Source organism: Lactiplantibacillus sp. YT640, from assembly GCF_049745435.1.
Classification (GTDB): Bacteria; Bacillota; Bacilli; order Lactobacillales; family Lactobacillaceae; genus Lactiplantibacillus; species Lactiplantibacillus plantarum.
On record NZ_JBMNVY010000014.1, the window covers coordinates 1 to 57,671 of the forward strand.

The window sequence follows — 57,671 nt, forward strand, 5'->3', positions numbered from 1 at the left end:
AGAAATTCTAAAGCGACAAATCGTCCGGTAGGACGGAATTTGGTCGGCAATTAACCACCCAGCTGGCTTGTTTTCACGGGCAAACTGTTCAATTTTACGACTGCTGAAAATGCCATAGCTGTACGCTAAAAGGACCAGTTTTAACATGGTACCGAGGTTATATTCCCGCGGACGGCCAAACTGGTAATCATATTTTAGTTTTAAACTCTCAACAAGCTGGTTGATGTAACGAGCAGAATGATGCTCTTCTGGTTGGTAATCCAAGGCAATACTCAAAGTGGTTTGATTCATGTTATAATAATCTTGCATATTAGGAATGTCCTTTCGAGGATAATTTCATAGAGTATCGGGTGCGACCGATGCTCTTTTTTTATTTTCTATTATATCAAAANATTCATGTTATAATAATCTTGCATATTAGGAATGTCCTTTCGAGGATAATTTCGTAGAGTATCGGGTGCGACCGATGCTCTTTTTTTATTTTCTATTATATCAAAAACAGGTCTGGAAAAATCTTCGGATTTTTCCAGACCTGTTTTGTTTCTAGAGACTTATGTCACAGCCTCTCAAACTATTTTCCAAGGGTTGCCATAATCGGAGAGAAGTTGCCACGACTTGCTGCTACCTTTTCAATTATCGTTGTAGCTGGTAAATATTTGCGCAAAGTTCGTCCACAAGTACCGAACCCCACCATAAATTTATCACTGATAAAAACAACTCGTTGATATGATCGTTGAAGTTGCTTCAAAAAAGTAACTACCGGGCGAGGTAAATCTGCATACCAGATTGGCGATACTAAAATTAACATACTGGTATCCATTTTAAGTTCAAGCGGCCTAATTGGAACCTCAACATGCCGAAACCGTTCACGCTTTGCCTGCGTAGTTAAAGCAGCATAACTAGTCGGATAGGCGTTAACTGGTACGATTGGTGTTGCAGTGATTGTATAATAAGCAGCAATTTTTTTAGCTAAGCGTTCATTATTACCACTATTTGAAAAATAAACGACCTGCGCGTTCACTTTGATCACCTCACTGTATTACGACTTACCAAGCGACTTTCCCAGATTCACTAATCAGTAGACCAGAAGGACCATCTGCAGGTAAAGTTGCCAGTTTAATCACAATTTTTGCGCCTTCCGCGACACTACGTGGGGCATTAAATCCGTTTAAGTCCGTGGCAGTCCACCCAGGATCAGCCACGTTTACCTTAATATCAGTATCGGCTAATTCGCGAGCAAACATCACCGTCAACGCATTGACGCCGTTCTTAGATGCAGCGTAAGCCGGGTTAATTGGTGCACCTTCAATAGGATGACTTTGCCATTCTAAGGAACCAACCGAAGAGGAGAGGCTGACAATTCGACCAGCATCAGACTTCCTGATCAATGGCAGCATAATTTGAGTAACTACGAAACTCCCAAAAAAGTTGGTATCAAATGTTTTACGCAGAACCTCTTCACTCACGGTACTTGGTAGTACGTCGTCCGCCATGGCAATGCCAGCATTGTTAATTAATACATCCAATTTATGGTACATCTTATTAATTTGACCAGCTGCGTTTTGAATCGTATAGCGCTGAGTAACATCGATTTGAAGGGTATCAGCAGTAATATCCATTGCTTTTAGTTTATCCACTGCGTTTTGTCCACGCTCTAAGTTGCGACTACCGATTAACACCGTGTAGCCCTGGGCACCTAATTCTTTGGCAGTTTCAAATCCAATTCCACGGTCGGCGCCCGTAATCAAAGCGACTTTTCCATTTGATTCAGTCAATATCAACCAATCCTTTCTTCGTCATTTGAGTTGGTTACTTTTTATTAAAGGTTTTCTTTAAAGAAGGCCGCAGCCTTTGCAACTGCTTGGTCAACGTATTCTGGTTTGTCATACAAATCAACGTGAGTGGCACCTTCAATGGTAAATAGTTCCTTATTCTTTGAAGCCGCTTTTTTAAGTAAGTCTTCAGAGAAACGTAATGTGTCGGCATTAGTACCAGCGATCATCAAAATCGGTTGCGTCAAATAACGATCAGCAAATAGGAAGGTTGAGAAATCCGTCATTTTGTCAATTGACATCATTGATACTTGGTTAGTTGAACGTGGGTGTTGACCACGGGCCGTCCGGTAATATTCGTGAGCCTCTTCCAAAGTATTAGGCATACCCTCAGTGACTTCTTCTGGAACAAAGGTGCCATAAATTGGGTCAGCGCCATTAGCTTCACGAGTCCGTTGGTTTGAAGCCTCTTCTAGTAGTGCCAATTGTGCATCAACGGGACTTTTACCATCAAATCCGTCACGAATCCATGATGCTGGATCACTCATACTTGCAACGGCAACGGCCTTAATGCGACGATCCGTCATGGCTGTGTGCATCGAATAACCGGCACCAGCGCATACGCCAAACTGACCAATCCGCTCATTATCAACGTAAGGCAAGGTTGTTAAATAATCGATAGCGCACTTAATATCTTCTACACGTTCATAAGGTGCTTCTAATTGACGAGGATTGCCGCCACTTTCACCTTGATGTGAAGTATCAAAGGCTAAGGCAATAAAGCCGTACTTAGCTAATCTTGAACCGTAGTTAGTTGCAATTTGTTCCTTCACAGCTCCAGCTGGCGATGCAACTGGGAAGGCGGCATATTGTTTAGTTTCATCAAAGTCATCTGGGAAGAATAAGATACCAGCCATATCGTGTTCGTTATTCTGAAAAGTCACTTTCTTTTGCATCATAATATCTCCAGTCATTTTTAGTAGTATGCGAATAAAAGATTGTGAAATTTAGCTCTATAATAAACGAATAGCCGTTCACTATAGGAGCGAAATGAAAGTGCTATTTTTTAATAGCACTCCAGGCTAACCTAATCAAGGCTTCAATTCTTTCCTCGGTAAAACTTGATTCTCCTCTAAAATAACGCTTGGCTAATTCGGTAATTGGCGGCTCAATATAGGCAAATAATATATCATTGTCCACATCTTTAAATGTTCCCTCCTGTCGGCCGCTTTTAACTATTTGATACATGGGCGTAAAGTAGTTGCTTGCTTCCTGATCATCAAATTCACTCATATAAGGTGAATTCGTAAATTGCTGCAAGAAGAGAAAAGCATCTTTATTATTCACAATATAATCAATATAGTTACGAATAACCTTGGCAAGACCAGTTTTTGCATCACTATCTGTCGTGTCAGAAAACATTTGGGTACTCATTTTCTGTTTAGTATCCAAGTATAACTTCTTCAGCATATCATCTTTATTCTCAAAATAGATATAAATTGTTGAAGCTGAAACACCAGCATGCTTAGCAATTTTTGACATTGAGGTTGATGAAAAGCCGTCTCTATTTAAAAGCAGAATTGTTGCTTGATAAATCGCTTCTTTTTTGTTGTTATCTTTGTATCGCATGTCTTTTATAATAAACGTCTATTCGTTTATAGTCAAGCCTAAAGTTTAAAAACTTTATATCATTTCTGATTGCAATTGCAAATCATGCATCTAGAGAGTAGCTCAAAAGATTTAGATATAAACTTCTACAACTTTCTAGAAAATCATTTTACAATATGTCAATGCAAACTTAATACTCACGTACTTCAACAATACCATGGGGCTCTTTTCAGACCACATTTAACTCAGGTTGAATGCCAGTATTCGTTAACAAATGATTGCAAGTTTCAAATTAGACTCAAACCCCAAAAAGTCCACCAGCACGTACCGTGACCACGAACAGTTGCCTTTTTAATGTCATTTTATGAGTGGCTCTGCGTTTCAGTCGGGACCAACTTCGTAAATTCATGTAGAAAATCTGCCGTCTTCTTACCCGGGAACTTGGTGCTTAATAGACCATACGGTACTGTTACGGACGTTTTCAGCGGTACTGTAACTAAATTCGGATGAATTCTTTTCCACGGCGTAAGCGAAATCATTGCGATATTCTCCTCAACGGTCTCATTAAACGTATTGATGTCATAACGCCCGCTAGTATCAATTGGCTGAATACTAGGTTCTGCCGCCAACATTTCACTCCGAACCAGATCATTTTTCTCACTAATTCCCGTTGACACCATCAGAACTTTACGATGCGCAAGGTCACTGTACATGATTTCATCCAACTGGGCTAATGGATTATCACTACGGACAGCAATTCCAAAGTGATACGCTCCCAACTGTATCGCACTAAAGGACTGCTTCAAAGTTGTGCTATCGAACGTCCCAACGATTAAATCACTACTCCGACCAAGCATCGCATACTCACGATTTCTCGAATTCAAGTCTTCCTGCAATTGAACTAATCTAATCTGAAATTTAGGCATCTTTGGTGCCAGTTCTTTCCATAATGACATGAAGGCATCAGCAGGATGTAGTAAGGAAGTTCCCAACAAAATCAGTTGCTTATCGTCTGAACGGACCCGTCGCGTCTCTTCAATGGCCGTGTTTAGTAAATCGAGCAACTGTTGCACATACGGTTGGAACTTCTTACCCTGTGGTGTGAGTTGGACCCCGGTCGCAGTTCGGACGAATAGTTTTAGGTTAAGCTCCGCTTCCAGCCGGTTGATCTGTTTCATCACCGCAGTACCCGATATAAAACTCTGTTCCCCCGCCTTCGTAAAACTACCATACTCACTAACTCGTAAAAACGTCTGTAATTGATTAAAATCCACAACGGTCACCTCCTAGCCTTCTAGTATAAACTAAAAGTTAATACTAAGCTAACTAACGGATTCTTCTCAGGAGGCACGTTGCTGGCTATACTAGTCATTGTAGTTGAGGCACAGCACATCAGAAACGAGATGATTAATTGAACAAAAAGTTTATGCAAACTATTTTTCAAATTATTGTTACCGTCGCTGCACTTGTCGTCATCGTCTATGCAGTTCAGCAACACTCACCAACCACCGACAAGTCTAACCAAGCCACCAAGCAACAGACAAGTGTTACCCATTCGGACAACTCGCATCTGACCGAAGCGGATGTCGTTGGTGTTTGGATCAATCACCACAACAAAGATATTCACCAACAAATCACTTTCACTGCGGATCACAAGTGGAAGGAGAACCAACATCACGTCACTAATATTTATTCCGGTACTTGGAAAATTATTGGGCACAATCAAATTTCACTATCACCCTATGGTGAAAAAATCCAGCTTTCCGGTCATGATTTTTCCACAATGGACGTCTTAAATTACCATCACATTTTAAATAAACAAAAAAATTAATCAGGAGGAAACAAATATGTCAGTAAAAAACAAAGTTATCGTTATTACAGGAGCCTCATCGGGTATTGGCGAAGCAAGTGCCAAATTGTTAGCCAGCCATGGTGCCAAAGTTGTTTTAGGTGCACGGCGTGAACAACGCCTACAGAAATTAGCCAATAAAATCCAGCAACAAGGTGGGCAAGCCACTTACCGCGTAACGGACGTGACTAAGCCTGAAGACTTAACAGCGTTAGTTGCTTTAGCAAAGCGAGAATTTGGCGGTATTGATGTCATTTTCAATAATGCCGGTATCATGCCGACTTCACCAATCAGTGCACTAAAAACTGATGAATGGAATGCCATGATCGATGTGAACTTAAAAGGTGTTTTGAACGGTGTCGCCGCAGTAATGCCTGATTTCACCAATCAAAAGTATGGTCAAATCATTACGACATCTTCAGTAGCTGGGCTTAAGAGTTTCGCTGGTTCCGGCATCTATGGTGCAACTAAATTTGCAGTACGCAATTTAATGGAAGTAATCCGCATGGAAAGTGCTCAAGAACACACCAATATTCGGACCACCAGCCTCTATCCGGCAGCTATCAACACTGAATTATTGCACACCATTACCGATACCAATGCTAAGCAAGGTATGAATAAATTATATGCATCCGTCGGTATCACCCCAGATGCAGTGGCCCGTGTCGTTGACTTCGCAGTTGCACAACCAGATGACGTCAACGTCAATGAATTTACCATTTACCCGACAAAGCAAGGCTAATCGATGACGACAATCCACGATCAATATTAGAAAGCAGCGATTCATGAATGGAACGGTCTATCAATAAAGCGACGATTTATCACAGTCTAGTTTTAAGCCTAATAATCATTCAGTTACTAAGCTTAATTGTCCCCGTCAACTTGACGCTATTAAATGCCGTGCTTGCAATCGGGGTCTCAATTCTCGGAATTCAAAGCTTAAGCCGCTCTTTTCAAGTCGCGACATTGATCTTTTTCATTGCTGGGTTGGGACTGCTAAGTACTACGGGTTTATCAATCAACGGTCTAGCCATGGCAATCACTTCAATGGTCGATATCGTGGTGTTACTAGTTGTTATGCAACTTTTCTTAATCCCTGTCACCATTGGCAACTACCAAGCTACTGTCGAAGCATTCATGCAAAAGCACATTCGTGGCCCCAAACAAACCTTCACCTTTGTCATGATTGTCACGCACCTACTATCAAGTATTCTCTCCATGGGGACCGTTGCCATTGTCCTATCAATTCTAGGCGACAGTATCAAGCGCCAAGTCAAAGACGCCACCCGTTTTTCGGCAACAGCCGTAACCCGTGGATTTACGCTCGGCACATTATGGGCACCTGGAGCAGCAACAATCTTTCTAATCAGTACCGTTACTAAAGTCGGGTGGACCCAATTATTCATACCATGCCTGATTTTAGGCCTGTTAGGATTATTGCTAGCGTATTTGATGGAATATAACCAACCGTATATGCGGATTCAGCCCGTGACAACCAATACTAAGCAGCAGACTCGTTTTACCGAACACGCATCACTTGTCAGTTTAGTGGCGGCCGTTATTGCCCTACTAATACTCAGCTTTGTTTTAATGGAAAGCAAAGTCGTAAGTTCAATGAACGCTGTTACACTTTCCGGTTTACTAATTGTCCTGATTTGGGTCACGGCATTAGGGCTCAAGCCGACTACGGGCCAAACAGCCTTCAAATTTGCACTAAAAAAAGCTAGCCTTGATTATTGGCAACACGGAATTGCAAGCGGTGCAGCGCTTGCGCCGTTCTTTGTTGGAATCGGTACGTTCACGTACGGTTTTCAACATTCCACTATCAGTAGCGAACTAACCCACGCGTTAGCACCAAGCTTTGCTCACCTTGGCTGGTTATTGATCGTTTTAATTCCCATTATTGTCGTATTGGTTTCCCTAATTGGCATTCACCCACTAGCATCAGTAGCACTAATTGGCAAGATTATTATGACCATGCACATTGCCCTTTCACCACTATTAATCGCATTGAGTCTGAATATCGGAAGCGTCGTTGCATACATGTTATCACCGTTTGCAGGTATCGTCATGATTGTCGCGACCCTGTTACATGTCAGCTCAGCAACTGTCTCGGTACGTTGGAATTGGCAATTTTGCCTCATCTTCCTCGTACTTAGTTTGGGCGTAGCAACTTTATTAAGTCTTATTTTTTAAAAGAGAGGTTCTTACAATGAAAAAAGTTATTTTATTAGGTGCTACCAGTAACATTTCAAAATATTTAATTCCACGCCTACTTGCAAAAAACGATGTTGAACTCACACTATTTGCTCGTCAAGCTACTCGACGGCTTCATCAGTACGCCGCCCAATCGCAGGTTACCCTCACGAACGGCAATTGGAATAATTCCGCTGATCTTACGGCGGCAATCGCGGGTCAAGATATCGTTTACTTGGCAACGGGGCATTTCACCACCGCCAATCAAAATGTTGTCGATGCGATGAAGCAAAATGGTGTCGAGCGCCTAATTGTCGCAGGTGGTTTAGGCATTTACGATGAAGTCGCTGGTAAATTTGGTATTTGGAATGCCCAAATGATGGGTGATTATACTGAAATCAAGCGAGCTGCTGCCGTGATTGATAATAGTGGACTGAACTATACATTTTTAAGAATGGCCTGGCTATATAATAATGACCAGCATACGGACTACAAGGTCATTCCTCAGGGGATGCCATTCAAAGATACGCAGGTGACACGCCAAGCCGTTGCTGACCTGATTACTGAAATTATTCACAATCCCCAATTATATCAGCGAAGTAGCATTGGCGTCGCTGAACCCAATACTGCTTGGAACAAACCTGGTTTTTACTAGGAGGTCGGTTTAATGCAAATTAAAGTTGATTTAGACGATGGCTTTTTACCACTAATCTATACCAGTAACGCGAACGTCAAACACTCAGGCCAACCGATTCTATCGTTTCCAATTGAAATCAAATCAATTCCTGCAATAACGACTGCGTTTGCTATTTCGCTCATTGATTACGACGCCGTCCCACGAACGGGTTTTCCGTTCATTCACTGGCTCGCGACCAATATTCCTGTCATGGCAGAAATCCCAGCCGATTTCAGTCGTAATTTTGAGGGCCCCCAAGGTCAAAACTCATGGATGTCACGCTTTTATCAGTTAAACGATTCGTATTTCGCCGATCACTATGCCGGACCGAATCCACCTGATCAGCCTCATCGATATACACTATCCGTATTTGCACTCAAGCACAACTTGCCGTTGAATAACCGCTTCTATTACAACGACTTCCGTGAACAACTAGTGGGAAACGTACTAACAAAAGCCGAGCTTCAAATTTTAGCCCACAATTAATTTTAAATGAAAGGTGTTTTTAACAATGAACAATAATGAAAATAGCGTCCAACACGGCATTTTTGCAATGGGAGATTTAAACGTTGCTTTTCAACAATACTTTACCGGTAAAAGTTACCACAACGCTCTAGTGAAAGACGAGCAAGTCAACGTAACTGTCAGCAACGTCAGCTTTGAACCCGGAGCCCGTAACAACTGGCATATCCATCACAATGGCTATCAAATCTTATTAGTCACTGGTGGCGAAGGCTGGTACCAAGAAGCCGGGCAACCGGCACAGCGATTACATCCTGGTGATGTGGTGATCACCCATGACGGTATCAAACACTGGCACGGTGCTACTAAAGATAGTTGGTTCAGTCACATTGCCATCACTGCAGGCACACCAGAATGGCTATCACCCGTTAGTAATGACGAATATAACGCATTGGCTTAGGAGGTACTAGATAATGAAGAAAATGAAGATAACAGCCAACGACCGCCACTTCACAGCAAATTTGGAAGAAAATGCCACCACCGCAGCGTTACTTTCACAACTACCACTAACACTGCCGATGCTCAACCTTTATAACCGTGAATTGACGTATCGTTTTCAGCAGGCACTCCCTGCTAACGAGGCACACACTACTGGCTATGCAGTTGGTGATATCGCCTACTGGACACCGCGACACAGCTTAGTGATTTTTTATGAGCAAACTGGCGAAGTGATTAGTAACCTTCAAAAAATTGGTCACATTAATGCTGGCGATTTGAAACAATTCCGTTCATCAAGAAATATTAAAATGCAGTTTGAAGAAGATTAATTAAGGAGAGAAAGTCATGTTCAATTTTACAGATAAAGTCGTTATTGTTACAGGTGCACGCACGGGAATCGGCCTGAGTGCTGCCACTCTATTCGCCAAAGCAGGTGCTCACGTCATTTTAGCTGGCCATCATGAACCTAAAGACGAAGCCCAACAGCTAGTCGATCATGGCTACTCAGCCGTTTCATTCAAGTGTAACGTCGCTGATCCCAAAGACGTCGCCGGAATGGTGAAATTCGCAGTTGCTCAGTTTGGGCACCTCGACTATGCTTATAACGATGCTGGGATTCAAAGTCCAGTCACCGATACCGCCGATCTATCGGTTGAAGAATATGATCATGTCATGGATACTAACTTAAAAGGCATGTTTCTCAGTATGAAGTACGAATTACGACAGATGCGTGCTCAGGGAACACCAGCCGCAATCGTAAACTGTTCTTCAATGGGTGGTCTCGTTGGTATTGCTGATCGAACTGCCTACCACGCTTCAAAGCACGGCGTCTTAGGCCTGACAAAGAGTAGCGCCTTAGAATACGCTGACCGGAATGTTCGGATCAACGCCGTGTGTCCAGGAATCATTGATACACCAATGGTTGCCCGAATGGATGATACTGAACGACAGGAGATGGACGACCTAGTCCGCGAAATTCCCATGGGGCGTTTAGCTAAACCAGAAGAAGTCGCTCAAGTCGTGCTCTTTCTTTGCAGTGATGCTGCCAGTTACATGGTTGGTCAAGCCGTCGCTGTTGACGGTGGTTACACTATTCACTAATACGAGGAGGATCAGAATGACCAAGGTTTTAATTTTAGGGGCTAACGGTCGAATTGCGCGGATTGTGGAACAACGACTCTTAGCCGAAACTGACGTCCAGTTGACACTAGTCTTAAGAAATGCAGGGCGCCTACTAGTCACTTCACCAGAACGAGAAACGGTTATTCAAGGTGATGTCAGTGATTCACAGCTACTAGACACTGTTATGCCTAATCAGGATATCGTCTATGCAAATCTAGCCGGGAATATGGCATTATTGGCACAGACCATTATCACGTCAATGAATCGCAATCATGTGCCCCATCTTATTTGGGTCACAGGATCCGGACTCTACCACGAAACCCCTAATCCATTTGGCGCTTGGGTCGAACAGGTAGTCGGTCACGCTGCTAAAAACGATACGCGACATGCGGCCAGAATAATTGAATCATCGGATATTCCTGCTACAATTATTCGTGCGGCCTATATGACCGACGATACCAAAATTGACTATGAACTGACTTACAAAGGTGAACGCTTCAAAGGAACCATGATTTCACGCGCTAGTATTGCTGATTTAATCATGAAGATTATTGCTGAGCCAACAGCATACGAAAATACCAGCCTTGGTATTTCTCAACCGGGCACTGATAACATGTTGCCACAAGTCAAATTGATGGCTCAGCATCGCTAAATGTGAACATTTAAAAGTAATCAATTACACCTAACCCGCTTCAACAATCATCCATAATTAATAAAACTGGCTGCTAGACACTTTAAACCGTGTCTAGCAGCCAGTTTTATCTGATTCAATTATTATTAATATACTCAGCCACCGTTTCAAAACAACGTGGCACTTATTGCCCTGCCGTACTTTCCTGCTCCAACTTAATCGTCAACAATTCCGGGTCTTCATTGACTAACGCTTGTAGACGTGAAAATAGCATCAGCAACCAGCCAAACGAAATCGCAAAGGCTTGAATCTCAAATGCCGTCAGCGATGGATACCCAAACCAGCGAAAACCAAAGTTGAGTAGTAATAGCACCACGCCAACGCCGTATGAGAGCCACAGAAAATCTTTCGTCACGGCTGGTAATAGCCACCGCACCCCCACAATCAACAAGACTAACAACGTGACCAAGCCACCAGCAACTAAGTCATGTAACCAGTGAAACGTCAGGTTGTTAGGAAATAGCCCGACCGCCCCGAAATCGACAGCGGTCAACGTCAACAATATCCGCAAGGTTGACGTTCGCCAAGTACGCGGATAAATTCGACTAAGTGAAACAAATAGATAGTCAATCAGAACGACCATCAATAACGCCGAAAAAATCAGTGTCAAGTTGAATTGCCAGGCATTTTCAGCGGCATGCGTCCCTAAAAAGCTTAAATTATGCTGCCACCATCGCCGTTGACCATTGGCGGCCATTGAGATAACACAGCCACTGACAATCACCACCGTTAAAATCGTTGATAACGACCGCGCATTTATCGTCAACGCAGCGCTAATCATGAACGCATCCGCAAAATACGTAAACAAGACCAGTAGCAACATAGATGTAAAGCGATCGAAGATGACATCTGGAAATAATAATTCTAATACCCAGAAAGCCCCGACCAGCGCAAAGGCTAAGATCATAATAAACGCAATCGTAATAACTGGAAAGTTCCGCCAATAAATATGGCGCGAAAATCGATTTTCTGGATCATTACGCGTTTTTAAGAAAAAGCCGACAAATAGCACTGCGCCGGTAACCACACCGGCCACAATCGTCAAACTCCCGATTGATTGCGCACCTGTCAGTGGAACTGGTCGCACTTTTTGAAACCACCAGTACCCGTAACTGGCTAACCCCGATAGGATTGCAACCAACAGCGGCCAGATTATCAAGTATTGCTGCCACTGTGGTTGACGTGGCTTAATCTTCTCTAAGACTAGTGCGTCATTGCGCACCTTTAACTGTAACTGATCATCGCGATCAATCCCGGCTCGTTTTAATGCTGAGACTGGGATTGAAACCCGCACTTGTTGCTCTTGCCCTGCCATGTCCGACTCCTTATACTTTCATTACTCAAAGACCATCTGATTACGATACAGTTCCGCATAGAAGCCGTTTGCCGCTAATAAATCATGGTGGTTCCCCTGTTCAATAATTTGACCATCCTTCAATACAACGATTTTATCGGCATTCAGGATTGTTTTCAAGCGGTGAGCAATGACAAAGCTGGTTCGCCCTTGGATGACGTTGTCCATTGCGGCTTGAATATTGGCTTCCGTCACCGTATCAACGTTCGAAGTCGCTTCATCCAAAATCAGCAACTTGGGATTTGTTAAAATCGTCCGGGCAATTGACATCAACTGCTTTTGACCGGCAGAAAAAATACTCTGTTCGTCGGAAACGCGCGTCTGATAGCCATCTGGCAGGCTCATCACAAAGTCATGAATATTAGCCTGCTTCGCCGCATCGATGACCCGATCCATACTAGCCGTTGGGTCCCCGTAACGAATATTATCCGCAATCGTGCCCGTAAACAACTGGGGTTCCTGTAAGACAATCCCGACATTTTGCCGTAGCACCTGGAGATCAAAGTCTTGAATATTCACCCCATCAAACGTAATCGCACCACTATCAACATCATAGAAGCGATTCAACAAATTCATGACCGTCGTTTTCCCCGAACCAGTTGGGCCAACGAGTGCCACCATCTCACCGCGGTGCACATGGATCGACACGCCATGCAAGATTTCTTTACCTGGTAAGTAACTAAAGCGCACATTATCAATCAGTAATTCATCATGAATCCCGTCGAGCGCTTGACCGTTAGCGGGGCTCACTTCATCCGGTTGATTACGGACTTCATCGACCCGCCGTGCACCAGTAATCGCTAACTGAATCATACTATATAAACTAGTCAATGACATAATTGGCTGGTAGTACTGTTGGGCGTAGTTAACGAACACCACGACCAGCGCCAAAGCTGCTCCAGTCGACATACTCCCATTCAGCGCTAACCATGAGCCAAAGAAGATGACAATTGCCGTGTTAAGCAGTGACATCCCTTGCATCAGTGGATTCAAAATACCTGACCAGATTTGACCCGTCAACGCTGACTGGCGAACCTTACCATTATACTGATGAAAGCCTTTCAAGGAGTCCTGCTGTAAGCCGTTGGTAATCAAGACTTTTTGACCGGTAATTTGTTCATTGATATAACCATTCAGTTGACCGATATCATCCTGTTGTTGGTTCACCGCGACGCCAGCCTTGTGCATGACAAACGCCGCGATAATTAATGCAACCGGCGTAGAAGCCATCGTCACCCACGCCATCGTAGTGTTTTGATTAAACATCACAATTAGCAGGCCAACAAACTGAGCCACGGCTAATAAAATTTTCTAGCAAGGCTTGATTCATGGCATTAAAAATATTATCTAGGTCAGAGGTGAACCGAGCCAGAATATCCCCGTCACTATGCGTATCAAAGTATTGAACCTTCATCCGTTGCATCTTCCGAAATAGGCCTACCCGCATTGTCCCGGTCGAAAAGGCCGTCACGCGTGCTAAGATCAAGCTCGCAATAAAAATCGTGCTAGCATCACCGACATACAACAAGACGTAGATGATCAGGGTCCGGTTGAACGGTTGCAAGCTTGCTTGTGCCCGAGTCGCTTGATTCGTCCACTGCTGCAAGTACTGCGTCAGCTCCTCCACGGCTCGTCCCAGATAAGTCGGTGCGACCACAATGCACCAAGTCGAAAGGGCAATCAGAATCACACTTAGTAAGAAGCCTAACCAGTAGCGTTTTAAATAGTGCCAGTAATATTTACCAGCATTGCGTAAATCACTCATGTAAGCCCTCCTCCCGTGCTTTTTGCGTTTGGTAAATAGCGCGATAAATCGCACTATCTTGAAGCAATTCGTGGTGAGTCCCCTGGCCCGAAATGCGACCATTATCTAACACTAAGATTTGATCCGCACGAATAATTGAAGCAATTTTTTCGGCAATGACCACGGTCGTCGTTGACTTCAACTCGCGATCCAAAGCTTCTTGAACAAGTTTTTCTGAACGCGCATCGAGTGCCGAAGTCGCATCATCTAAAATCAAGATTTCTGGATTGGCAATTACGCCACGCGTAATCGCTAGTCGCTGCTTCTGACCACCCGAAAAGTTCTGTGACCGTTCTTCCACGGGGGCATCGTACGTCTGTGGCAACCGTTCAATGAATTCCGCAGACTGCGCAATATTAGCCGCCCATTGCATGTGACTAGGCTGGGCGTCCGGCTTAACTTGCCGTAAGTTACCCGCAATCGTGCCAGAAAATAACGTGGACCGTTGTAAGACATAGGCCACCGTGGATCGAAGGGCTTTTTCTGGTAAGGCCCGCACATCAATTCCACCGATGGAGACCGTCCCACTATCCGGATCATACAAGCGCGCAATCAGCTGGGCCAACGTCGTCTTACCAGATCCAGTGGCCCCAACGATTCCCAGCATGGACCCTGCTTTTACCGTAAAGGTCACATCTTTTAGCGTTGGCTGCGCATCTCCCGGATAAGTGAAGGTTACGTGGTCAAAGTGAATATCACCAGCTACGGGCGCCGCGTCGCCATCAACGTAGGTCATACTTGGTTCGGTAGTCATCACTTCGCCGATTCGACCAAGTGAGATGACGGCCCGCGACGCAAAAGTCATGAGAAATCCCCCGTTGATCACGGCAAATAAAATCTGCATTAAATAAGAAATAAAACTCGTAATAGCTGCTAAATAGGCCGGGTGCGTCGTAATCGTTTGACCGACCAAGTAAACGGCAACCCCGACCGCCACGTTGGCCGTCAAAAAGAACGCTGGCATTAGAATAGCGAACCAGTACCCAATTTTAGCGGTCACAGCGGTTAATTCATCGGATGTGGCCGAAAACTTTTTGATCTCGTTTGGTTCTTGAACAAACGATTTAACAACCCGAATCCCCATTAAGTTTTCGCGGGCAACCGTATTGACGTTTTCAATATCTTGTTGCGTTTGTGCAAAGTATTTAGTCATTCGCCGCACCGCAATCAGTGCGACCCCTAAGATTACCGCCATCATGACAACAATGACCCACCACTGCTCAGGCATCGTCATCACAGCGAGAATCAGTGCCCCGATGAATAGTAATGGAATCCGGGTAATCTGCTGAAAGCCAGCCATCACAATCTGTTGGACTTGATTAATATCGTTCGTCATTCGTACCACTAAGTTGGACGGTGAAAATTTTTCCACGTCAGCGTAGGCTAATGACTGGACCTTAGCGTATAGGTCAGCTCGCAAGTCGGTCGCCACACCAAGGGCCACCCGGGCTGCGTATATCGTATTCACGATCCCACCAATGATTCCCAGTACGGCCAAACCAAGCAACATCAGCCCTTCACGGAATACCGTAGCCTGATCATTCTTGATAATGGCTTCCATAATGACTTGCAATAATCGCGGTTGCCATAACGTCGCAAACACTAAGACGATGACCGACAGCATCGCAATCCAGACGTCTAGTCGATACCGCTTAAAATATGGCATCAAAATCTTCATCAATCGTTCCTCCTCATAATTGTGGTCTCCTGTTTAGGGTACCTGAAATTAACAGTCAGGACAATCAATATATCATATCTTTTGCAAAATCAGATTACGATGATAATAATTCAGTATATGTGCGAGAAATAATGAATACGATGTTCGGTTATATCCCACCTAATAACGTCATTCAGTTATCGCAGACTTTATAATAAGAATTAATATTAAATAAGGGGTCCCAACTTCTAGTAATAATCAATGTTCCTAATACACCTCACGCCCCATAATTTATTGATCTAACTCATTGCGTGATTGCCACTAATCTTCTTATTTGATGATACACTAACGATAGCACCTGACTAACAATCAGAAAGGAAGATTCTAATGACCCTTCAAGCACAACTCATGCAACAACTCACGGCGGCGGAGCCGGAAATGATCAAGATTCGTCGCCACTTACACGCCCACCCCGAGATTTCATTTCATGAAGAACAAACCGCAGCCTACATCAAAGCGTTCTATCGTGAACTGGGCGTCTCAACCACCGCTTATGGTGATGGGTACGGCTTCGTCGTCGACATCGATAGCGGTCACCCTGGACCTCAGTTAGCATTACGCGCTGATTTTGACGCCCTCGCGATTCAAGAAGACAACCACTTATCATTTAAATCGCAAAACGCCAATGTCATGCACGCCTGTGGCCACGATGGTCATACTGCTTATCTCATGGTACTGGCGAAGACCTTACTCGGGCTGAAAAATCAGCTACGTGGTCGCGTCCGCATTATCCACCAACCCGCTGAAGAAGTGTCACCGGGTGGTGCTAAGGGTATGTTGGCTGCTGGCGTCCTAGACGGCATCGATAACGTCATTGGGCTGCATGTGATGAGTACCATGCCGACGGGCTCGATTGCCTATCACTTAAATGCGACGCAGACCGGGCGGGCTAATTTTACGATCACCTTCACGGGTAAAGGTGGGCACGCCTCGATGCCCCACCTCTCAAACGATGCAATCGTTGCTGGAAGTTACTTTGTAACCGCCTTACAAACCGTTATTTCCCGCTGGATTGACCCATTTGATACCGGCAGTGTCACCATCGGCTCATTCGACGGCGTCGGTTCCTTCAATGCGATCAAAGCGCAAGTCACCCTCAAGGGCGATGTACGGATTATGGACGAAACCACGCGCCAGACAATCCGTGACCAGATTATTAAAATTGCGAACGGTGTCGGGGCGACTTTCGGTGTCCAAGCTGCGCTTGATTACGATGATAATTATCCGGTACTCATGAATGATGCAACCCTGACACAGCGCGTCATCACCAGTATTCAAGCTGCTCAGATTCCAGAAATTACTAAAATATTCGACTGCGGCCCCCAAGACCCCTCGGAGGACTTCGCCTATTTTGCACAAGCCAAACCCAGCACCTTTATCTATGCCGGCTGTCAACCAGCTCCGGGTGAGTCCCACCCGCACCACAGCCCTGATTTTATGATGAATGAAGACTGTTTACTAATTGCAGCCAAAGCGGTGGGAACGGCAGCGCTGGATTACTTAATGAACGCCTCATCAGATCATTAAACACACTAAAGTGGCTACCTTGAATGTATCCATCCAAGGTAGCCACTTATGATTTATTCAAGCCAATCAGGAATTAACTTGCAGTGAACACCTAATTAATCACGCCGCCACCAGTCACGCCATAAATTTGCGCGGTCACATAGCTCGCGTCGTTAGAAGCTAAAAAGACGTACACTGGTGCCAGTTCTGCGGGTTGTCCCGCTCGTTTGAGCAAGGTGTCTTGGCCAAATTTCGGTAGCGCCTCGATTGGCTGGCCTTGATCTAGTTGTAAGGGCGTCCAGATTGGCCCGGGAGCAACGCCATTGACCCGAATCCCCTTTTCGGCCGCTTCGGCTGCTAAATTAATCGTAAAGTTCTTGATGGCCGCCTTAGTCGCAGCATAATCTAATAGATGACCACTCGGCGCATAGGCTTGAATCGAAGTCGTGGTGACGATGCTACCGCCAGCGGGCATCTTTGGCAAGGCCGCCTGAGCCAACGCAAACATCGCGACGATATTCACTTCGAAGGTCGCACGCACCTGTTCGATCGGCAGCTTAGCCAGTGAAGGTTGTGAAATCTGTTGCCCCGCATTTAGGACAAGGGTGTCGATACCACCAAATTCAGCGATTGTCCGGTCCACGAGGTCGGTCACAACGTCAACATCCTTGAAATCACAAGGTAATAATAACGCTTGACGGCCCGCAGCGCGCACTAGTTCGGCAACCGCCTCAGCATCCGGCTCCTCTCCCGGCAAGTACTGAATCGCAACATCAGCACCTTCCCGCGCAAAAGCAATCGCGGTAGCCCGGCCAATTCCCGAATCACCACCCGTGATCAAAACGCGTCGATTCAACAACTTATCATGTCCTTGGTAACTCTTCTCACCACAATCAGGTTCAGGACGCATCTTAGCTTGTAGTGCGGGCGTCTCCTGATCCTGCTTATCAAAGCCATCAGTCTTATATAAATAGCGTGGGTCACGTAATTCTGGTTGATTCATGAGATTTCCTCCTTCAAAAGAATACCCATAGAATACCGGAATTAGTTTTCGGATGATAGTTAAACGCACACTAAATAATAATAGTTACGATTAGATATTAGGCATAAAAGCTGTCATCGTCTTAACTCACTTAAATTGACGCTGCTTCAAAAAACGATAGGCAATTATTCCAACAACGCCGATCAAAGTGGCCCGTAATAACCAACTGACAGACCACCACGTCACTAACACTTTTATTAACGTCATCCCATCATTAATCGTCATTCGGCTGTTCCTCCGCTAATGTTGCCAATTGACCCAACTTCCGCTGAAAGTCTCGTTGCATGACGGGCTTCACTAGTGGCAACGGTAGCCAGCTCGGCGGTGTAGTCGTAAGGGAGACTTCTTCCTGGACCGCAGTTCGCTCGGCCAATGGCGTCATGGTGAACACAATTTCATATCCCAATTGGCCCCCCCTCACTGTGATAAACGACCTGGTCAGCGCCGACTGTAACCTGCAACTGTTCCGGCTGATCAAAAGCCGAACCGGACCGCTGTAACACGTACCCCGTCGCGGTTGGCTTGACCGTGGTAATGGCAGTCGCCCATGCTGGTAAGTTCAGCGGATCTGCTAGCAATGCTCGCACCGTTGCTGGAGTTGCCTGTGTTAATACTTGATTGGTAAATAATGCTGTTGTCATTTTATAACCCCCAATGTTCATCCTGACCCGGTCATCGTTATTACGGCCAACCACTCCAAATCAATAACGGACCGTTAGATCAAGTGCACATGTATTTAGTTGGTGATTATAAAATACACGGTGGGGACGCCAACATAAAATCAGAATACTGATAATTTACAGGCGGTCGTTAATTTGTTCTTTAAACAGGTCTTTGAAAACTTGTGACCGTTGACTGGCAACCTGCGCCGTGGCAGTCTCCCCCGCCGCCATTGCGAGTTGCGCCATCAACTGATAAATATTAGCCAGCATGTAGTGTGAATCGTGTGTAGTCGCAAAGGCCAACCCCTGCGTCAAACGGGCCACCGCCAACTGGGAATCATGTTGTTCATAGGCCACCAACCCAGCAAGGTAAAAAACAATGTTGGCATTTTCTTCATATGCACTCGCATCAATGTCAGCGAGTGCCCGGGTGACTAAGGCCGCGACTGGGGCTTGAGGATGGTGGTGCGCCTTAACGACGGCTAACGAAATCAAGGCCAAGCGTGTCAACGTTGTCGGCGGCGAGCTGGGAGCAGCCATACCAATTGCCAGCCGTAAATTTTGTTGTGCAGCATCCGATGTGCGATCAACCTGCCAACAGGCGACACCCAGATAATAATAGTAAGCCTGAGTCTGCTCATCCGTTTGAACATGTTCCAAAGTGGTTGGCTGTAATAGCCAATCCTTCAATTGCTGATACTGATGGGCATTGCACATCTGCCGAACGCGGTCATTAAACGCTTGCTCGGCACTGATCTCAAAATCGTCGGCTAGGCTCAACGTACTAACCGCGACCCCTAATCGCTGACACAGCGCCAGTAATAGCCGGGCATTCGGCACGTAGCGATCATTTTCAATTGCTGACAGCATCGATTGTGCACAAATTCCCCGGGCAGCTTGCTTTTGATTGAGTTGCTTGGCTTTGCGTGCCTGCTTTAACGCAGTTCCCAATGTCATGACCATTCCCCCCTAGATAGCTTTTGCTAATGAGTGTACTAAATTTCCCATATTAAGGCACTTAAAAAATACCATTCAATGCTGTTTTATCAGTCAGCAATCGAATGGTATTTTGAAATTGGTTATTTAATTGACATGCCGTTCTCGAACTTGATACCAAATAATCCCGGCCACACCGAAGACAATTGGTCCAACTAGCATCCAAATCGTATTTTGAATCTGCCCAGTTTCCAAGATTGGCTGGATCAACGTGAAGACATTCGCGCCTAAGACGACAATGAACACGACCCAACTAATAATTTTCGTCCAAGCCAATGACTTGTACACTTCAAAAGGCTTAACAATGTTCTGGTTTTCCTTAAACTTCGGAAACGCGTATAGCAAGAAGAGGTATGGTAACGTCATCGAAACGTTCGCCATTAAGGTCAACACATTGTAAAAGGCTGACGCGTCTGCCGTTGCAAAGGACGCCACCAAGATGATCACAATCACGATGGCACATTGAACCATCATGGCATAACTTGGCATACCAGCTTTGTTGAGCTTCGTAAATTTCTTCGGCCACAGTTCCTTAGGTGTTCCCAAGATAAGCGTCTTCAATGGTGAATAAGTTAAGGTGAAGAACGCCCCACTGTAAGCGAGGAACATCCCTAAGCCGGTGTACCGTGCAAACCACAGTCCCATTGTCTTAGCGGCCGCTGTACTCAAACCAAGCGCTTGCCCTAAAACATAGCCCAAGTTTTGCATCATGACATAACTAATATTACCGAGGTTAGTCGTTGGATTCGACAAAACGGCTTGCCAGTTCGTACTAATCCCCCAGCAGAAGATTCCCAGGCCATAGCCTAAGGTAATGACGATGGCAGAAATAATAATTCCGCGTGGGAAGGTCTTTTCGGGGTTCTTGGTCTTATCAACCATCCCACCGAGAACTTCTAGCCCACCGTAAGCAAAAATGGCGAAAACGGCAAACCCGAGTAACCCGACTGGATGCTGATAACTTGGATTTGGTGACGTCATCACATGTTGTAACGGTTGTGCGAATTGTCCGTGATTCAAGGCTAAAACGACCCCCGAAACCACTAACAGGATTGCAGTCAAACTGGTCACCGCCAGGCCGCCTAAACTCGTGACCCGCACAATGCCTTTCATCCCTTTGATGGAAACGAACGTCACTAGCACCATCCATAGACAGGACAAAATCCCAATCATCTGCGTCGCATTCAGACCAAACATCGCAAAGCGCTGCGTTTGATCGCTCCCAAAGAAGATGGTCGTAAACGGAATCCAGACTTTAGCTGACGTTGAGACTAACCAAATAATGTACGACGCAAACCACATGAACGTGCCCACGAACGCAAATTTCGCATTCACACTCACTTCCAGCCACTTGTACATCCCGCTACTATCAGACTTAACCGCTGCCCCGAACTCCGCCATCATTAGCGCGAACGGGATGAAGAACAGTACGGCTGCGACTAGGTAAAATAGAATCGAGCTGTAACCCATTAAATAATAGGCCACCGTACTATTGGCAAATCCGAAAACGGTCGTAAAGATCATCATGACTAGCGCCATCAATGTAATCTTTTCATTATCTTTTGTTGCCATTATTGCACTCCCTCACTTACTCCTTTAATACTTTTGTAAAGCTATTCCAATTTAAGATTACCGAACGAAGGCAATAAAGCGCTTTAGTTTTCCTAACAATATTATGATTTTTTCATGTGATAGTCAGCGCAATTATTCATCTAAACAATTGCCGCAACAGTTATTGACAAAAACTATTTCATAACGGAAACGTTCATTTAATAACATAGTAACTTTTCTTTAACATAGCTGACACATAATTGGCGTATTCTACACTTATCAGCTTAGGGAAAATATAAAACGGGGTTATACATATCATGAAAAAATTTAACTTTAAAACCATGTTGCTATTAGTTTTGGCTAGTTGTGTCTTCGGGGTTGTCGTTAACGTGACTACTAGTCTTGGACCACAAACCACAATCACCGCCCAGGCCTCCAAGAAGCTTAGCCAAGCCCAGCAAATTGCCAAGATCAACGCCAAGCTTTCGAAAGCCAACCGCGCTGCCAAAAATTGGATCGCCTATCGTGAATCTGGATACAGTTATACAGCTCGTAATGGCCGCTGCTACGGTCGCTATCAATTGTTGCGCTCATACTTACACGGCAACTTGTCACCCGTCAATCAGGAAAAACGTGCTAATACCTACGTCGCCTCGCGCTACGGCTCCTGGGTCAAGGCCAAACGGTTCTGGCAACATCATCACTGGTACTAACCCAATTTTTCTATTGGATCACACTAAAAAGACGACTAATTACTAAGATTGTGAATCTTTGTAATTAGTCGTCTTTTTGTAGGCAGTAATATCAAATAGCATGAGGACTATAGTTCACCGTCATTTAACACTTGGTTACAACAGGTATGCCGTGATTGCCGCACCTTTTCTAAACGATATTGTGAAAAATATAATTAATTAGCCAAAAAGTATTGCAAATTGTAATTATTACGACTATAATTTGATTCGTAAATTAGTAATGATAGCGATTACAATATAAAAAGAGGTTATTAATATGACTGAACGTAATTTTGATTTCTTAATGCCTAGCGTTAACTTTTTCGGTCCTGGTGTCATTAGTAAAATCGGCGAGCGTGCCAAAACTCTTGGTATGCACAAGCCAGTCATCGTCACCGACAAATTTCTTGAAAGTCTGCCAGACGGCGCCGTTGCTCAGGTGCGGCGGTCACTGGATGCTGCCGGGATTGACTACGTAATTTATAATCAAGTTGAACCCAACCCTAAAATTCATAACATTCAAGCTGTTAAAGCCTTATATCAAGCCAATCAAGCGGACTCCCTGATTACTATTGGCGGTGGTTCTGCCCACGATACCGGAAAAGGTGCCGGCATCATCATGACTAACGGCGACGATATCACTAAGTTAGCAGGAATCGAAACACTCAAGAATGCCCTACCACCACTGATTGCGGTCAACACTACCGCTGGGACTGGTTCTGAATTGACCCGTCACTGTGTCATTACGAATGAAGAAACGCATTATAAGTTCGTCGTTGCTTCATGGCGTAACATGCCACTCGTGTCCTTTAACGATCCCACTCTCATGCTAGATGTTCCTAAGGGACTCACGGCCGCAACTGGCATGGATGCTTTTGTCCAGGCTATCGAACCCTTTGTTTCTGTCGATCACAATCCGATTACCGATTCACAGTGCATCCAGGCCATCAAATTAATCGAAACATCATTACGCGAAGCCGTCGCCAATGGGCATAACCTAGAAGCCCGGACACACATGGTCGAAGCTGAAATGTTAGCCGGCATGGCCTTTAACAACGCCAATCTAGGTTACGTGCACGCCATGGCCCACCAGCTCGGCGGCCAATATGACGCACCCCACGGTGTCTGCTGCGCGCTGCTCTTACCCTACGTTGAAGAATATAATCTAATCGCGTGCCCCGAACGTTTCGCCGAGCTCGCCAAAATTATGGGCGAAAACACTGATGGCTTATCGACTCGTGATGCTGCCGAATTAGCTATCAAAGCGATGAAACAACTCAGCGAAGACGTTGGCATTCCGCATTCCATCAAGGAAATTGGCGCCAAGATCGAGGACTTCGAACACATGGCGACTAATGCGCTTAAAGACGGTAACGCCTTCTCTAACCCACGCAAAGGCACTAAAGAAGACATCATCAAGATTTTCCAAGCCGCATATGATGCCAAGTAATCCCCCATTCAAAGTTAACTAAATCATTCACAGCAAATAATCGGTTCAAGAATTCATAGTAAATTCTTGAACCGATTATTTGATTGGGACCTCTCTACAACTCGAATCGTTACTCGGCAATGCCATGCACCCCACGTTTGGACGCGCTATTCAAAATAAACACCGCAACAATAAACCGACAAACACAGATAAGAATATCTATCAGAACACGCATTGTGCAAATTAATTTGTCCTGATTTGTGATTAAAACGTGCCAAGTTTAGATTGTTATTCGTCAGCCGGTGCGCGTCCTATTCCGACCTCCGGGGCTGGGTGAGGGGCCACGAGTTGAAGCCGAGCATTGCCTGGCCAACGGATTAATGCTGTTTTGGCATTAGTCCGTTGGCGTAGCAAGCACAGGCTTTAGTGGCCCCGAACACGTTTCGGGAAGCCGCTCAAATGGCTAATGAACGACCACCGAACTCGGTACAATTTGTTGTTCGCTATTTGATACTGGAACTTTAAACAAAGCGTTAGGTGTATTAAGCCCTCTGTCAAGAGCTTAAATCTTACTACACCAATTCAGGATTAGTGAGCTATCTCAATATCATTTTCACCCTGACAGTTGATTGACAAAATTATGGTTTATGAAAAACAATGACGAATTCACCAAAAGTTGGGTACGCACATGTCCGCCATTCGAACACTGTCCCGACTGGAAGGCGTTTCGGCCAATGCCCAGTGGTGAAATTTCACTTAGCAAGCGTCCTTTGCTTGGTTAGTGAAAGGCCAGTATTTGAGACGTGGGCTTCGGCTTAAATCTGTGCCCACCACGTTCCGGCAATTGGCAGAAATGCCTGGAGGTCGGTGTAGGACGAACTAACTAAACAAGTTTACGCTGAGTCGAACTTTTCCCAGCGGTCCATAACTGGTTGTTTTTGAATTTAAGAATCGGCACGTTTTAATCACAAATTATGCAAGCCGTCCAAGCGGCTTGTGTTTAACACAAAAAGCGGCGATGTCAAAATCAACTTTTGACATCGCCGTTTTAGAAGTTATTCATCATAAACTGATGGCACCCAGCCGGCAGCTATTTCCCCGGTTGATAATCTTCATCAATGATCAAGACAGGTTTGATGGTCTTGCCGCTACCTGAATCAGCATTAGCTTGATTAATATCCTCAAACTTATAGAACTTTTCGGTCTTTTCAAATGGGAACATGCCATGTTGATAGAAATCGATTAACCGTGGAATATCAACGCCAGGGATGGCATCACCCATGTTAACACCAATGACTTTCTTATCATCAACACACAAATCGTTCCATGAGCTAATGGTGATATTTTTGGCCGTAACGGCAATCAAAGCAGCAGTCCCACCTTGAGCAAGTGCGTGGATTGCAGAAACCATAACTGGTTCTACCCCAGTCGTATCAACGGCAAAGTCGACCCCGTAACCATGCGTCAACTTCTTGATTGCTTCAACTGGATCTTCTTCCTTACTGTTAATGGCGTGAGTAGCACCTAATTCTTTGGCGAGTTCTAGCCGTGAATCAACAATGTCGACCGCAATCACTTCGGTACAGCCAGAAATCTTACCAGCCATCATTGCCGCTAAACCAACCGCACCAGTCCCAAAGACTGCAATTGTTTGTCCTGGGCGCGGCTGTAAACTGTTCAAAACAGTGCCACTTCCGGTGACATAGCCGCAGCCTAAAGGTCCCAAGCGACGTAAATCTAGTTCTTTTGGTACTTTAACCGCATTACGTTGGTCAACTACCGTATGAGTCGTGAAGGAAGATTGGTCGAACATATCACTGATATGGTGCCCGTTTTCTTGGAAATGGTCGGAACCATCGGGACGAGTCCCACTCAAGTTATAGTCGGCATAATTCCGACATTTAGTTGGCATGCCTTTCAGACAGTTATCACATGTTCCGTCAGCGTAAAATGATAGAATAACATGGTCGCCCACTTCAAAATTAGTTACTTCTGAACCGACCTTTTCGACGATTCCAGAACCTTCGTGTCCTAAAATTACTGGATAACCTAACGACGCATCACCCCGCCGAATTGCTTCATCAGAATGGCAAATTCCAGTCGCAACCATTTTGATTTGTAAATCAGTTGCTTTCATTTCAGCTAATTCAATATCATCTTTAATGACAAATGGATCGTTTACTTTATCAACCACTGCTGCTTTAATTTTCATGTTCAAACCCTCGTTTCAAATAGTATGTAAACCGCTTACAATTAATATTGTTACACAATACACAATTTGATTCAAGCGCTTACAAAAGCATTTAACACCACACTTATCTCCGTTAAATGGGCATTCTTCTAATTTTACACTAACGATATGATACTTAATTAGTGTAAATCTAATACTCTTTTTTTTACTGATTGTGAGGAATTTATAGCCAGTTTTCTTCCTTAAATTGTCGACTCAAAAAGCGGGTGTCTAACGCCAGCTCAACAACGTGAACTGGCGTTAGACACCCGCATATTTTGTACCATTAACACACATTTCTGCTTGTTTAACAAGCCCGATTTCATCCGACGCTATCTGCTCATCGTCTACGCAGGTTGGGCGTTCGAACTGATCTTAGCTTTATTTAGCAATACCGAACTCGTGACTACGGACAATGAACTAAAGGCCATTGCTAATCCGGCCAATTCGGGGCTAAGCGTCAGCCCAATGGCAAAGAAGAGGCCCGCCGCGACTGGAATCCCGAGCACGTTGTACACGAAAGCCCAGAACAGATTAAGTTTGATACGGTTAAATGTCTTCTTACTCAATGCCAACGCCCGGTCAACATCACGCAGATCGTTCTTAACGAGCACGATGCCACCAGCATCGATTGCAATATCAGTTCCGGAACCCATGGCAATCCCAACATCCGCCGTCGTCAACGCGGGGGCGTCATTAATACCATCGCCGACAAAGGCCACCTTGCCAGCCTTCTGGAACGCGTGAACGTGATCAGCCTTATCACCTGGCAGCACATCAGCAATCACTTCATCAATACCGACTTGATCCGCCACAGCTTGTGCGACCCGTTCGTTATCGCCGGTTAACATGACCGTCTTCAAGCCACGTGCTTTCAAACTCGCAATGGCTACCTCAGACGTCGATTTGGCGACGTCTTGAATGGCAATCAATCCAATGATTTCGTGATTTAAGCCCACGTACACGACCGTTTTCGCCGCGTCCTGAAGCTCAGTGGCTTGGCGTTGTAATTCAGCACTAATCGGCTCATCAGTTAATAATTTATGATTACCGACCACCGCTAATTGGCCCTCAACTTGAGCAGTCACACCTTTACCCTCGATGGCTTGGAAGTTCGTGGCGGTTGGTGCTTGAATACCACGGGCCGTGCCGCGTTTTAATATTGCCGCAGCTAAAGGATGTTCCGAAGCCGCCTCTAAGCTAGTGGCAACGCGCAGTACTTGGGCTTCGTCGCCGATAACATCGGTCACTTGTGGGTGACCAACCGTAATCGTTCCCGTCTTATCAAAGATCACCGTTTTAACGTCATTGACAGCTTCCAAGACCTCACCATTTTTAATCAGGATCCCCATCTTGGCACCACGGCCGGTACCGACCATTAGTGCGGTCGGCGTAGCTAAACCTAGCGCACACGGGCAGGCAATCACGACCACAGCGACCGCAAAAATCAAGGCATTCGCGAGACTAGCATTCAAGAAAACATACCAGGTCAAGAAGGTAACGATAGCAATAATTAGCACAATCGGCACAAAGATATCAGAAACTTTATCGGTCAGCTTTTGAATCGGTGCGTGACTGTTTTGTGCTTTTTTAACGAGCTCAACGATTTGAGCCAGCATTGTCTGGTCACCGACCTTGCTAGCTTTGAACTGAAAGGTCCCATTACTATTAATCGTTGAACCAATGACAGCGTCCGCCACCGTTTTTTGAACCGGCATACTTTCTCCCGTCACCATTGACTCATCAACCGTTGAGCGGCCAGTTGTAATTACACCATCAACGGGAATTTTTTCGCCTGGCTTGACCCGAATAATGTCGCCGACCACTACTTGATCCAACGGTACTTTTACAAATTCTTGATTGCGTAACACTTCCGCTTCCTTGGCTTGTAAGCCCACTAGCTTTGCGACCGCGCTGGACGCGTTGTGCCGCATTCGTTCTTCAAAGACTTGGCCGAGCAAAACGAAAGTGGTCACAAGTGCGGCACTTTCAAAGAAGACTGCTTGCCCCGTTGCCATTGCGTATAAGCTGTAAAAATAAGCCGTCGCGGTGCCAATCGCCACCAAAGTATCCATATTGGCATGGTGCTTAGTAAAGGACGCCCACGAACTTTGCAAGAACGGCCGAGCCGAAACAGCCATAATGATGGTCGTCAGAATCAACTGCGTCCAATCACCACCCGGAAGCATCCAGCCAAAGGGCATCAAAATCATATTAGCCAGTAGTGGCAGGGAAAATATTAATGAAATCCAAAACCGTTTCGTCGTGCTCATCACGCAATCACCACCTTGCCACTCACCATGTCCATCCCACAACTAAAGTGAAATTCACCGGCTCGATCAGTTGGTACCGTCACCGTTTGCGGTTGGTCAAGGGGTAACTCAGTCGTAAAGTGCAAGTCGGTTGAATGTACTTGCTCTAAGCACCCCTGCGTACTCGTGCGCGTAAACGTTAATTGGGCCGGTACACCTTGTTGTAACGTTACTTCTGCTGGGTCATAATGGCCGTCTACTGTAATATTGATTTGTTGTCGTGCGCTCATTTGATTTTCCTCCCACTATTTAATGATTAATTTTCCATGAAACATGTCCATCCCACAGGCCCATTGATATTCGCCAGACTTACTCGTATCAATCGTAATTGCTTCAACTTGATTTTGTGGCAATTCCTGATTGATACCGAAATCACTGAACACCACGTGATCCAGACAACCAGATGCATCTTTGCGCGTAAAATTAAGTACCGCCGGAACCCCTTTTTTCAACACGATTTGTTCTGGCGAATAGCCACCCTTAACCTCCACATCAACCTGCTGTAAATCATCAACCGCACTCGCGGTGACCGTTGTCGTAGCATGCTTCCCGAAGAACCACCACAGAATAAACCCAATTGCTAACCCACCAATTAATAAGACTAATACTTTAATCATCATTTTATTCGTCCCTTTCTCATTATCGTTTACACTTGTAATCTATATGTGTATATTAATCCCTTCGTTTACAATTGTCAACGATAAATGTTATTTTTAGGCATAACCCTTAATTTTTTAAACGCCCCACCCAGTTGCTACTATCATATGTCTGACATTTAGTGTCACTACAAAAAGTGCCGCGTACGTTCCTTTGCTCAGTTATTAGTCGCCATTTCGACCGGTCAACTGACCGCATCAAAAGTACCAACGACGGTATCATAAAAGGCAATCACTACCGTTTAATAAGAAACGTCAGTGATTGCCTATATTAATCATTCAAAACTAGCTGTCCCTCAAAGGAACGTTAACCCCGTCAATCCCGGTTCCTAAAGATCCGCAACTCACAACGGGTATCATATCACAACTGTTAATCGCGGGACTTAATCTTCAGCCAACCTAAAATTGAACTCAATGCTAATCCAATCATCCCCAAGAGTGATAATTGCGTATTCTGCTCGTCCGTCTGGGGAAGGGTCGTCATCCGATGATGCTTAGTGGTACGTTTTGATACCGCCGGTGCACTAACCCAACCAATACCTGAAACGGACGCAGCTGTTTTCTGCTGATTCGTCTGCACAACGCTTTGATCTGACTCTGCTTGTGATGGCTGTGACGTCCGTGATTGTTCAGCCTGATTACGACTCAAATTGGCTTGATCACTTAATCCATCTGGTTGCTCAGAATCAGCTGGCTGACTCGGTTTTTGCAGTTCTCCTGGTTTTTCGGATTGACCCGGTTCTTCCGGTTGACTCGGTTGCTCGTGTTGCCCCGGCTCTTCTGGTTGACTTGGTTGCTCAGGGTGCCCCGGTTCTTCCGGTTGACTTGGTTGCTCAGGGTGCCCCGGTTCTTCTGGTTGACTTGGTTGCTCAGGTTGACCCGGTTCTTCCGGTTGACTTGGTTGCTCAGGGTGCCCCGGCTCTTCTGGTTGACTTGGTTGCTCAGGTTGACCCGGTTCTTCCGGTTGACTTGGTTGCTCAGGTTGACCCGGTTCTTCCGGTTTGATTGCCGATTTCTTGTAAGTAACCACTACAACCTGATCGGCAGTTGTGACACTCACCTGCTGGGCTGCCACTTCTGTTAATGTGGTCGTGGCACCCGCTACAATTGGTGAAATAACGCCCGCCATTTCCGTTACCGAGACTGGTACCCATTCTTGGTATGTCACTTCGCCCGTCACTAAATCAATCATCGCATTGCGTTGAAATTGGACGGTTTGTAGGACCGAGGCTGCGGCTGTCGTGCCATCCTCATAAACATAGTGAATGATTCTAGTAACGGTGTGCGTTAAATCGGTGTCGCCACACTCATCTGGAAACAAGATATTCGGATTGTCAGGATCAACTGGCTGTCCTGGTCGAGCAGGATTGCCTGGTGTTACCGTAATAATACGATGGTCATAAGTCACGATTGTCGTCATCAGGTCCGGATCAGTAATCGCGACCGTTTGAGCCGCTACAGTCCTTATGTCCGGATCAGTATAGCCTTGGACGACTAGCGTTGGTGACGTTACCGCGGCAAATTGACCACTGCCAACTAAAATCCACGCATAATCAGCTTGACTCGTATCAACTAATCCATCACCGTTTAAATCATAGCCTAAACATTTGCCAGTCTTTTTTTCAATAATTGCTGTTCGTTGGTAAATAACCAATTGCTGGACGGTCGTGGCAATCGATTGATGGGTCTGTCGATCAATATAGCTGATAACGCGCCGTTTATTTTGATACACCGTAACGGCCTGAGTTGCTAGTCGGTAATAAACATTGATCGTAACATCTTTATCATCGACCCCAGCAACCATCTGCTCCGGCACTACTTTTAGGTCCGGCGCTGCGTAGCCCTCATGGCTCAGATCTGGCGACTTAACCGCGCCAAACCACGGCCCTGAACCAACAATCAACCATGCTTCATCTGCCAATTGTGTCTCAATCTGTCCGTCCCCGTTGGTATCGTAGCCAAGTATCGTTCCGTCATGAGCAACCACAGCTAATAATTGATACTTAACCGTTTGAACAACAGCATGTAGTGACGCGATGGGTTGCAGTGTTCCACCATCGATATAGTTAATCGTCCGGGTAACCGTTCGCTGCGTCGTTGCAATATGCGTTTGTTGCTGATACTTGACAATTACATTTGTATTCATCGTTCTATCACCACCATTAATGATCACTGTTTGCCCCGCAACTACCGGAATATCAGGAGCTTGATAACCCTGCGCAGATAAGTCTGGTGAGACAACCTGTACCCAATCTTGATCCGTTGGCGGTACTAACAGCCATGCAATTGTCCCATCACTAGTATCAACAATTCCGTCGCCGTTTGTATCATAGCCGAGCAATTCATGAGTTTTAGCATTAAAAATGGCAAATCGCACGACCCGTACATTTTGTATAACTGGGCCAGCAAGCACCGCCCCAGTTCGCTCATCTTGGTAATTGATCGTCCGCGTTATCGCTGAATATTCCGGTATCCGGCTGATAGGTATTATGGGCTCATGCGATGGTTGGACGTTCAACCAAGTCGTTGCAGTCTGATCGCCAAATTGGTAAGTAATTAGATAGCGATGCTGGCCCGCAATATGTGTATCAACTGCATTCAACCCTGATAAACGTGTCCCAGCCGCATCTGTAATCGTGATCTTCAGTTGCCCGGTTGCTAGTAGATGGCGAAAACCAGCTAAAGTATCAATGCTCGTACCATCCGACTTAATCACTGCAATTAAGTAATCCAACGGGTCATCAGTAACCACTTGACCAAAACCATAATTATGCTCGTTTTGGCTCGTAATCGTCTCTCGAATAGCACTGTCACCATCGCCATATCCATATTGTAAAACGGCCGCTGAATCAACATTTTGATTAGTTGTAAAGACAGCATGTGGTGCCACGATTTTACCAGTTATCATCGTGGTATTCTGAATACGCATGGCATGATTGAAGTTCCAGACTAGATTCGGTGTACTACTAGAAAAACCGCCACCAATGGTTAACGCTGGTGCTGCCGTGACGACGTTATAAATAACCACATCATCATTATTAAAACCAGTGGTCCGAATACCACTGTGCCAGTCATTCAAATCAATATTCACGGCATAATAATGGTGTCCTTGATAAGAGCCCAAATCAGCAGTTCCAGACTCACCAATCAGCATCTTACTCAACGTGCCACCATTAGTTGCCGATAAAATAGTCCCTGCAGTAACTAGTTGATCATAAAAGTCACTAATATTGATCTGAGCTTGACTAAATTCTTGCGCATTGATTAACGAAGAATCAACCGTAACGCTTGGTAAACCTTTGATTGCACCATTTCCCGTTGGCCGAGGCTTTGTAAAATCCATATCCTGATTAGCTACGGGACGGTCCACCAATCCATTGGTAGTTGTAAACGTGATTGTATTGTTTGTCACTGACAAACCACCGTTTATGATGGTCTCCCATTCATCATCCTGGCCAGAACGAATTGTCGCCCCCGTATTGATAACGTGCAGACCACCACTAATCGTAGCCACACTACCATCAAACGAACTATTCACAATCGTAATTCCCGTAAGTGCAATAATTCGATACGTGGACAACCAATCTTGGATCAAAGCAATCAAAGCCGCTTGCCCATGCTGTTTGGTATACTGATCAAGATAGTTCTTATCGGCTAAGTTCTTTACTATTGTCAAAAACGACGAAGCGGTGACTGTCCGTTGCTTGCTCGGCTGCTTTGTTGCAACTGATATGTTTATTGACTTAGTGACATTTGTTTTATTCAATGCCCTTTTTTCAACCCTGCTACTCATTTGATCAGTTACCGCTACAGCTCGGCTCCGTGTGGAAGTAAACTTGTCGCTTTCTAGGCTTGAATTTGAGTTCACAGGGGTAGCTGTCGTCACAGTACTCACTGATGACTGTGAATGAACAGTCCCAGATAAATCTGAATCGATCGTCTTACCTTGACCGCCTGAGTGTTGCGCCTCAGATAAACTTTCAGAATGGGCCCCACTGTCAGCACCTAGTGCGCTAGCTGAACTGGCCATATCAATCGCATGATGAGTGCCAGTTGAGTTGGCTGCTGGCGCCTGATCAGAACTTGTTGCGGCTGACGCCTGATTAGTACTGGCACCCGCAGAAGCTGCTGTTGAGTCACTTGCCTGTTGATCAACAGCTGTTTTATCTTGCTGTGTTGACCGCTGTTGGGCTTCACTAGTCGTTGGACTGACCGCCTCAACAGTGCCAGTCGTAGCAGGTTGCTCCGAACTAGTCCTGTCAGCTGACTTGCTGGACTGGGCGGTCACACTGTGGCTATCACGAGTTACCGCAGTTTTTGAAATCCGTGCTACTTCTGTTAATTGGTCTTGATTATCCGTTTCTAACTGCACCGAATGACTCGACATGGTAACCGTCTCAGCTTCACTTGCTTGAGCCACTGTCGGCACAATTCTCCAACCTAAAATTAAAACACTAGAAAACAACCAAACCTTGGGATTGGTTACGCGCCATTTGCCCCGTGTATATCGCATAGTAATTTGCCTCTGTTAATTTTAGTCAAATATCGACATATTTTGAATTTTGAGACATAGTATACCTGCTTTTATGCGAGTAAAACGGGGGTTTGTATTTACGCGAAAAAGGTTATCTTTAAAAATACAAGTACTAATCAGTTCGTGTATTAAGTTGTCGAAATTCTAAGGGCGTTTGACCGGTCTCCTTCTTGAATCGTTTTGAAAAATCGGCGGCATCGTAGAAACAGAGTTCAGCAGCAATGGCTCGAATGGTTAAATCCGTTGCCAACAACATATGCTCAGCTTCCTGAATTTTCTTGGCATTGATGTAATCACGAATCGACATATGCATCTCTTGACTAAACGACCGCCGCACTGACTCAGGATTGCACCGCGCATTGACGTGGGCCAATACCTTTTTCACCGATAATTGATCATGCAGGTGAGCATTGGTATAGTACATCACATCGAGCGTTGACTCTAAATGTGCGTTATAAGCTAATGCGTTCGGTTTGGCAATTGCGGCAAAATCACGAATAATCTGCACAACTAGTGGCTGGTAACGTTCCGTCGTCACGGGTAATTTAACTAACCAACGGTGATAATCATTACGTAGCTTAACAAATTCATAAATCTCAGCATGATTTTGGATTCCCTCAAAAGCTAAGACATCAACCAGCGCACTGAGTTGCAGCTGTTTTTCCTCACTCGATAATTTATTTAATAAATCGCGCGAACGGGTCAGATTCTTCTTAGCAAATTGAATGCCTTCTTCAATCTTTCCGGCCCGGTAGAATCGAATAAAATCTCGTTCTAAGTAACCTAATAAGATCAGCCCCTTGGTGGTTGGGTGCTGATCATTATAATCACGCATTTGATGTAAATATTGTACAAATTGTAGTTCTGTCCCCATAATCTGTAACTCCTTTACGTTATTGGTCAAAATTTGTTAACCCAAAAATAATGCTCATTTTAACAGATGTCTAGCAGTAATACTATTTACATTTGCCATCTGACAATTTACAATGCTAACTAATCCCGCTGTACACTAATGATTCTAACAAATATTTTTTATTTAACAATCAATACACAAAAGCGGTTATCCCTCGTAATCTGGGATAACCGCTTTAAAGCAATCATTTTTATGTTAACCAATTCACATAAAGTGAAAAAAGTATGGTCTTAATTATCTAAAAGCTTATCGTTAAATTCTCCGACCAGCGCTCACATTGCCATTCATGAGTTATAGCAATGATCTAAAAAATTGTTTTAAATCTTCGCGAGTTGCCGGTGATAACTGTGGGTAAGCGCAATTCTCAATTGCGCCTTGTAACGAATACAATAATTGAATACAAGCGTGGGGGTTGGCCTTTTTTATGGCAGTAAAAGCGACTTTGCTACCCGTTGACTTTAGCTGTTCGGGTGTCGTAATCGCAACGGCTTGCAATTGTTTGGCTAATGTTGGCCCAATATTAGGTAATGTTGTTAGTAATGCCACCAAATTCAGATCCTTTCGATTCATAATCATAGTTTAATGTTTGATAATGAGCTCTGCAATAAAGTTGCCCTCTTCAATACAATAATTAACAACTAATTGATCTGTAGTTAATTGTTCAATACTACTCAATCCATAACCCAAATGTCCTGGTTTAGTTGTAAATCGACTTTTCTTGATAACTGATAAATCTACCGCTTCATGCGTTGGAATTTGATTTGTAATCGAAAATACCGTTGTGTGAGCATCCTGATTTTTAACAGTTAGCGCCACTTGATGATTCGCTCGGGCAGCAGCATCCGTCGCATTATCCAGCAAGTTACCCAAAATCCGCACTACTTTTATCTGTGGAATATCCGCTAACGTGACTTTCTCTAAGATTGTCACCACTAAATGAACGTTCTGACCGTTGGCTGCCTCATATTTTGCATAAATTAGACCACTGACCGTCGGCATATCCAAGCGACTCAAATCACTCAGTCCCGACTGACGATTAAGGGTTACTCTGGCAGGCATTACTTCCGTTGTAAAATAACGCTTTAAGCCGGCCATATCATTGTTCTGAATAAATGCCGACATGCTCAAAAGAATATTCTCATAATCATGTTTAAACAAATGTAAATCACGATTATGGTGGCTTAATAATTCGTTGTAATTTGAGACTTGTAGCAATAGCTGCGCATCATTCAAGTGACTGTTTTTATTACTAATTAAATACGACCCGATAATGCCAAACGTCACGATAGCCGCAATTGCCATATACGTTTGCGCATTGACTGACCATTCCATCGCAAAAACATACGCAATAATATAAATAGCAAAAAACAAAATAACTAATAAGTAATCGCTAATATTAACACGCGCCCGTTGCAAGAAATCGGCGGCCGACACTTGTACTAACCAGCGATGCGCTAACATCCCTAAAATAATAATGACCGGCAGCATCATAATCGACGCTAAAAAGAGATTAATATCCGCTGTCGAATGTAGACCTATCGCTTGCCGTAATAACATTGGCGATGCAGATTGGGCTACAGCCTTGGCAATGACACCCATGATCGCCCCTACTAATCGCTTAAGCGCATTCAAAAAGATTGCCACCGGTAACATTAAAATCCACTGGGTGTACAACAACCGAGAACTCATAAAGGTGGTCACACAAACAATCGGGATGATCCAAAAATAAGCCAGAGGGACTTGGGGCCATAAGTTTGAAGCCACTTCCCCCAGGCTCATCGTAATAATAACCAGACTTAGCCAAATGATGGCAATCCGCCAAGTGACATATTCTCTAAAACCAATCATTAAAAACAACATTTCATAACCGCCAGAAATCAACGACAGCGCTAAAAGTACTGCTGACACGCCAACCACCTCATCATATTAATACATTTGTTAGTTCACTTTACTATATCAGAAATACGGCTTCATTAAACCCTTTACTCTATATTGTAAACATAAATTTGCATTAAACTATAATAAAGCCCTTACAATCTTATTATTAATTATTCATAAAAAAAGACATTGCAAATCGACATACTTTTGCAATATCTTTTAACCACTTATATTAATTTTTAAGGTGTATCCTGTAAGGTCCAATTAATCGTCCCACTGTAACTGTCAATTTGCACACTAGGCTGGACATCCAATAAAATACCCTGACTGCTCGACCAACCACTTGCAGCATTAGTGCTCGTCGTACCCGCGATTTTCTTGCCAGAACTGACTGTTACCGAAGTATTCGTCAGCACCTGTTTGTTCCCCGCGTTCAGATAAATCAGGTTGCCACTCATGGTCCGCGTACTGGATTTCATGGCAGTTGCTGTCGCCCGTAAGTACCACTGTGAACCGGTCTTCCGTGTGTCATTAACAGTGATGTTCCAAGCATTTGTCGGCTGATATAGTGTTTCTTTAAACGGAATCGTCAGGGTGCCAAACGTCAAACTTGCTGGTAATGTGCCCAGACTCAACGTTCCATCCCGCATCGTCACAGTAATTGCCTTAGCATCCGACTTCAGCCCAGAACTGCCTTTCCCATAAATATTGATCGTGGTGCTGCTACCAACGGCTAAACTACTCAACTTGCTCGCTAAACTAGTCTCGTCGGCCGCGTAAGTAATTGTGTCAGTCGCACTATCCGGATTTGTCGCAACGATGCCAGCTTGCTTAACTAACCAGGCGACGACCGCGCTATCACTTGTCAGTGAATCTAAGTCACCAGGATATAGATCGACTGCCGTCTTTGAACTAGTAATATTTAGTTTTTTGAGGGTCACCGCTGCGGTCGCCGTCCCCTTATCACCGGTAATCTCATCGACCTCAGTGACGGTGACGTTACTTAAAGTACCGAGTGCAGTCCCAAGATTCAGCGTGTACGTTCCATCGCTTCCGACCGTCGTCGTCACACCATTAACATTACTACTGATCGTATTGCCGGGTGTCCCGGTTCCTTTGATCGTCGTATCAGTCGAATAAAGTGTCCCCGTAATTTTAGGAGATAATGTCTGCGCGTTGAAACGCCCCAGCTGATAGGTACCTTCCTCACCATTCACTGTGATTCGGAAGCCAATATAGATTGGCAACTCACTTTTAATATTTTGAAAATTGACCGATAACGTCTGCGTCTGTTTTGAAGAACTAATCATAATCGAATTGCCACTGCCAAGACTAGTAGGTGTAGCCGTAACTAATGTCGCCCCGGTGTAGCTCCCACTTGCCGGACCAGCCATAATATCAAAATAAGCTTTTGACATCGAGTTACTAGATTTTAAGGTAATCGAACCCGTCATCGTCATTGTAATTTGGGTCGTCTGCCTCGTAATTCGACCATTATCCGCATAGTTAGCGGACACATTGCCTAATGCTGGATACGCTTGCAAACCGTTATCAACATTACTACCAACCGAATTACCACCCGGTACGGCCTGAAAAGCAGCATTAGCTTTCACGTCCGTCATCTTGCTCGTCAAAGTCGCAGCGTTACCCTCTAAGGGCAGCAAATTCAGCAAGCCGAGTATACCGAATACAAGAATTAGTAACCATTTTACTCGTCTGTTACGCATTCCGTTCACCCCCATCTTGCCGTTTTAATATTCGGTACAACGCGCCTGCTAAAACACTAGCTAACAACCCCATCCCACCAAGGATACTGCCAATGACAAGCCGCTCACTCGTTTGGGGCAATTGTTGACCATTGCGTGATTGCCCACGCAACCAGCCATCGATAATTAGTTGTCGGCGGATTGGCTTGCGCTCTGACTGATTTCTCTGACCCTGGGTACCCGGGTCAGCTGGTCTAATAACGTACGGGTGACCACCATCAGGAATCACACGGGCGGGAATAATCCGGTCAGCACTATACTTAGTCTCATAAAACCCCACACTGATCTCAGTGCGACCGTGTGTTGCCGCCCGCACTGGTATTGCCCAGCTCAGCACGAGCATTACCCCTAATATTAATCGCCACCATTTATTCGGCATGGTCCTTCCCCCATTTCACTGACCGAACTAAGCACGCCGCCGCTTTTTGATCCAGAAAAAGATTAATAGACCGATTAATCCAATAATTAACATGCCTAACGCTCCGAATAGAATAAACCAGCCAACGCTCATTCCCGAATCATCAACGGAAGCCTGATTATACTTATCTGCCGCGGCCGTACTGATGACAAAATCTTTATCAAACACCCATCGATGATCGGTATTTTTAGCAACTAGCCGGACATGATACGAACCAGCCTGCAAACGATTGGTCCCTGTCAAAATTGGTACTTTATAAACTGAGTTAGGTGCTAATTGCACATTCTTCTGTGTAAAGTTCTTGATGACCTTGCCACTATTCTTACTCGTTAACCTAGCCGTAATCGTTAGTTTGGGGACGATCACCGCAGTAACGTTGCGTAATTGTGGAAACACCCCTCGCCGATAATTCTGCATGCCCGCCGTAATCGTATCGAGCTTCAATTGTGGTTGTGGCACTATACCAGCAGTATATTTCAGTCCAATCACATACGAATACTGATTGGCAATATTCATGGAACCCTTAACACTTCCGGTGACTTTATTGGCGACCCGTTTAAAATACCAGCCGCCTAAAATCACACCGTTCACCGCTTGCTTAGGCATCGTAACCGTCGCCGTTACCACTTTCGACCCGTTTGCGGGTATCGTGATGGTCGTTGGTCCCTGTATTTTGGTGATTTGGTCCATTCGATACTTCAAAGAAGGATCATAACTTTTAGTTGGTGTCACGTACTCGATAATGCCATTGCCGTTCGTATAAGCCGTATGAATCGCCGTTTGAACCTTGATGTCAGCGTTGGTGACGTTATAAATCGTCGTCTGAATCTGTTGCTGTCGGCCACGCGTCATTTTTAAATCAAAATAGGAATTATGTTGATCAATCTGATTATTCGGAATCTTCGCGGCCACGCTAAACCCGATGTCATTGCTTTGCGTGGTTTTACTGCTACTGCTACTTGCGTTACTGGCTGCCAATCCACTAACGCTGCTAACTTGCAGGCCTAAAATTAACGTCCCCACAATAACCATGATTCGCTTCAATAATTGCATCTTCTCGCCCCCATTACTCACATATGTACTTGGGGCGCCGTTCGCCCCGATGACGCTTAATTTGTTGGTAAATCACTCAATGTCCAATTCAGGTTAGCGCTATAGGCCTGCGCCTTAACCGTATTAGCCTTAATATTCAGTGTCAACGCCTTTGGATCTAAGCGACTAACAGTTACCCCAGAACCACCGCCCTTATCGGCATTTAAGACGGCACTTGATCCCACCGTACCATTTAAAGCAACTTCGGAAGCCGTAGCAACCGCACCATTGGCCTCCGAGCCGCTGTTGACCACGTCACCTTTTGGTAAACTGAGCGTTGCGCCCTTTGCAGCCGTACCATCCGTTCCTGTTAAATTGGAGCCGGTAACCGTTAATTTCCAGCCGGCATTGGTTCCCCGAACATCAGAAACTTCTACAACCATCTTATCCTGCCATAGCAAAGTATATGGACTAGTTGGGTCAACCTTATATTGTTGATCATTTAAAACGTCCAGCTCATGCGTCCCGTATCCTAACGATTTAGACACAAAAATCAGCGACAGGTCGCCACCTGCTGCCGCCCCGTTGTCACCATCGCCATCAGTACTTGGCACATCAGGATTTGATGGATCAACTGGCGTCACCGTGGACGTACTCTTCGTAAATTCCGCTTTGATATCTGTATTCCCACTACGATTTTCTGCAGCATTGGCAACAATCGGTGTACTACCCGCTAATAATAAAGTTCCTGCCATTAATAAGTGTCCTAACATTGGCTTCATGGTATAAATCCCCCTTTTTCATTTACCAGCGCTTGTTTAGCTTTCATCAACTAAGAACGGTGGTCATTATCAACAATGATTGCTCTCATAACAATTCATAAATTACTGGCACTAAATCACTTGTGACCTCCCCCAATAACCTTGTACGATTGATTAATTAATTTAAATGCCGACTCCTTTGACCACATTTTCATTATATTGGTTGGTCAGTAACAGCGCTAATAATGTATAACGTTAACTATATTTACAAACCCGGATTGTTCGTGTAACCGTTATCAAGCGTGGGTTGCTTGAGATAATTAGGCGAACTTCCTTTAAAGCCGTTCACCAACAATCGATGGCTATCCGAATAAATAAATTCATATCAACAATCTAGTATAGGTAGTAAATTAATTATTTTTCTGCCATTGCTTCTGGTGCTGCACCACAAAAAGTCCAACCCTTGCTGACAAGTGTTGGACTTTCGTCATCGATATTCTTTTCAAGTCTGCGTATTACCACGGAGGAATGCCATTAACATTAGTAAAGATCGCCGTATCGATCACCTTTCGGATTGTTAGCACGCCGGTCCTTTCACAGATAATATTGGTCGCAACTTTAGACGCGCGGGAGCCGACTGTCCAGTCCTCCTGCCAAGTAATCACTTTAAATCACCAAAATTACAATACTATTGTTGACATAGTATTACTGATTAATTAATCAGGCTTTCAATCGTTATGCTGAATCAACTCGGTAATAACACAAAGCGCTGGTGATGATCCGTGCCTGCTTCCAATTGAGCGTGACACTGAGCGGCATCCTTAAAATATCGCTGGCTGACCTGATCATCCAATAGCAGTCCGGCGCTAAAAGCTCGGTTTAAACGACTGGCCGCTTGTGCTAACTGGTCAACCGTTGCATGGCTAATCACAAAACCAGTGATTCGTTGTTGAGACATGTAAAACTGGCGAACAGGGAACTCAAATTGGTTATCCTGCGGTGCCGTAATCAATGTCACCTGACCACCTAATCGTAATAACGCTAAATTAATCGCCAGTGGTACGCGTCCCGAGGTATCAATCACATGGTCAAAAGTCCACTGATCCGTCGTTAACTGGTCCGCAAACCCCGCGTGATAATCATAACAGGCGGTACTGCCTAGCTGCTGACACCGTGCAAAATCTCGTGGTGATGCGGTTATCACAGCCGTCACGCCCATTTGATGCGCAAGTTGAATCAGCTTGCGGCCAACGTTGCCCGCGGCACCTTCAATTAGGAGTGTCTGGCCGCGACGAATTTCCATGACGTCGTTAAGTACGATGGCGGCTGTTGCAGCTGAATGGACCGCCGCGACGAGTGGCATGGGCGCCACGCCATCAGGAACGTGATACAAGCGATCAGTTGGCACCGCCACATACTCGGCTGTTGCGCCCATTCGGCCTTCATAGCCCATTGAGTTCGTCCAGACTTGGTCACCGATTTGAAAGTTCGGTTGCGAACTGGCTACGACCTCACCGACTAAATCACGTCCCGCCACGTGTGGTGCTGCCAGGGCCGTCTTAAACGCCCCACTCCGAACAAACGTATCAACATGATTAACGGCCACCGCCATGACCTTCACTAAGACGGTCGCAGTTGTCGCCACCGGCCGTTGCACGTCAGCAATGCGCAATACATCGGGACTACCAAAATCGTCAAAAATAACTGACTTCATTATTATGCCTTCTTCATATCGCAATTAACAAGTTAGGTTATCGGCTGGGACGCCCTGTTCAAAAGCAGCTAAAACTTCCGCTCCTTTAGCGATTTGAACGGCATTGTCCAGCATATGAGCATTGTCCTTAATAGCGATCCGCCCCTGATCGTAATCCATCTTAATACCATCGTTAAAGAAAATGAGATCGTATGTGGAGGTCCAAAGCGCGAGGCCTTGATCATTCACCACCGTTACGTTGTATTCGGGGTCCGGCTGGTCAAGTACGATTATCGTAAATTTAGTTCCAATACTGCAAGCACCCCCGTGCAAAGAGTACTTGCCACCACCATCATCCGTCACCAAAACCAATTGCTTCTTATCAAAGCCCTTCGCAACCAATAAAGCTTTCAGCCGATCACTAATCTCTATTTGCGTCATACTATCAGCACCCCTTAATTATAATTTTATATGAGTTAAAATATAATTAAATTATATTCGTGCTTCACGCCCAATGCCAGTCAAAAGTTTTCGCATTAATTCGACGCCACTCGATATCGGAGAATGGTTTTCAGTTTATCAGGTGCCACCCGCCGTGCATCGGATAAATAAATTTCTCGATGAATCTTGCTAGTACGATGCATCCCCTGATTGGCGACCAGTTCATCTATCTTGGCAAAACTCGCGGGTTCATCGTCATAAGCACCCAGGTGCAGAATCTGTGCCACTTGCATTGCGTCGAACTGCTGCACGTTAATTTGTTCAGTTGGCAGTTGTTTCTTAGCTTTAACCGCTGCCAAAGCCGGTGCAATCAGTTCATTGGGAACAAAGTCTGGGACCCGAATCATAATGTCATAACTGAACTCATCTTTGTCAAGATGGTCAAGTTGCTGTCCCTTAATCGTCAATGACCAGACCCCTTCAAGCGGAAAAACAACGTAATCATCAAATTCACACGCCTGTGTTTGCGCATACTGCTTATACGCTTGCTTGAGCCCATAAGCAGCTGGATATAACGTTTGCAGGTGCGTCTGAAACTCTGGGCCATTGGGATTCCCCGTTCCATGGATACTCATAAAAGTTTGGGCTGGAATCGTCAACAGTTGGGGTTGCTTCTTAGTAGCATAGGTTGTTTTTTCTTGTTTACGCCATTCATACTTCATCTTCATTCACATCCTTTAAGTTAACTACACTTTCATTATACTTAGAAACAAGCCGCTGCGCATTGCCTGCAAAAAGATAATGAGTAAGTTAGCAAAGGTAAATTTGTATTCATTGCCACCGAACCCACAAAAAAGACTCGGCCAACCTGACCGAGTCCGTTTATAACAGTACTAATGGCTATGAATTTATGATTTATCTTTAAGCCGTTCTTCTAATCACTTGATCTTTAGCTGCTTGCGATGAATGTACCAAGCAATCAGTAACAACAAGATGACTAGCAGACCGAGGCTGATCCACAACCCCCAGTTAGTATGATGTTCAATCACGGCGGTTTTGTTGAGTTGGTTCGCACGATCACGCGTGATTTCAAAATCTTTGGTGAACGTCCAATGTTGCTTTTTGGACTTCACGGCCAACTTAGCGGTATATTGGCCGGGTTTCAACGCATCCCGGCCAACCCGTAACGGTAAGGCATAAACTGAATTAGGTGCCATCTGACCATGTTCATTGACCTGCTTGTAGCGCACTTTGTTACTACCACGACGATAGATTTGGACATCAGTTTTGACTTGATTCAAGAAAGCGGCCGTTCGATTTTGTAGGGGTAAACTAATTTGGTTATACCCGTTATTTTGCGTCGCATCAATCTTACCCAATGTCAACTTGTTCTTGGTGAGCGCGTGGTCACCATGCAATACGACCGCCACTGAGTAAGCGTATTGATTCTTAATCGCCATTGCGCTCTTACTCTGTTGTTTGGCGGCCTTTTTTAAGAAACTCAGTCCACCAACGACAACACCATCATACTTCTGAGCCGGCATTTTCACCTTAAAAGTCACGATCTTACTGGTTCCCTTAGCAAGGGTAATCTTATTCGCCGCCGTCGTAATCAGTTGACTAGCATCAGCTGGCAAATCAATGTTCTTGCCATCAGCCGTTGCCTGATACTCAACCACCCCATTGGGATTAGTTGTCGCCGGTACAATTGCCGTATGCACGGTGATTTCCTGAGTACTTGTGTTCGTCACTTTCACTGCCAAAGTGGTTGTTTGGCTAGGCTTTAGTTTCAGATCATAGTATGAAACAGCCTTATCGATTTGATATTTGGAAGCCACCGGTGCGACCTCAAAACCGACTGTGTTAGCCGAACCCGTTCGTCCCCAGCTTAGACTAACTAATCCGACTAGCAAACCAATTCCTAACTGCCACCATCTCTTTGTTAACATCATTTCTCCCCCTAATCATGATTCGGAAAAATGACATTAACCCCTACTAGCCATTATTTTTCCGATCAATACTTATTAGCTATTCGCTGGTGCAGTATTCAAGCTCCAAGTTAACGTTGTACTATAACTTCCCGTAGCTCGTGCCGTAGTCTTGGGAACCATTAGTTGTGACTTAGCAATATCAGCCACGTTCTTACCATTCCCCTTACCCACAGCGGCGGTCATCAAAACCTTGTCACTATTGAGTGTATCTAGCGCAACACCGGTATTGGCCGTTGCGTCCGCACCAGTCGTCGATGCATTTGAATCCAAAACACCATTCAATGTTAGAATCGCACCCGTCAATTCTTTATTAGCAACCGCTTTGTCGTTTTTAAAAACGTCATTTTGCTTCACACGTAAATCCCAACCAGCAGCCGTTCCCCGTAAGTCCACAACGGATACCGCCGCTGACTTATTCGTGTTGTCATAGTTATCGTCTTTGGTAGCTGCGGTGATTTGGTTGGTACCAAAGTCAAGACTAGCACCAGCTAAGTCCGTATCACCATTATCAATAGTGATGTCGCCCCCAGTGAAACCAACTGTCCCATTAGACGTTTGTGGCGTATCGGCCGCACTCGCGGTCAAACCTGATGTTGCAATCAATGCTGCTGAGAATAAAAGTCCTAATAATGTTTTTTTCATGATAATGAACTCCTTTTTTTTAGATAGTTAACCAATTGCCAACCAATTAAAACGACCAATAACCCAATACCACCAATGAAAGCACTCAGCCACCATTGTTCACTCGTTTGTGGTAACCACCCCGGGTTCTGATGATGAACAGCTTGACTAGCATTCGGCTGATGCACAATCGAATGACTCGACTTTGACGCTTCAGTCACCTGTAACTGATTAGCGCCAGTGTCTGAGTTCGATGACTCAGCCTGGCCGTCGAAGCGAATCGTTGCTGGGCTCTCAGCCGTACTAGCCACACCAATAATCGGTGCTGACAACCACCCCCAACAAAGTAGGGTACTGATGGCAATTGTGATGAACCCCAAACGCTTCATCAACACCACTCCTCCTCTGTATCATTATTTGCGGTATAACTAAAGCCAACCCTGGCCGAAACCAATCATTAAGCTGGAATAGTTATTATGGTACATTGTAAATATACATAACTAACTCGCTAACAACAATCAAGCAGTCTTACAAATTTTATGTTACCTAATCATTATTTTTTTCATCATCGATTAGGAACCCCTTGATTAAGCGTCCAAGTGACCGTCGCCTGATACGTATCCGTCAAGGCACGATCGGTTGGCACTTGTAACGATAGTGCCCCAAGTGCCGTTTTCTGACCGAGGATATTGACGCCTTGGTTCGAAACAGTTTGATGGTTATTGACGATCAACCGTGCCACACCTGGCGTAAGAATTGACTCGCCACCCGTTTGTTGATCCTTATAACTGAGCACAGCCGCTAATGGTCGTGCCGACTGCTTACTAGTGAAGCCTGATGCTGAGAGCGTTGCATTGAGCGACCACGTTGAACCTATTGACCGGCCATCTTGAATAACTAGCCCAGTATCATAGGAGGCACCGTAATTTTCTGATTTACCAGTAATCGGATTCTGACCAAAATTAATGGTCTGCGGTGCTGAGACAAACATTGTCCTCCAGGATTGTACATTAACGTAATCGTTTCATCTTTGACGGTAAAGTTTCCTTGAACCCCATCTGGTTGATCTGGCACGTACCCTTGAATCTCAATTGGTTTAATATGATAGGCATCACCAGTTGCACCACTGATTTTCGTGTCGGGTGCCAAGGACTTGCCAGCAGCGTCCACATACTTCACTGTAATCGTGTTGCCAGTGGCCCATTCGAATTCTCCAACAATGGTTTTGCCATCGTATTTAGTCATCAAATCAGCTGACGTATAAACTTTTTTATTATTTAAACTACGCCATTTCCCAATATAAGGTGCCTCACTACTAGGATTTGGCAAGTGCCAACTTTCACTCTTAAAAAAGTTAAAACTGGGGCCCAACAATAGACGTTTAGGCGGCAACTTCGAACTGAAAGCGTTGGTATAAGTTTGCGCACTGTTGGTATTCCAGCCAGTCAAATCTAATTTGTCTAGACTGGTATTTTGGAAAACTGATTCAAAGTTAGTCACTTTGGTCGTATTCCAAGCACCTAGACTCAAGGTTTGTAAACCCGAATCTTCCGCAAATAGCTGTGAAAAATCCGTGGCTGAACTTGTATTCCAGTTTTCAATGGGCAGACTAGTTAACTGGAGGTTGCCGTAAAATACTTGTCCCATGTCAACGACCTTCGCCGTATTCCACTTACCAACTGGCAAATTCTTAACTTGGCTAACTTTGGTAAAGATGCCCCTCATTGTCGTCACATTACCAGTCTGCCAATTATCTACTGATAATGCCGTGACACTACTCATTTCAGAAAAAGTCCCCGCCATATTTTGTACATTCTTCGTATTCCACTTACTAATCGGGAGACTCTTTAACTGACTAACTCTAGAAAAAGTTCCGGCCATATTCGTGACAGTACCAGTCTGCCAATTATCTACTGGTAACGAGGTGAGACTAGTCATGCCCTCAAAAGTATAACCAAGATTGGTGGCACTCTGGGTGTTCCAATTCGCAACCGGTGCAGTTGTTAAACTGGCACAGCCACTGAAGGTTGAATTAAAATCAAAGACTTTGCCGACATTCCAGTTGTCAATCGGCAGCTGGGTCAAGTTAGTATCGCCATAAAATGTGCTCCGTATCGTTTGAACGTTACTTGTATTCCAGTTGTCGAGTGGCAGGGACTTGATATTAGGAAGCTTAGCAAAAGTCCCATCCAACGCAGTGGCCCGACTCGTATCCCAATTAGCGACGTTAATACTTTCCAAGCTAGTATCACCTGAAAAGACTAACTGCATATTAACCACGCGTCCCGTTTGCCACTTATCAATGGGTAAACTCTTAACCTTCGACATTCCTCTAAAAATCGCGGACATGTTCGTTACGACACGGGTGTCCCAATTAGCGATGTCTAATGACGTCAGCGAAGAACAATCCGTAAATGTTCGCATCATCGTCGCCACTTTACTGGTATTCCACTTGCCAACTGGTAACGACGTTAATGAACTGTCACCATTGAAAGTGTCAATTAGATACTGTAATGAATCCGTGTTCCAATTGGCAACATTCAACGTAACTAACTTGGCACAATTTTGAAACGTTCCCTCCATTCTGATGACGCTGCTGACATCCCAACTATTCAAGTCCAACGCGCCTAACTGTGAACAGTTCAAAAATAGCCACGAGATATCCGTTACGCCAGTTAAATTAAGGTTGGCTAGCCCATCAATCGCCGTAACATTAGGTAAGTTAGCAAACAGATATGAATAATTAGTCATAGCAGTTGCCGTTATCTTACCGTCGATGACGATCTTTGAAACTTGGGTCGGTTGATAGCCGTTAGCCGTCAAGGTTTTTACAATCCAACTCCCCGTGGCTGACCCTAGCGATGCACCAAATGACCCACCACTCAAATGCAATGTGCCATTAGTATCTAAGGTCATTTTAACCGTCCCATTGACCATTTCTGCCGCTTTGGTCGTCGCCGTTTCTGATGTTTGATTATTTTTAGCGTTTTCCAGTATTGTACTGCCACTGCTATTGCCACTGCTATTGCCACTGCTATTGCCACTGCTATTGCCACTGCTATTGCCACTACTGATACCACTGCTGATACCACTGCTACTGGTACTACTGCCTGATGTTAAATCCGACTGCTTGTCAGGTCCCGAACTTTCCTGGGCCTCAGGTGACACTTGTGGTGCCGAGTTGTTTGCCTCATCTTGCAACGTCAATTTCGAAGCAGAAAAAACACTGCTAGTCGATGGCATTTTTTGATCAACACTCAATTGTGCGCGGGGAACCGCCCGAATAACTGTCCGTGATCCACGATATCCAACCACAACTAGCGCTAGTGCCAGTCCCAGGCCGCCCCGATACCATAATTGCCGGTGTTGCATGCCTATCGCTCCCTTCACATAGATAGTATTTTAACATCTCTTGACGTTAATTATCTTACATTATTTTCAGTTTGTGACGTTCAGAAAAAGACTTACAATTTTACAGATATCCGAATATTAAATTTTTATCACCGTGATATTATTTGTGTTAATAACCGTAATTAAATGATAAGTATCAGCTAACGAACACCCATTTTCATTTACTTGTTTATTCAGTATTCTTCATGGATACAACTGCACGATGGTCATTTTTGAAGTGACTCACGACCAAGTCATTTTTCGAGCGAACTAGATGACTTACCAACGCTGTAGTGCCTTTTCCATCATGGTCACTATGAACAGCCCAAATTGGCCAATTTATATGCGCTCACCTAACCTGCTAATGACGATAAGCTATCTGCGTTTTTTCAATTATTTTAATATTCACTAGGCCACGTTCAATCTAATTGATCAGCAAGCAACAAAAAAACAATTCCCCAAAATACCGAGGAATTGTTCGTACTTAAGATATTTAACGACCCGTCACTTCTTGGTAAACGTCCAAACAGCTGCTGGGGCATTGCCAACCTTAACTTTAACGATCTGATTTTTAGCATTAACGACCGTAAACTTATTAGTTGCTGTATAGCGTAAATATAGGGTCTTAGTAGTCGAGCCTGACTTATAGCTGACTTTCCAGAACGTTGGCGTCTTGGCAGTCATGCTATAACTCGCATACGAGACCAGCTTTTTAACTTGTTTGCCATTCTTATAAAGCGTCTGATTAAATCCATTCTTAGCGCTAAACGTTAAGATTTGGGAGTACTTGTTAGTCGTATTCGACTTCCAAGTACCCGCTGGCGCGTTGACTTTAAACGATTTAGTCGTCTTCTTGGATGACGAAGTGGCCGCCGTCGATTTAGTTGCCACTTTCTTAGTCGTGGTTGTCTTGTTAGTCGTCTTCTTAGTTGAAGAGGCAGTAGTTTTGGCAGTCTGAACACGGATGACGCGGTAGAAATAAGCCTTAGTCGTTGGATTCGTGGCGTACACATAAACATTGCTTTGCGCCTTCAATGTCTTGGCTAATTTAACCGTGTACTTTCCCGTCGTTTTAGAGGCCGTTGCAGTTCCAAGATTTTTCTTGGCGTTGGCCGTACTTTTTACGGTGATCTTAGCGCCCTTGGTTGCCGTACCTGTAATTTGCGTCGTATTATTGTGAATTGCATTGACCTTCAAACTTGGTGCGACATTCTTCGTAGCCGTTGTCTTCTTAGTCGCCGCATTCGCTGTAATCCCTGTAACGGGTACCGCTGCTCCCAGCGTTGCCACCATGGCTAAACCAGTTACAGCAATCATCAATTTCTTCATTGATCAAGACTCCTTCGTTCCACTGGCTAACTTGTCAGCGATTTATTTACGCCTCGTAGTATAGCAGTTTTTCTATCGGACAACCGCTCCTTATTAATAATTTAATAATCTTTATGCTTTAATTACAACTGAATCTTATCGAACTGATTTTAAATGCGTTATCACATCCGTTAACGACGGTACAATCGCAGTCGCCTGATCAGCATAGGGCTGGTTAGGCCGTTTCATATCCGGCACACAAATTACCGGAATCTTCGCGGACGTCGCCGCTTGAATGCCAGCTTCACTGTCTTCCAGAACCAAACAATCTGCAGGTTGTTGTTGGAGTTTGGCGCATGCCATCAAAAATATATCTGGATATGGCTTACCACGATCGACATCCGGTCCGAAGGTAAACTGGTCGAAATATTGCGCCACATCATGGGACGTCAAAATGTCTAATGCCCGCGACTTGATACTAGATGAAGCTAAGGCCACTGAATAATGATTCCGGTGTAAAAACTGTAACAACACCCGTGCTCCCGGTTTGAGCTCAACGCCATCCTGCATAAACGTCTTTTCCAACGTTAACGCCCGCTTTAATCCAGTATCAACATTAAACGGCAAGTCAAAACGTTCAATCAAGTGTTGCATATTCGTCACCGCCGACTTACCACTGTATTCCTGTGCATAAGTCGCCATGGAAAGCGTCTGCCCATAATCCTGTACGATTCGTTGATACATCTTTAATGAAATAACCTCGCTATCAATCAATAATCCATCTAAATCAAAAATAACTGCCTTCGTCATACTCACCAACTCCAGTCTATTTATCGTCAATAATCTAAGCTTATCATAACCATTTAAAAATGTAAGCGGAGTCATTACTACTAATATTAAGTTTCAAAACTAAATCTGGTTAGTACAGAATTTGTGCGAATTTCTATATATTTAGTAAGCATAGTAAAATACCCCCGCAGTTCTTTAGTAACAACCCAGTGAGTTTCGCAGATGAACTCCTAGCCAAATCCCTACACAATAGCTAGTAGCAATAAGTTAACTCCACTGATTTGTTGTTTATTTAGTCGTCAACCGACCCAACATTAACTCCCCCTAATCAAAAATGGTGCGCCAGAATATTTTCATTCTTGACGCACCATTTTTAATTTAAACTCATTGTCTATAAATCGTCTCGATGTAACAAGGCAATCTCTTCACCCGCAGCTCGGCGGCGATCAATATTATCCTCACCCCACACGCACAGCTCATGTAAGACAACGGACAGGGTATCCCACTTTAAAGTCGGTACTTGTCTAAAATTCACTTGCTAGTATAATCATTATTTATCAACTTAGCAATAGCAGGAGGCTTATCTTATGACAAAACAGTTTAATCCCAGTTGGACACTTTTTGCACTCGCAATCAGTGCCTTCGCCATTGGGTCAACGGAATTTATTAGTGTTGGTTTAATGCCACTACTCGTTAGCAACTTTCACATCAACTTGGCGCAAGCTGGGCTGACCGTCTCGATCTATGCCATTGGTATCATGATTGGCGCGCCCGTCATGACATTACTCACCGGTCGGCTTAACCGTCACCGCTTGATGATGTTAATTATGATTTTATTTATTATTGGTAACTTACTCGCAGCAAGTGCCCCAACCTTTGGTGTCTTACTTGCAGGCCGGGTCGTGGCCGCTTTGGCTCACGGTATTTTTATGACCGTCGCCTCAGTAATTGCCGCTGACGTGGTCGCACCTGCCAAACGGGCCTCGGCGATTGCCATCATGTTTACAGGACTGACTGTCGCAACGGTTACTGGTGTTCCGTTGGGAACGATGATTGGTCAATTAGGCGGTTGGCGCTGGTCCTTTATCTTTATTAGCATGATTGGTGTCATTGGTTTGTTAGCTGATTACTGGTTAATTCCACGTAATCTGCCGTTACCCAGTAAAGCCACGGTCCGGGGGATTATCCGCGTACTCACTAATCCACAACTACTGTTCGCCTTACTCGTCACGGCGCTGGGATACGGTGGTACCTTCGTAGTTTACACCTACCTATCACCACTACTAGAACAGCAGATGCATTGGTCAGCGAGCGCTGTCGTTTTGATTCTAGTCGTTTACGGCTTAATGGTCGCCCTTGGTAATACACTGGGTGGTCGTTGGGCCAATGCACGGCCCTTAATTGCACTATTCAAGATGTTCAGTGGGTTACTCATCACCTTACTCATTCTAAGTGTCACCGGGTACAGTCACTGGTTAGGACTATTGACCGTCCTACTGATGGGAATCTTTGCCTTCATGAACGTCCCTGGGCTCCAACTCTATATTGTTCAGTTAGCTGAACAGAATACACCACACGATATTACGATGGCCTCAGCGTTAAATATTTCCGCTTTTAACGTCGGTATCGCACTCGGCTCCGGTATTGGTGGTCAAGTCACGACCAACCTTGGCTTAGGCTGGACACCGATCTTTGGTGCCATCATGGTTGCTGTTAGCTTAGTCCTATTGTTAGGTCTAATTTGGTTAGCGCGGCCCGCAAAAAGCACCGACCGGCATTGCGTTCAAAATTAATAACTAAATGACCCGTAGTCGTCTTAAACGGTCATCGAAAACACTAAGCTTAGCGGCTTAACAATGACCACCAATTCGGTTGTCCTATCGCTAGGCTGAGTGTTTTTCTTTATGTCACTATCTTTTAAATCCACTTAACCGTCACTAGTTCAGGAACCTCATTAATAGGCGACTCAGAGTGCTAGCAATGAATCGTCCCGATTTTCACCGGCGGCCTTCCTACTTTTAGTTGGAATTTATTGTTTATTTTCAGTGTTATTTGAAGACCAATTATTGTCATTTTAGGCTGTGTTAATTGACTTAAAGCCCGAATATGCCCGCTTTACACTATCGCGACCCCGATTTGTTCGTAAAACCGACTTACCCAGCATTCGACTGGGTTGCATTTTCACTTTCAGAAAGCTATAACGGTAATATACGATTGGTTTCCACTTTTACTGAGAAGGTCTTGATTGAATGGTCAGTATTGACTATTACCACTAACTATCAAGTCAGAGCCAGACAGAACCAACCAACTATGGGGGCGCAACATGCAACGCAAATCAACATTAATTTTATTAACTAGCATCACTTTAGTTATCGGCTTACTGGCGGTCGGCACTGTCAAAGTTGTTGGTGATGCCCACAGACCTAGCCAATCAACGGTAACCACAAAAAAAGTCGTGTCAAAAACGAAAGCCAAAACCACGGCTAAATCAACGGTCATGCGCACACCAATCAACTGGCGTCAATCATCCGAAACAGTCGCGTATCCCAATGTCAACCGCTATCCGGACTTATGGATTCACGTATCGTTGGCTAAACAACGGCTATACTTGATGAACCATCACCACGTTCTCTATACAATGTATGCATCCAGTGGCGTGCCAACTGCTGACCGCAAAACACCCCGTGGCACCTATCATGTGCAAGCCGAACGGGGAAAATATTTTTATAGCGCTAGTGTTGATGAAGGTGCCTATTACTGGGTCTCATGGCTCAACCATGGTGAATATTTGTTCCACTCCACACCTGTAGATGCCCAAGGTCACTTTATCAAATCAGACGCTGCTGATCTTGGCAAGCGACCGTCTTCACACGGTTGCATTCATCTGAGCGTTGCAGATTCCAAGTGGGTCTATAACAACATCAAGTATGGCACTAAAGTCGTCATCGACTAACGAAACAACTACAAAACCACCAAAATAAATCATCCAGCAACCTATTTGTATTAAGACAATCAGGTCGCTGGATGATTTTTATTCTCATTGGCACGTTGAACGAGTTCTTATTTAGCTTTAATATGAACAGCTTAACCGATTTCGACTTGCTCAGCAAGATGATTGGCCGTTACACTATCCATTAACATATCAGCTTCCACGTATAACTTATGCCACATCATGAAGGTCAGCACGGTCCACAATTGACGCGAATTATCACGAACACCCGCTCGATGGTCATCCAATAGTTTTAAGAAATATGTCTTGTCAAAATACTGATCGGTTTGCGACGTCACAATAATATTTTTAGCCCAATCGTACATCTCATCTTTGAGCCACAACCGAATCGGTACTGGGAAACCAAGCTTTTTGCGATATAACACGTGCGCGGGTACAATATCTTCAACCGCTTTTCGTAAAATGTACTTCGTCGTACCGTGGCTAATTCGCAAGTTGGCTGGAATTTCCGCTGCCAGATTGAACACGTCCCGGTCAACAAAGGGTGTCCGCAATTCAAGGCTGTGGGCTAACGCCGTCCGGTCCGCATTATGCAACAAATCCCCATTTAACCACGTGTGCATATCGATAAATTGCATCTTAGAGATTAAATCATAGTGCTTGGCTTCATCGTAAAAGACCCGGGTTGTCTGTTGAAACGAATGGTCACGATTGTAGTGCTTCATGAACTGTTGCTTCTCAGTTTCATTGAAGATAAACGCATTGCCAACGTACCGCTTCTCTAACGGGGTCGTCCCCCGCATAAGCAACGAACGACCCCGCATTCCTGCTGGCATCATCGCGGCTATCCGTTGAAGGGCCCCATTGATTGGCTTCGTATACCGAAAGGCTTTCAAGGATTCGGGCTCATGATAAATCGTATACCCGCCAAAAAGTTCATCAGCCCCTTCACCGGTGAGACAAACTTTAACGTGTTTGACGGCTTCCTTAGTCAAGAAATACTGCGGGACAGCAGCCGGATCAGCTAACGGATCATCCATGCTCCAGACAAAATGTGGAAAGGCTGCCATGAATGCTTCCGGCGTGATGGTCATTTGGACGTTATCGACATTCAACTTAGCAGCCGTTTCCTGTGCGACGTCTAATTCACTATAGCCAGGTCGTTCAAAGCCCACTGAGATTGTCTTGAGATTTGGATTGAACTGCTTGGCAATCGCCACCACAATTGACGAATCAATCCCGCCCGATAAGAACGCCCCAACTGGGACATCGGAACGCATATGGATCTTAACCGAATCAATCAACGTCCCCTTAAGCCGTGTCGCGTAGTCCTGTTCAGAACGGACGACTGGATGAAACTCCCGATGATAATAACGCTTGATTTGCGGCGCGTGTCCCAACTGTTTTGTTAATGAACAGCCCGGCGCCAGCATCTTGATTTCCTTTGTCAGGGTCTCAGTTTCCGGCACATATTGGAACGTCAAATAATCTTGTAACGCCTCTTGATCAAAATGCTTATCTTTTAAAATCTTATAAATCGCCTTACTCTCAGACGCATAGTAAAAATCATCCCCGGCAATCGCATAATAAAACGGTTTGATTCCAAATTGGTCACGCGCCGCGAATAACGTTTTTTCCTGCTTATCCCAGATCACAAAGGCAAACATTCCCCGCAGATAGGTCGTCAACTTGGCCTGGTATTTTGCGTACATCCCTAAGATCACTTCCGAATCGGAATCCGTCTTAAACGTGTAGCCTTCTTGAATTAACTGTTCACGTAGCTCAACATAGTTATAAATCTCACCGTTAAACGTTAGCCAATAACGTTCATTATCATATGACAGCGGTTGATGACCACCTGCCAAATCAATAATACTTAATCGGCGAAACCCCATCGTGATATTATCATCCGCAAAGTACCCCTCATCATCCGGACCCCGATGCACAATCATTTTAGTCATTTCCCGCACAACCTGATCATACGCGGCATTATCAACTTTTCGCCGATCCGTTAAGCACCCAACCAATCCACACATTCTATTCACTCCCACACTTAAGTTATTACGACTAATCACCAATATTATCGTTAGTGACCAATCACAAGTCACGCTCAAATCACAGACAACCCATGTCCAGTACGACGATTTGACCTGCGAAATAATGGCAAGCCAACCTTGATCATAATTAACAGCCGTACTTGTGGCGAACATAACCCACTTGATTCAAACTGGTTGCCTCTAATTATAATTTAGTGTAGCCCGGCGCAACGGCCGTTTTAAGACAGGCGGACTAACCATTACACTACATTAAGACCTTATTTGGCCCATTGAAGATAAGTTCAAAATAAACGCAAGCGAATTGATTGGAACGGCCCAGCTCAGGTTCATAATTCAATACACCTGAATAAAGCGTAAAAAAATAACCGTTTCAGGGAAATCAAATTGCTGAAACGATTATTTTACCAGTCAGCAAACCGAATCTTGCAATCTGCAATTTTACTGCCGTCAATATAAATCGACTAAGATTTCAATCAGCGATTGCTTTTGCCAATCTGCCGTACTAAGTAGCGACTGGCCGCTGCGGAGCACAGGACAGTTTCACCGTTAGCCATCGTTAGTCGACGATACCGTTTATCCAATGACCGAATGCGGGTCAGATTAACGACATATGACTTATGACAACGATAAAAATCAGAATTCAAATCCGGCACATCCTTTAATAAACCGTAATATTCAAGTTCACCATCATCTAAATGAACGATAATCTTATGTGGACTCATTGAACTTTCAAAAAATAACACGTGTTGCACGTCCAACGATCGAATCGTCTCGCCAATTTTGATCTGGATATAACTATTTTGATCATTGTCTTCAGCTTTGAAACGCTCCTGTGCCACGCGTAAGACGGTATTTAATCGCTCGTATAAGCGATCCGGAAAATCCTTCAAGATAAAATCCAGGGCTTCCACTTGATACTGAAACACCGTCAATGATAGCTCCGTATGCGTCGTCACAAAGATAATCTTACTTCGGATGCCTAAATCACGAATTTGACTGGCAAGCTGAATGCCATTAATATCCGAATTCAACGCAATATCTAAAAGAAAGACGGCTTGAGTTGGTTGCTGACTTTTGACATGCGCTAATATTTCATGCAGATCGGCACTCGTTAGGCCAAATCCCATATCCAATTGACGCTCAATAATCACTTTACTGACCAGTTGCTGCAAGGTTTGTAACTGTTTAGTATCATCTTCACAAATATATACTTTGATCATTTTATCATTCCCGCTTTACCGTTAAACGCTGAACAAAGGCTGAGGCCAATAACCGCGTTTCCAATATCATATTTTCATTTCGATTAACAATTGCGCTGAGCTGACTCAAGCCTAAGCCCCGCTCTTGTCCCTTAGTCGAATACCCCGCTTCCTTTAGCTGCCATAAAGGTGGCAAGGAATCAAAAACGTTATTTTGAACTAAGAACACCGTACTGTGGGCCGTAACAAAAATGGCGCTCATCAGCTCACCATGATAGTGACCGGCCGTGGCTTCAATCGCGTTATCTAAAATAATACCTAGCGCAATTGCCAAGTCTAATTCATTCGTCGTTACCCCATTAAGCACTTGCTTCAAGTCAAATTGAACTTTAACTCCCTGTGATTGCGCATAGCTGAGTTTGCTAAATAGAATACTCTTGACCGATTTGACCTGAACACGACTTAAATCTTCGAGATTATACTGCTCATCCGAAACGCGCTTGGTCACTGGGGCAATATTTTGTTGATAATATTGCTGTAAGCCTGCCAAATCATCCGTTTTCAAATACTCATTAATCGACAACATTATATTCTGATAATCATGACGAAACCGGCGCAATTCATTATAATGCGTTTCGATTTCATGCATGTACCGTGTATCATTTTTGATTTGCAGGCGTTGTTGTTGAACCTGGTACTTGGCCCGAATCGTAACCCGATACTCATCATAGATGGCAATCGCGAGCCCCATAACGACCAACAACACAACTAAGTTACTGACGACCATTCTCAATTCACTGTCGAGTCCCTCGCTGACAATAATGTATAAATAGATGGCGAGTAGCAGCAAGGCCGTAACCCGGTTCAGTCTGGGACGATTGAACGTCGTCTGGATATGCGTATTCATTAAAATCAGATTCAATGTGATTAAACCAACCAGCTGTAATCCCATAAAAATCAAAAGATACCCGTCATCTAATTTCAACATATACGTTAAAAGTGAACTGATATGATCGACGACAATTGACCAGATAATCACCTGTAGGCTAACAAATAATGACTCACT

General features: G+C 44.6%; 49 protein-coding genes and 4 pseudogenes (1 of these 53 running past the window's edge). 14 read left to right on the plus strand and 39 right to left on the minus strand.

The window, feature by feature from the left end:
- From ACOV1R_RS09725 to ACOV1R_RS09750, 6 genes are all read right to left on the minus strand, one after another.
- On the minus strand, positions 1-309 hold a 309-nt coding region (locus tag ACOV1R_RS09725), incomplete at its 3' end, for a transposase (RefSeq protein ID WP_424743822.1).
- Positions 310-571: 262 nt separating this feature from the next.
- Positions 572-1,021: a flavodoxin family protein gene (locus ACOV1R_RS09730; protein WP_027822845.1), complete on the minus strand. Its 450-nt coding sequence runs from the start codon at positions 1,019-1,021 to the stop codon at positions 572-574.
- Positions 1,022-1,046: 25 nt separating this feature from the next.
- Positions 1,047-1,775, minus strand: a complete 729-nt coding sequence (locus ACOV1R_RS09735; RefSeq protein ID WP_015380899.1) for an SDR family NAD(P)-dependent oxidoreductase — start codon at positions 1,773-1,775, stop codon at positions 1,047-1,049.
- A gap of 44 nt (positions 1,776-1,819) precedes the next feature.
- A complete protein-coding gene (locus tag ACOV1R_RS09740) occupies positions 1,820-2,728 on the minus strand; it encodes an alpha/beta hydrolase (RefSeq protein WP_027822843.1) in 909 nt (302 codons plus the stop codon).
- A 103-nt stretch (positions 2,729-2,831) separates the two neighbouring features.
- Positions 2,832-3,401 (minus strand): TetR/AcrR family transcriptional regulator, encoded by a 570-nt coding sequence (locus ACOV1R_RS09745; protein ID WP_027822842.1) that lies wholly within the window; start codon positions 3,399-3,401, stop codon positions 2,832-2,834.
- Positions 3,402-3,742: 341 nt separating this feature from the next.
- On the minus strand, positions 3,743-4,654 hold the full coding sequence (locus ACOV1R_RS09750; RefSeq protein WP_027822841.1) for a LysR family transcriptional regulator: 912 nt from the start codon (positions 4,652-4,654) through the stop codon (positions 3,743-3,745).
- Positions 4,655-4,791: 137 nt separating this feature from the next.
- Here ACOV1R_RS09750 and ACOV1R_RS09755 point away from each other — a divergent pair, with 137 nt between their 5' ends.
- From ACOV1R_RS09755 to ACOV1R_RS09795, 9 genes are read left to right on the plus strand one after another with little or no spacing between them, the layout of a single operon-like run.
- Positions 4,792-5,211 (plus strand): membrane protein, encoded by a 420-nt coding sequence (locus ACOV1R_RS09755; protein ID WP_003643370.1) that lies wholly within the window; start codon positions 4,792-4,794, stop codon positions 5,209-5,211.
- Between the two features lie 16 nt (positions 5,212-5,227).
- Complete coding sequence (locus tag ACOV1R_RS09760) at positions 5,228-5,971, plus strand: SDR family oxidoreductase (protein WP_003642284.1); 744 nt, start codon at positions 5,228-5,230, stop codon at positions 5,969-5,971.
- Positions 5,972-6,018: 47 nt separating this feature from the next.
- On the plus strand, positions 6,019-7,425 hold the full coding sequence (locus tag ACOV1R_RS09765) for a hypothetical protein (protein ID WP_003642285.1): 1,407 nt from the start codon (positions 6,019-6,021) through the stop codon (positions 7,423-7,425).
- A 16-nt stretch (positions 7,426-7,441) separates the two neighbouring features.
- Entirely contained in the window at positions 7,442-8,080 is a 639-nt protein-coding gene (locus tag ACOV1R_RS09770; RefSeq protein WP_003642286.1) for an SDR family oxidoreductase, read from the plus strand.
- Positions 8,081-8,092: 12 nt separating this feature from the next.
- Entirely contained in the window at positions 8,093-8,587 is a 495-nt protein-coding gene (locus tag ACOV1R_RS09775; protein WP_015380906.1) for a YbhB/YbcL family Raf kinase inhibitor-like protein, read from the plus strand.
- A gap of 25 nt (positions 8,588-8,612) precedes the next feature.
- A complete protein-coding gene (locus ACOV1R_RS09780) occupies positions 8,613-9,023 on the plus strand; it encodes a cupin domain-containing protein (RefSeq protein WP_003642288.1) in 411 nt (136 codons plus the stop codon).
- A 13-nt stretch (positions 9,024-9,036) separates the two neighbouring features.
- The gene (locus ACOV1R_RS09785) at positions 9,037-9,390 is read left to right on the plus strand and encodes a cyclophilin-like fold protein (RefSeq protein ID WP_003642289.1); all 354 of its coding nucleotides are present in this window, start codon (positions 9,037-9,039) and stop codon (positions 9,388-9,390) included.
- A 16-nt stretch (positions 9,391-9,406) separates the two neighbouring features.
- Positions 9,407-10,162: an SDR family NAD(P)-dependent oxidoreductase gene (locus ACOV1R_RS09790; RefSeq protein ID WP_015380907.1), complete on the plus strand. Its 756-nt coding sequence runs from the start codon at positions 9,407-9,409 to the stop codon at positions 10,160-10,162.
- A 16-nt stretch (positions 10,163-10,178) separates the two neighbouring features.
- Complete coding sequence (locus ACOV1R_RS09795; RefSeq protein WP_015380908.1) at positions 10,179-10,835, plus strand: NAD(P)H-binding protein; 657 nt, start codon at positions 10,179-10,181, stop codon at positions 10,833-10,835.
- A 163-nt stretch (positions 10,836-10,998) separates the two neighbouring features.
- Here the strand turns inward: ACOV1R_RS09795 and ACOV1R_RS09800 are convergent, their stop codons facing one another.
- From ACOV1R_RS09800 to ACOV1R_RS09810, 3 genes and pseudogenes are all read right to left on the minus strand, one after another.
- On the minus strand, positions 10,999-12,189 hold the full coding sequence (locus ACOV1R_RS09800) for an AbrB/MazE/SpoVT family DNA-binding domain-containing protein (protein WP_003642293.1): 1,191 nt from the start codon (positions 12,187-12,189) through the stop codon (positions 10,999-11,001).
- Between the two features lie 21 nt (positions 12,190-12,210).
- Positions 12,211-13,993, minus strand: a pseudogene (locus tag ACOV1R_RS09805) (ABC transporter ATP-binding protein).
- Complete coding sequence (locus tag ACOV1R_RS09810) at positions 13,986-15,710, minus strand: ABC transporter ATP-binding protein (protein ID WP_027822837.1); 1,725 nt, start codon at positions 15,708-15,710, stop codon at positions 13,986-13,988. Before ACOV1R_RS09810 ends, ACOV1R_RS09805 begins: the two are co-directional and overlap by 8 nt.
- Before the next feature lie 366 nt (positions 15,711-16,076).
- Here ACOV1R_RS09810 and ACOV1R_RS09815 point away from each other — a divergent pair, with 366 nt between their 5' ends.
- On the plus strand, positions 16,077-17,276 hold the full coding sequence (locus tag ACOV1R_RS09815) for an amidohydrolase (protein ID WP_128484960.1): 1,200 nt from the start codon (positions 16,077-16,079) through the stop codon (positions 17,274-17,276).
- A gap of 91 nt (positions 17,277-17,367) precedes the next feature.
- On the opposite strand, the gene ACOV1R_RS09820 is transcribed toward ACOV1R_RS09815, so the two are convergent.
- From ACOV1R_RS09820 to yjeM, 5 genes and pseudogenes are all read right to left on the minus strand, one after another.
- Positions 17,368-18,258: an SDR family oxidoreductase gene (locus ACOV1R_RS09820; RefSeq protein WP_003644885.1), complete on the minus strand. Its 891-nt coding sequence runs from the start codon at positions 18,256-18,258 to the stop codon at positions 17,368-17,370.
- A gap of 126 nt (positions 18,259-18,384) precedes the next feature.
- Positions 18,385-18,522 carry a hypothetical protein gene (locus tag ACOV1R_RS09825; protein ID WP_003642299.1) on the minus strand — a complete coding sequence of 46 codons (138 nt, stop codon included), beginning with the start codon at positions 18,520-18,522 and terminating at the stop codon, positions 18,385-18,387.
- A pseudogene (locus ACOV1R_RS09830) lies at positions 18,512-18,938 on the minus strand (SRPBCC family protein). The gene ACOV1R_RS09825 and the pseudogene ACOV1R_RS09830 overlap by 11 nt, the downstream one beginning before the upstream one ends.
- A gap of 156 nt (positions 18,939-19,094) precedes the next feature.
- Positions 19,095-19,916, minus strand: a complete 822-nt coding sequence (locus tag ACOV1R_RS09835) for a helix-turn-helix domain-containing protein (RefSeq protein ID WP_015825933.1) — start codon at positions 19,914-19,916, stop codon at positions 19,095-19,097.
- A gap of 126 nt (positions 19,917-20,042) precedes the next feature.
- Positions 20,043-21,527 (minus strand): glutamate/gamma-aminobutyrate family transporter YjeM, encoded by a 1,485-nt coding sequence (gene yjeM, locus ACOV1R_RS09840; RefSeq protein ID WP_015380914.1) that lies wholly within the window; start codon positions 21,525-21,527, stop codon positions 20,043-20,045.
- A 296-nt stretch (positions 21,528-21,823) separates the two neighbouring features.
- Between yjeM and ACOV1R_RS09845 the strand changes: the two genes are divergently transcribed.
- Both ACOV1R_RS09845 and ACOV1R_RS09850 read left to right on the plus strand, forming a co-directional pair.
- The gene (locus ACOV1R_RS09845) at positions 21,824-22,219 is read left to right on the plus strand and encodes a transglycosylase (RefSeq protein WP_003642303.1); all 396 of its coding nucleotides are present in this window, start codon (positions 21,824-21,826) and stop codon (positions 22,217-22,219) included.
- A 295-nt stretch (positions 22,220-22,514) separates the two neighbouring features.
- Entirely contained in the window at positions 22,515-23,687 is a 1,173-nt protein-coding gene (locus ACOV1R_RS09850; protein ID WP_003644879.1) for an iron-containing alcohol dehydrogenase, read from the plus strand.
- A gap of 1,069 nt (positions 23,688-24,756) precedes the next feature.
- Here the strand turns inward: ACOV1R_RS09850 and ACOV1R_RS09855 are convergent.
- From ACOV1R_RS09855 to ACOV1R_RS09960, 22 genes and pseudogenes are all read right to left on the minus strand, one after another.
- Positions 24,757-25,878 carry an NAD(P)-dependent alcohol dehydrogenase gene (locus ACOV1R_RS09855; RefSeq protein ID WP_003642307.1) on the minus strand — a complete coding sequence of 374 codons (1,122 nt, stop codon included), beginning with the start codon at positions 25,876-25,878 and terminating at the stop codon, positions 24,757-24,759.
- A gap of 365 nt (positions 25,879-26,243) precedes the next feature.
- A complete protein-coding gene (locus tag ACOV1R_RS09860) occupies positions 26,244-28,169 on the minus strand; it encodes a copper-translocating P-type ATPase (protein ID WP_015380915.1) in 1,926 nt (641 codons plus the stop codon).
- Positions 28,169-28,438, minus strand: a complete 270-nt coding sequence (locus ACOV1R_RS09865) for a cupredoxin domain-containing protein (protein ID WP_015380916.1) — start codon at positions 28,436-28,438, stop codon at positions 28,169-28,171. Before ACOV1R_RS09865 ends, ACOV1R_RS09860 begins: the two co-directional genes overlap by 1 nt.
- A 15-nt stretch (positions 28,439-28,453) precedes the next feature.
- Positions 28,454-28,828 (minus strand): cupredoxin domain-containing protein, encoded by a 375-nt coding sequence (locus ACOV1R_RS09870; RefSeq protein WP_003642310.1) that lies wholly within the window; start codon positions 28,826-28,828, stop codon positions 28,454-28,456.
- Between the two features lie 406 nt (positions 28,829-29,234).
- Entirely contained in the window at positions 29,235-33,377 is a 4,143-nt protein-coding gene (locus ACOV1R_RS09875; protein WP_128484959.1) for a mucin-binding protein, read from the minus strand.
- A gap of 133 nt (positions 33,378-33,510) precedes the next feature.
- A complete protein-coding gene (locus ACOV1R_RS09880; protein WP_003642312.1) occupies positions 33,511-34,272 on the minus strand; it encodes a helix-turn-helix domain-containing protein in 762 nt (253 codons plus the stop codon).
- A 330-nt stretch (positions 34,273-34,602) separates the two neighbouring features.
- Positions 34,603-34,887, minus strand: coding sequence for a TfoX/Sxy family protein (locus tag ACOV1R_RS09885; RefSeq protein ID WP_003642314.1), 285 nt, complete (start codon positions 34,885-34,887; stop codon positions 34,603-34,605).
- 3 nt (positions 34,888-34,890) lie between these two features.
- Entirely contained in the window at positions 34,891-36,219 is a 1,329-nt protein-coding gene (locus ACOV1R_RS09890; protein ID WP_373926903.1) for a sensor histidine kinase, read from the minus strand.
- Between the two features lie 209 nt (positions 36,220-36,428).
- Positions 36,429-37,916, minus strand: a complete 1,488-nt coding sequence (locus tag ACOV1R_RS09895) for a WxL domain-containing protein (protein WP_003642316.1) — start codon at positions 37,914-37,916, stop codon at positions 36,429-36,431.
- Positions 37,909-38,334, minus strand: a complete 426-nt coding sequence (locus ACOV1R_RS09900; RefSeq protein WP_011102025.1) for a cell surface protein — start codon at positions 38,332-38,334, stop codon at positions 37,909-37,911. The genes ACOV1R_RS09895 and ACOV1R_RS09900 overlap by 8 nt, the downstream gene beginning before the upstream one ends.
- Before the next feature lie 27 nt (positions 38,335-38,361).
- A complete protein-coding gene (locus ACOV1R_RS09905) occupies positions 38,362-39,426 on the minus strand; it encodes a DUF916 and DUF3324 domain-containing protein (protein WP_011102026.1) in 1,065 nt (354 codons plus the stop codon).
- A gap of 56 nt (positions 39,427-39,482) precedes the next feature.
- The gene (locus tag ACOV1R_RS09910) at positions 39,483-40,187 is read right to left on the minus strand and encodes a WxL domain-containing protein (RefSeq protein WP_021357338.1); all 705 of its coding nucleotides are present in this window, start codon (positions 40,185-40,187) and stop codon (positions 39,483-39,485) included.
- 724 nt (positions 40,188-40,911) lie between these two features.
- A complete protein-coding gene (locus ACOV1R_RS09915) occupies positions 40,912-41,880 on the minus strand; it encodes a quinone oxidoreductase family protein (RefSeq protein WP_021357520.1) in 969 nt (322 codons plus the stop codon).
- Positions 41,881-41,904: 24 nt separating this feature from the next.
- On the minus strand, positions 41,905-42,300 hold the full coding sequence (locus ACOV1R_RS09920; protein WP_013355922.1) for an iron-sulfur cluster biosynthesis family protein: 396 nt from the start codon (positions 42,298-42,300) through the stop codon (positions 41,905-41,907).
- A gap of 95 nt (positions 42,301-42,395) precedes the next feature.
- On the minus strand, positions 42,396-43,028 hold the full coding sequence (locus tag ACOV1R_RS09925) for a GyrI-like domain-containing protein (RefSeq protein ID WP_054519115.1): 633 nt from the start codon (positions 43,026-43,028) through the stop codon (positions 42,396-42,398).
- 210 nt (positions 43,029-43,238) lie between these two features.
- The gene (locus tag ACOV1R_RS09930) at positions 43,239-44,252 is read right to left on the minus strand and encodes a DUF916 and DUF3324 domain-containing protein (protein WP_027822477.1); all 1,014 of its coding nucleotides are present in this window, start codon (positions 44,250-44,252) and stop codon (positions 43,239-43,241) included.
- A gap of 72 nt (positions 44,253-44,324) precedes the next feature.
- Positions 44,325-44,933: a WxL domain-containing protein gene (locus ACOV1R_RS09935; RefSeq protein WP_003642324.1), complete on the minus strand. Its 609-nt coding sequence runs from the start codon at positions 44,931-44,933 to the stop codon at positions 44,325-44,327.
- Positions 44,930-45,301 carry a cell surface protein gene (locus tag ACOV1R_RS09940; RefSeq protein WP_003642325.1) on the minus strand — a complete coding sequence of 124 codons (372 nt, stop codon included), beginning with the start codon at positions 45,299-45,301 and terminating at the stop codon, positions 44,930-44,932. The genes ACOV1R_RS09935 and ACOV1R_RS09940 overlap by 4 nt, the downstream gene beginning before the upstream one ends.
- A gap of 176 nt (positions 45,302-45,477) precedes the next feature.
- A pseudogene (locus ACOV1R_RS09945) lies at positions 45,478-48,284 on the minus strand (BspA family leucine-rich repeat surface protein).
- A gap of 522 nt (positions 48,285-48,806) precedes the next feature.
- The gene (locus tag ACOV1R_RS09950) at positions 48,807-49,631 is read right to left on the minus strand and encodes an Ig-like domain-containing protein (RefSeq protein ID WP_217203299.1); all 825 of its coding nucleotides are present in this window, start codon (positions 49,629-49,631) and stop codon (positions 48,807-48,809) included.
- A 135-nt stretch (positions 49,632-49,766) separates the two neighbouring features.
- A complete protein-coding gene (locus tag ACOV1R_RS09955) occupies positions 49,767-50,420 on the minus strand; it encodes an HAD family hydrolase (RefSeq protein WP_003643386.1) in 654 nt (217 codons plus the stop codon).
- A gap of 370 nt (positions 50,421-50,790) precedes the next feature.
- Positions 50,791-50,898 (minus strand): annotated as a pseudogene (locus tag ACOV1R_RS09960) (winged helix-turn-helix transcriptional regulator); the annotation flags it as partial.
- 88 nt (positions 50,899-50,986) lie between these two features.
- Between ACOV1R_RS09960 and ACOV1R_RS09965 the strand changes: the two are divergent.
- Positions 50,987-52,192, plus strand: a complete 1,206-nt coding sequence (locus ACOV1R_RS09965) for an MFS transporter (protein WP_003642330.1) — start codon at positions 50,987-50,989, stop codon at positions 52,190-52,192.
- Between the two features lie 530 nt (positions 52,193-52,722).
- Entirely contained in the window at positions 52,723-53,352 is a 630-nt protein-coding gene (locus ACOV1R_RS09970) for a L,D-transpeptidase (protein ID WP_003642331.1), read from the plus strand.
- A gap of 131 nt (positions 53,353-53,483) precedes the next feature.
- Here ACOV1R_RS09970 and asnB read toward each other — a convergent pair whose 3' ends face one another.
- The 3 genes from asnB to ACOV1R_RS09985 all read right to left on the minus strand — a co-directional run.
- Positions 53,484-55,385, minus strand: coding sequence for an asparagine synthase (glutamine-hydrolyzing) (gene asnB / locus ACOV1R_RS09975; RefSeq protein WP_027822474.1), 1,902 nt, complete (start codon positions 55,383-55,385; stop codon positions 53,484-53,486).
- 494 nt (positions 55,386-55,879) lie between these two features.
- Positions 55,880-56,626, minus strand: coding sequence for a LytR/AlgR family response regulator transcription factor (locus ACOV1R_RS09980; RefSeq protein WP_021356990.1), 747 nt, complete (start codon positions 56,624-56,626; stop codon positions 55,880-55,882).
- A 4-nt stretch (positions 56,627-56,630) separates the two neighbouring features.
- Positions 56,631-57,671: the 3' portion of a GHKL domain-containing protein gene (locus ACOV1R_RS09985; protein ID WP_003642334.1), read on the minus strand. The gene runs 210 nt beyond the window's last position; 1,041 of the gene's 1,251 nt are visible here — the last part of the coding sequence; the start codon falls outside the window, past its right edge — the gene reads right to left on this strand; the stop codon is at positions 56,631-56,633.

Bases quoted from the DNA above. Each gene is read 5' to 3' on its own strand.
- ACOV1R_RS09740 (WP_027822843.1), bottom strand. From the start codon at position 2,728: ATGCAAAAGAAAGTGACTTTTCAGAATAACGAACACGATATGGCTGGT.
- ACOV1R_RS09745 (WP_027822842.1), bottom strand. From the start codon at position 3,401: ATGCGATACAAAGATAACAACAAAAAAGAAGCGATTTATCAAGCAACA.
- ACOV1R_RS09760 (WP_003642284.1), top strand. From the start codon at position 5,228: ATGTCAGTAAAAAACAAAGTTATCGTTATTACAGGAGCCTCATCGGGT.
- ACOV1R_RS09765 (WP_003642285.1), top strand. From the start codon at position 6,019: ATGGAACGGTCTATCAATAAAGCGACGATTTATCACAGTCTAGTTTTA.
- ACOV1R_RS09770 (WP_003642286.1), top strand. From the start codon at position 7,442: ATGAAAAAAGTTATTTTATTAGGTGCTACCAGTAACATTTCAAAATAT.
- ACOV1R_RS09775 (WP_015380906.1), top strand. From the start codon at position 8,093: ATGCAAATTAAAGTTGATTTAGACGATGGCTTTTTACCACTAATCTAT.
- ACOV1R_RS09780 (WP_003642288.1), top strand. From the start codon at position 8,613: ATGAACAATAATGAAAATAGCGTCCAACACGGCATTTTTGCAATGGGA.
- ACOV1R_RS09785 (WP_003642289.1), top strand. From the start codon at position 9,037: ATGAAGAAAATGAAGATAACAGCCAACGACCGCCACTTCACAGCAAAT.
- ACOV1R_RS09790 (WP_015380907.1), top strand. From the start codon at position 9,407: ATGTTCAATTTTACAGATAAAGTCGTTATTGTTACAGGTGCACGCACG.
- ACOV1R_RS09795 (WP_015380908.1), top strand. From the start codon at position 10,179: ATGACCAAGGTTTTAATTTTAGGGGCTAACGGTCGAATTGCGCGGATT.
- ACOV1R_RS09800 (WP_003642293.1), bottom strand. From the start codon at position 12,189: ATGGCAGGGCAAGAGCAACAAGTGCGGGTTTCAATCCCAGTCTCAGCA.
- ACOV1R_RS09810 (WP_027822837.1), bottom strand. From the start codon at position 15,710: ATGAAGATTTTGATGCCATATTTTAAGCGGTATCGACTAGACGTCTGG.
- ACOV1R_RS09815 (WP_128484960.1), top strand. From the start codon at position 16,077: ATGACCCTTCAAGCACAACTCATGCAACAACTCACGGCGGCGGAGCCG.
- ACOV1R_RS09820 (WP_003644885.1), bottom strand. From the start codon at position 18,258: ATGAATCAACCAGAATTACGTGACCCACGCTATTTATATAAGACTGAT.
- ACOV1R_RS09825 (WP_003642299.1), bottom strand. From the start codon at position 18,522: ATGACGATTAATGATGGGATGACGTTAATAAAAGTGTTAGTGACGTGG.
- ACOV1R_RS09835 (WP_015825933.1), bottom strand. From the start codon at position 19,916: ATGACATTGGGAACTGCGTTAAAGCAGGCACGCAAAGCCAAGCAACTC.
- yjeM (WP_015380914.1), bottom strand. From the start codon at position 21,527: ATGGCAACAAAAGATAATGAAAAGATTACATTGATGGCGCTAGTCATG.
- ACOV1R_RS09845 (WP_003642303.1), top strand. From the start codon at position 21,824: ATGAAAAAATTTAACTTTAAAACCATGTTGCTATTAGTTTTGGCTAGT.
- ACOV1R_RS09850 (WP_003644879.1), top strand. From the start codon at position 22,515: ATGACTGAACGTAATTTTGATTTCTTAATGCCTAGCGTTAACTTTTTC.
- ACOV1R_RS09855 (WP_003642307.1), bottom strand. From the start codon at position 25,878: ATGAAAATTAAAGCAGCAGTGGTTGATAAAGTAAACGATCCATTTGTC.
- ACOV1R_RS09860 (WP_015380915.1), bottom strand. From the start codon at position 28,169: ATGAGCACGACGAAACGGTTTTGGATTTCATTAATATTTTCCCTGCCA.
- ACOV1R_RS09865 (WP_015380916.1), bottom strand. From the start codon at position 28,438: ATGAGCGCACGACAACAAATCAATATTACAGTAGACGGCCATTATGAC.
- ACOV1R_RS09870 (WP_003642310.1), bottom strand. From the start codon at position 28,828: ATGATGATTAAAGTATTAGTCTTATTAATTGGTGGGTTAGCAATTGGG.
- ACOV1R_RS09875 (WP_128484959.1), bottom strand. From the start codon at position 33,377: ATGCGATATACACGGGGCAAATGGCGCGTAACCAATCCCAAGGTTTGG.
- ACOV1R_RS09880 (WP_003642312.1), bottom strand. From the start codon at position 34,272: ATGGGGACAGAACTACAATTTGTACAATATTTACATCAAATGCGTGAT.
- ACOV1R_RS09885 (WP_003642314.1), bottom strand. From the start codon at position 34,887: ATGATTATGAATCGAAAGGATCTGAATTTGGTGGCATTACTAACAACA.
- ACOV1R_RS09895 (WP_003642316.1), bottom strand. From the start codon at position 37,916: ATGCGTAACAGACGAGTAAAATGGTTACTAATTCTTGTATTCGGTATA.
- ACOV1R_RS09900 (WP_011102025.1), bottom strand. From the start codon at position 38,334: ATGCCGAATAAATGGTGGCGATTAATATTAGGGGTAATGCTCGTGCTG.
- ACOV1R_RS09905 (WP_011102026.1), bottom strand. From the start codon at position 39,426: ATGCAATTATTGAAGCGAATCATGGTTATTGTGGGGACGTTAATTTTA.
- ACOV1R_RS09910 (WP_021357338.1), bottom strand. From the start codon at position 40,187: ATGAAGCCAATGTTAGGACACTTATTAATGGCAGGAACTTTATTATTA.
- ACOV1R_RS09915 (WP_021357520.1), bottom strand. From the start codon at position 41,880: ATGAAGTCAGTTATTTTTGACGATTTTGGTAGTCCCGATGTATTGCGC.
- ACOV1R_RS09920 (WP_013355922.1), bottom strand. From the start codon at position 42,300: ATGACGCAAATAGAGATTAGTGATCGGCTGAAAGCTTTATTGGTTGCG.
- ACOV1R_RS09925 (WP_054519115.1), bottom strand. From the start codon at position 43,028: ATGAAGATGAAGTATGAATGGCGTAAACAAGAAAAAACAACCTATGCT.
- ACOV1R_RS09930 (WP_027822477.1), bottom strand. From the start codon at position 44,252: ATGATGTTAACAAAGAGATGGTGGCAGTTAGGAATTGGTTTGCTAGTC.
- ACOV1R_RS09935 (WP_003642324.1), bottom strand. From the start codon at position 44,933: ATGAAAAAAACATTATTAGGACTTTTATTCTCAGCAGCATTGATTGCA.
- ACOV1R_RS09940 (WP_003642325.1), bottom strand. From the start codon at position 45,301: ATGAAGCGTTTGGGGTTCATCACAATTGCCATCAGTACCCTACTTTGT.
- ACOV1R_RS09950 (WP_217203299.1), bottom strand. From the start codon at position 49,631: ATGAAGAAATTGATGATTGCTGTAACTGGTTTAGCCATGGTGGCAACG.
- ACOV1R_RS09955 (WP_003643386.1), bottom strand. From the start codon at position 50,420: ATGACGAAGGCAGTTATTTTTGATTTAGATGGATTATTGATTGATAGC.
- ACOV1R_RS09965 (WP_003642330.1), top strand. From the start codon at position 50,987: ATGACAAAACAGTTTAATCCCAGTTGGACACTTTTTGCACTCGCAATC.
- ACOV1R_RS09970 (WP_003642331.1), top strand. From the start codon at position 52,723: ATGCAACGCAAATCAACATTAATTTTATTAACTAGCATCACTTTAGTT.
- asnB (WP_027822474.1), bottom strand. From the start codon at position 55,385: ATGTGTGGATTGGTTGGGTGCTTAACGGATCGGCGAAAAGTTGATAAT.
- ACOV1R_RS09980 (WP_021356990.1), bottom strand. From the start codon at position 56,626: ATGATCAAAGTATATATTTGTGAAGATGATACTAAACAGTTACAAACC.